Raw genomic sequence first — 57,671 nt, forward strand, 5'->3', positions numbered from 1 at the left:
ATTTCCGCTAGGCTATAGCCATCTTTCATAAATTCATCCAGTGTCGTTTCAAGCATTGTATATTCTTTATCGTTCATTGTGATTTTGACATCTACATTATTCGCTTGAAAAAAGAAATGGAATCCTATCAGTATCCCTACACAAAGCAACCCACCTAGTACCCTCTTTATCATCCTATCACTCTATTTTCCTTTCCATTTATGGTATTGTATAAAACTTTACGTTGCATCCATAAACGTCACCATAGTTGCTCATTCATAGATGAAAAGATTCGCTTTTTTACAAGTGCTTTAAGCTCTTTGAAGTTTTTATATTGACTTGGTATTAAAAACTCACTTTCTAAACTAGGGATGTTAAACTCTATAATCTGTGTATTAACATACTTGCTACTTACCCATTTCATTTCGATATGTTCAGGGCTTATATCTCTCCACCTGTATTCATACTGTATATATTTTGAAAAAACAAAGATCACTTTATTTTCATCAAAGAGGATATATCTCATCATGTTTTGGCGAACTTTAAATATGAGATAAACACCACTAAATAGAAATAGTGTCCCTCCTCCATAACAGAGTAATTTGTTATGGATTGCTGCAAATGGGACTGAACTATTGCCCATCCAACTGTTACCAAAAACTAAATATTCCATATGAGAGGATTCAGTAAATCCTATCACTATACCCCCTATTCCCATTACAAATGCTAGGGCAATGAATACACAGCCAGTTACTAATGCGATTTTCCTATAACAACACTTTTTCATTTATCTTTACTCCATCATTTATACTTCGATATCGATTGTTCCTTAAAATTTTATTTTTCAATAGCTACAATTCTAGTGGGTAACTCTCCACCATTCATTGTTTCTGTATAATCTTCTAACGAATTTGTTTCAATATAAATGGTAATTGGATATATTCCTGTTTTAAATTTACGATCAAATTGAACACTTTTTACTGCATACCCTGGCGGTATCATTTTACTTTGATAAATGACCTCTCCTGTTTCCTGTAGTGTTATCTTAAATTTAAAGTAACATGGGTTATTCTCTGGATTATACAAGGCTACATAGGCTGTATCTGTATTCGCTTCCATATTTATATCCTTATAACCTGGAAGAAGAATCCCTGTCGATTCTGTATTGGCCTTTACACTTGTACTAGGCTCATACTTATCCATACCGCCTTCTAAATCAGGTCCTTTAGGCATCATCATATACCACAGTATAGATATAAGAATGGCTAGCAGAAACAGAAACGGTAATAATTTCTTTACTACTTTCCTTTGTATAATTGCAATATATGCATCTTCTTCAACCTCAACGTACCCAATAATTTCATAAAAATATAGTTTTTTCTTAAATGCATAATATGCATATGTTTCACTGTTATATTCCCATTGCCCTATAACTTCTGCTACCCCGTCACCAATAAATCCTAATACTTGATACCCAACATTTTCCATTGGATAACGCTCTTTGAATTTCTTCTTAGAAGAATATGCGACTTCCCCTATCCCTTTTATTTTCTTGTTTTTATCCACATACTTCTTTTCCATATTCACCTATTCTCCTACCTTTCTCATGAAAATATAACACTATAGATTTTTGTTATACTTTCACAAGAAAGTGAAAACACTTTCTATATTTATTCCATCGCTACAATACGGCTTTCAATCAATCCACCATTCAACACTTCTTTTTTTTCAAGTGAGAATGCATCAATTTTTATACTTATTGGATACACACCCTCGTTGAAGTTTTTATCAAACTTTATTTCAGTTACTGCTTGCCCTGGCGGTATCATTTTACTTTCAAATATTTTCGCTTCACTATCTCGTAAATAGATTGTAAATTTGAAATAACATGGATTTTGCGAAGGGTTATACAAAGCTACATAAGCGGTATCTGTTCCTGCTTTCATTATGAGCTTTTCATAACTTGGTAAAGCGATATGGTCAGGATCTGTTTTTATTTCTTCTCCGTTTGATGGAACATAATTTTTTGCTGACGGATCAATATCTGATCCTTGTAAAACATAAATAAGGGGAATTAATAATAAGAGTAGTATGCTCAATAACAGTATCAATCGTTGAATCCCTTTTGGCTGTACAACTTCAATATAGCGATTTTCATTTACTGCAATATAACCTCGAAGTTTGAATCTTACTCTTGAATAGTTATTTGCATAATAATCAATGGTCTTATTACGATAATGTAATTCCCCTATTTTTTTCTTTAAACCTTTTCCTACACTTCCAGCAATGATGAAATCACCTTGTGGATGAATTTTTTTCATTGCCTTCTTACTATAAAAAGGACAAGAAGATCCTCGAATTTTTATTTTCTTATCATAATTGCTTTTACTTTCATATATTAATTCCATATGTATATCTCCTCTCTTCTTGTCTATTCATTTTTATAATTACTAAGTTTTGTTAGTTACTAGGGGTTTGTAGGAGTAGTCCCATTTGTTGTAACTACATATACAAGTGTATCTTTGTATGCAGTAGTTTTAGTTGCTGTACCTAATAAATATGCTTTTCCCTTTTCAGTTAATTTAACATCAGCTGGTGTATCTGAATCTTTTAAAGTTGCAATTTTCATAAAATTTTTTCCATTAGTAGTTGTATTCAATTCGGCAACTGTCTCATATTTTACTGCGTAAGCTACTTTTCTATTAGTAGCAACACCACTATCCAATTGGTATCCATTAGCAGATCTTACATAGACATCAACTGGATCTTTTGTAATGGTTCCACCATTTATCGCTACCAACGATACAGATACATCAACACCACTTGCTTCCGCTTTTGTATCTTTAGTTAACTTAACTGATTCAGGAATCTGTACTCCCCAATCTGGATCAGTAGGATTATCTGGATCTGGAATTACATTTCTTGTATCATAGTTTACCTCAGCTGAACTCTCATAGTCTGTACTGGTTGGATCAGACTCCTTAGCACTCACTCCTGTTAGAGCCATAGGCATCATCATCGCAAATGCCATAGCTCCTGTTAAAAATACTTTCAATTTTTTCATTTTCATTTTCCTCCTTATGAAAGTTTTGATTTCAGATATTTAAAGTGCTCCCACACTTCTATAACTAATGCATTACGCATGTTATATACTTTTGTTTTCTTCTTCCTCTTCTTTTCTTTTCTTCTTCACCAAAATCAATATTAACCATGCAAAGGTAAGAAGAGTGGTATAGAACCTCGCATCCGTTTGGTCACCTGTTTGAATTGAATGACTTGGTTTGTTAACCTCAACACTAGGTTTATCTTCATTTGGTTTTTCAATTGGTTTTTCTGATTCCAATGGCTTTTCAGGATCCACTGGTTTTTCTGGTTCTACCGGTTTTTCTGGTTCTACTGGTTTTTCTGGTTCCTCAGGCTCTATTCCTATATATTCAAATTCAATAAACAAACGCATTTCGGTACTTTCTATATCTATTTCAATCACCGAGTCAATCATTTGGTTTGTAATATCTATGGAATCCTTGAATTCAGGTCTTTCAAAGATGACACTTTTTAACCTGTATCCTTTATTAGGAACTAGAGTAAATGATGGGTCTGCATCTAAAGGCAATTGATATGTAACAACACCTTCTTCAATAACACTACTTCCCTTCAATGCTTTACCACCTTTACTTACATGTACTTCTAATTTAAATAAATCTTCATCCGTAAAACTTGCTGAAACAACCGTTGTTCTCGATCCTTCTGCTGCATGTATTGGGTAGCAATGTATGGATAGAGAAGTTACCAATGCTGTACACACTATTAAATATTTTGTTTTTTTGTACATTTTCCTACTCCTTCTATTTCTCTTTTCAAATTTTGTTTCATACATTAACTACCTGCTGTACTTTTATCTACATATTTAACTTTAAAAACCATTGACCCCGTGTATCGGTCTTTTGGATACTCTTTCCCTTTGTCTATCTTTAGAGCAAAAGTTTGTTGTCTATTTTCTAAATTTAATAGTGCAAGCGCATTATTAACATCGTATTTAACACTTCCTATATAAACATCTACTTTCATTTGTGTTAATGTATTCTCAGTTGATGTTCCTGCAATTGTAATATCCGATGTAGTTTTTACCTCAATATTTTTATTAAGTTTACCTAGTATTTCATCCTTACCTGCACTGCTAGGTATGAGTGATACTTCAGCATTTTGTGTTGCCTCAAATTGACCATCATTACTTTTTTTAAGATTTATTGTCTTTGGAATTTTAATAAAAGCTGTTGGATCTTGTGCATATACAGTAATCTTAGTCTTGACTATTTCGCCTGAAACCGTTGTGTATGTAACTTCATACACTCCAGTTTCTACAGCTGTTTTTCCTGATGCTATTTCTGGGAGACCTTTTATACTAGATATTTCAACTCTATTTCCAGTCTTAATATTAGTTGCATATGGATAAACTTTATATTTGGAATATTCATAACCTGGATTTCCTTCTTGTAAATTATCGGCTGGTGTCAATATCGAAACTATTTCAGAAGGAGTCTTATCTTTTATGTATCCAGCTAAAAGTGTTGCTTCTTCTACAGTTAATTGAAGATCATTTGCAGAGACATTTATATCGTCTGTTATAATTGCATGATCTCTAACAATGATTTTAAATGATAATTTAGTACCCTTCAATGTTTCGATAGTAAGTGTGGTTTCACCTAACTCCTTCCACGCTTCTATATTTCCAAACTTATATCCTTTCATTTGATCTGCTATCTCGCTTTCAGCTCCTGTTTTTAAGTCATAATATTCTATTCTGGCTAATCTATCCCAACCATCTCCAAACCAACTACTCTGAAAACTACCTACCCATTTGTTACCCTTTTCGTGTATATGTGTATTTGCTCTCAACTCTTCTCCAGTTGTTGTATCTCTTACCAAATTGTCCACAACTACAAGGTTTGACTCTAATTCTGAATTATTATTGAGTGTATGCTTTACTTTATATTCCCCTGCATGAGACTCAGGGTACATAACTCTAATAAGCGCATCATCTAAATTTAGTGCTATCTGTTTGTATGGGGAAAGGTTATTTGTTATTTTAAGTTTTGTTTCGTCCACAAGTGCTTGTTTTTTAAAATTTCCATTAAGGTTAAAAACCTTTTCGTTATAGTCCGACAAGGACATCGCAATATTGTTTGCATATAGAATATCATTACTACTTGTTAGTATATTTCCTGTCACATCATACACGTCGATAATTGCATCTGTTGGACTATTACTAACAACCGTATAGCGATCTTCAAACCATGTGTTTTTCTCTGTATTTGTACCTTTTGTTATATTCGCTTTCCAGATATTTCCGTTTGCACTCTGTAACACTTTGCCATTTTCAACAGGTATTACATCTTTAGAAACACCATTAAGGGCATCACCTACATAATTTCCAAGCCAGTGTATAGTTGAAATGGAATATGGAATTCTATCTTTACTTTGATCTGCAATGGCTACTGTATCTTCAGTTGTGCTACCAGTCTCATAAACTTTATACTTTTTAGTTATATCTGGCATTGTATTTCCTACTGTTAAAGAAAGTCTATCTTTGCCTTTATTAGCAACAAAAACACTCGAATCAATCTTTAAGTCAATCTTTCTTTTCTCTGTCTTTACCTTACTAGATATAACTTCAAGTGCAGCATCATTATTACCCGTTGCCGCTCTATTGATTTTTATTTTCAAGTCATCGTCAGTACCACTATTTTGTGGTTTGACTACTTTAAACCTTGCTGTTTGTGTAAATGTATCTGGATCCCAACGAGTAGAGACTTGTTCTAAATAATCAGTATTTACTGTAAATGTTATAGGTGTTGTTGTATCTATTAAATCAACCTGCCCTTTCTCTTTAACAACTGCACTTACCTCAAATTCGGTTCCATATGCATAAGTTGTTGTAGACAAAGCATTTTTTGTACCCTCAGTAAAATCAATAGTTTGTGGGTTAGCTACCTTAATAGTAATATCTTTCCCAGTAGAGCTAATTGTGTCACTAAATCCTGGTTTATTTAGTCGCTCATTGTATAAAGTAATTGTCTTTCCTGCACCTTTACCAGTTAATTCACTGGTATCCATTAGATCAGCAAGATTAATAGTAATCTCACTCATACCATCATTTACATTACCGACAATACCATATTTAGATACTCCTGATGTATTTGTAGAAACCGCACTTACCTTAGTTCCTGTTCCTCCATTTGTTGTAACAGAAATTTTAATTTGGGTTGTCCCTGGTGTAATTGTTATCTCGTCGCCACCACTATAATTTATCTGCCCTCCAACTGCTGTTGGCGTATTCATATTGTCAATCCCCACTACCGCTAGAGAATCATCTTTTACAACCAACTTTGAACTACTGCCATTTTCCAACGTTGTAGATGGCATAGCACCAAGAGTAGGATTGGCTATAATATCCATGCCTGAATTACTTGCTCTTGCAAACACAATCTTGCTAGTATCTAATGTCATTTTAGGACGAACACTATTCCTTTCTACTGGAAGTATTGTTTTAGCAAGAACATAATTATCTTCTATATAGCGAAAACCAGAATCAACTGTCAGCTTGAAAGATTGATTAGGAGTATCAACTACTTTTATATCTGTTTCAGCAATGCTATATAAAACGTAAACTGGTTCATCAGTTATTAGTTTTTGGTTGCTAATAGGTATATATTTTCCTGCTACTGTACCATAATTAACAGGGTATCTTAAATCAACCATACCCACTCCATTATTGATTGTTCCTGTAAACTTTTCAATTCCACTTTTTTTATTTGAATCTAAAATGCTAGTTTTATATATACCCTCTCTTAAAGTTATTCCATCTGGTGTGTTTTGCTCACTTCCAATATACATATCTTGTTCAAAATATAGCAATGCTAGCATAGACCCCTGTTTTATCACTGAATCTTTTGGATGATTAAAATCAAACGTTCCATCTTCTTTATTATAAGTGATAGCAGTCGCTAGACTAGGCATCGTATTCTTCTGCGTATATTCAATAAAGACTTCCTCTTCTGGTTTGCAGTCAGGTGTACTAAAAACGTGAAGAGTTTTAAGTCCTGCTTTATCAAAAGTGTTCTTGTTTCCATATTCCAAAAGAGTATTTTGTAGTTTCGTAGTTCCAAATAATAGCTTATCAGGTCCTAGAACATCTCTATAATATCCACTAGGAAGAGTATGTTCTTCGAATATAATTTCAGAACTATTTGTGTTTTTAAAATGACCTAGATTGTACTTCTTTTTGTCAAACCACGCTCCATTTTCATGTTTCCCACTTATGACTATTTCCTTATTTTCTAAAGAGTTGTCTTTGTTTGCAAACCCTCTCAAAGGTATACTCACCTCTTTTTTTTCAGAATCTGGTTTATGCGCATCATCGTTAAAACCACCAGTAATTTTAAATTCGTCGTTTGTGTTTGATAACCAATAACTCGTGTCTACTAGTGGAAGATATGAGCCCCAATTAGCTATTTCTTCCAAACTAGGTACTCCAGATGGTTGTAACAACCCTAAAGAAACAGAATTATCAACGCCATAATAGCTATTCCAAATATTATTTTCTTCAGCTTTTATGCTGTTTGCATCACCTACAACACTTGAAGAAACCTTATCAGATAAAAGCGTATTATAACTTACGTATGTAGAAGGCTGACCACCTAAGTATATTTTTGCTCCAGGATTTATGGTGACAATATCAATAGGCGGCTTTTTCACTTCTACTGTATCTTCATCCTTTGCTAATACTGTATTGTTTATATCTTGTAGCATCAAGCAAGAAATCAATAACGAAACTACTACCAACCCCATTAATGCTTTATATCGTGTTTTTTTTAATGCACTATTTTTCTTTTCAACTGTTCTCATTACAATCAACCCTTCCTTTATCAAAATTCATAACAAATATTCCGTTATATACTAGCTATCCTCTAACAAACTATCTATAGTTAAAGAGACTAATTTCTCTTTAATCTCTTCTTGCAACTGACAATAGAACTTTCTAACGGGACATGTTTCTGTTGCAAAACGACTACAATAATGATCATCTTCCATACAACGATTGATTTTCGATGTGCTTTCCATGATGTTGACTACCTCAAATAAATTGATTTCTTTTGTGTCTTTTGTAAGTGAATACCCACCATATGTACCAATATGTGTTTTTATTAGTCCTGCCTTTTCTAATTTTTTGGCAATCTTTAGTACATAACTTTGTGGTATGCCCATCTTCTTAGAAAGAGTTGTGGAGGATACTGGTACTGAATAAGACGCCAAACAAAGTATAATTCGTATTGCATAATCTGTAGTTACGTTTAATTGCATATATCCTCACTCTCACAACCTTTGTATAATGTTTTCCAACTGATAGAAACCATACCTAGTTAGGTTTGGTTCTTACGATTAATTGAAATTAAATCAATATCATTTTTTGCTTTTTTAATTTATTTAGTAATTACAAAAAATGAGATATTTTTGTTCCCAGTATTTTTACAACATAATGAATAATATGTTGTAAAACAAAAAAAGCGATTGATTTTATCGCCTTTTAACGTGGTTTTTAGGTATGTAAACTGACTACTTTTTTAATAAATATTATAATTTTTACAATAGTCTTATATATAAATTTTGTAATTTTTTAAAGTAAAATGGAAAAAAATGTAGATTTTACCTACATTTTGTGTTAGATTATAGAGGAGCAATAGCAACAATTTTAACTTTACAACATATTATTCATTATGTTGTTTTTTTTATCAACACAAAAGCCCAACAAGATTCATTTTTGCTAGCGTTTTTTCACATTCGTTACAAGACGTCATAGTATAAATTCTTGTTGTTTCAATGTTTGTGTGTCCTAATATATCTGCCAATCGAATAATGTCCTTTTGTAATCTATAGTAGGTAAGTGCAAATAAATGTCTCAGATTATGTGGAAATACTTTTTCTCTATCAACCTTTGCTTCTTCGCAAAGGTTTTTCATTTTACGCCATATATTAGAACGATCTAATGGTTCCCCTTTTTTTGTAATAAAGATAGTCCCACTAATGATTCCTGATTTATTACAATAATCAATCAACAATCTTCTTAATTTCTTTGTTATAAAGATAACTCTTTCTTTTCCCTTGTTATTAATGACAACCCGTCCAGTCCTTAAACATTCAACTGTTATGAATTTATGTTCTGACACACGAATCCCTGTTCCACAGATTGTTTGTAATAACATATACAATTGTTTGTTCTTTTCTTTTAACGCTGCTTCTAATAATCTTTTGTACTCTTCTTTTGTTAATTCTTTTTCTTCTTCATAGAAGATTTTCTTTTGTACTTTACAAAGTTTCATTTTTAGCTCGTTTAATTTTTGATACATTAGAAATGAATTCAATGATGTCAACATACTATTAACACTTCTAACTTTATATTTTTGTAATAAATCGTTTTTATATGCAATTAATGATTCTTTACTCATTAACTTGTCTCCATCTAAAAACTCATAATACTTAACTACATCCCGTACATACTTTTGAATTGTTGCCTGACTTCTTTCTTCCAAATATAAATAATCTTCAAATTTTGAAATCTTTTTTTGATTTAAAATATAATTGTTCATATCGCACCCTCTTTTTCCATATGTTGTATATTAAGTATAATTATACCATTTCATAGCATTACTTCTACTTCCAAATTTTCCCATATTAGTACACTCTTCTGTAATGATATTTGTTAAGTAACTAGTTACAGATATGTCAACATGGCAGTAGGCTACTGACAGCATACATCGAAACTGATCCCAATCATACAATTAATTAAAAAAATACATATTGCTAGTGTGTCCATTATTTTCTCTTCTTCGAGGTATTCTTAACAAATAACCACTTTCTACCAAAATGGACAGTTGCCTTCGTACTGTCCTTTCTGATAAATTCGTATCTCTTGCAATTGTCCTTACAGATGGATAACATGACCAATTTGTATAATCTGCATATCGTAATATTGCTTTATACACGTTTATTGCGCTAGCTGGTAAATTTGAGGCACATATCTTTTGATAAAAATGAAGATAGTCTTTATTCAACTTTTACACTTCCTTTCCCCGTTTTTTCTTTGATGGAATTTAATACGTTAATATCTATTCGCATTGGATCATTGATGGTGTACTCTCTTTTAATTGATTCCTCAAGTGCATATGAATTCGCATACGATACAGTTTGTTCATAACGTGGAGGAACACAATAGTTTTTGTTTAGCTTTATTCCCCATTTCTTAAATAACTCTAATTTTGTTTTCATGGGATTTGTTCCTGTTTTCATTAAAATAAAATTCCCTTTTGGCATAGATTTAAGTTCGTCAGTGGTTAATAAAGGACGTTGAATCATTTGTAACGATTGAGAGGGATCACTCTTACCTTTACTTACTGATCCACTCATAACAGTTTGGAATCCTAGATTCTCACTTAATACTTTAGCTGTTTCGCTGGTAGGGGCAAATCCTCCAAACAATGTATCCTGACAATTGTCTTGAATGATGGAAGCACCCTCTTTACCATAGTTCTTTTCTAACTGCGCTAAAGATTGAATGATTGGGACAATTGTTATATTTCTAGAACGAGATGCACTAAACATCATTTCAGCACTTTGTATTTTAGGTATCGTACCTATCTCATCTAAAAACATCATAACCTTGTTAGGGAGACGCCCCTCGCACGTATCTGCGTATGCTAACATTTCTCTATAGTACTGTTGAATAAATAAAGAAATCAAAAAGTGTTTAGTAGCATCTTCTTCTGGCATGACTAAGAAGATTGCTGATTTCTGAGAACAAAACTTTTCTATATCAACTGCTGTTTCAAAACATAGTATTTGTTCGATTTCTGAGTCAATAAAAGCATTTAGTCTTGATAAGACGGTAGATAGAACAGATTGCATCGCTTGCTCTCCTGTGTTTAAAGCAGCACCTGCAAACCACTTTGCTTTATGGGTGTCTGGTAACTGATCAACAAGTAATTGAAATCTTGTTTTTCCCTTCACTGGTGAGGGTTGAAGTAAATCTTGAACCAATTTAAACACACTTACAATATGCCTTTGATTCGCTGGGCAAAATTCAGCAATCAATAAAATAACAGAGGTGAGCAAACCTTCTGCTGAGTCATAAAAAAAAGAGTTCTGCCCATATCCACCAGTATTCTCTCCATCACTAAATACAATTGTTTTGGCAATAATCTTAGCATACTTTTCGGTTTTTGCTTTGTGTGCTAAATGACTTCTATCCTGTTTATATAAATCCATATATTTATTTACTAGCTGTAACATATTATTGCCATCAGACATCATAGGATTTCGCAAATCAATGACAGATATGTTATAACCATAATATTCTTTAGCGATTCCTCCATAATTTCTATATAAATCTCCCTTTGTATCAGTGCTTATAAAACTTACTCCTGATGCACAAGCAAACTCTAAATTAGGATACAGGAAGTTTGCTGTCTTTCCAACCCCTGCTGCACCAATCATCATTAAATGAATATCTTGATTATCCACATAGGCATAAAGACCTTTTGTGGTTTTCTTCATACCTACAATAACGCCTTGAGTCTTAGGCAGGCATTTCCCTTCTCTCCATTTTTTTGGCTGATACTTTATAGTGCTATATGATTGTTTGACTTCCTTTGCACTTGCAAAACGAGCTGTTCCATGTTGTCCATCGCCTACTGTCTTAGATTTGATGTGATCAAGATTATAGTTATTACCTAAATATACAGCCATTCCAATCAAACAAAAAAACAAGCAACCTGTTATCATAAATACTATTTTTGCATCCATTATTTCTCCCTTCTTACAAATAAAAAAAACAGCTGATTTTTAATAACCAACTGTTCTTTGTCTACTATTTCTTTTTATGATTCTAATTTATGGAACACTTATAAAGAAAGCTAATAACTTAAGTAATTTTTCCCACTGTCTTCCGTCATCATTCCAAACTCCGTTTTCCTTTAACGGTATAATCTTAGGGTCTTCAAATTTGCCATCATAGAAAACCCAGGTATACCCATCAGTAAAAATAACTTTTTTGCCATTTGGATGTGAAAGATATGTTTGAAGTTGATTTCTATCATGATCAGTATAGTTCATATCTTTTTTTCCTTCATGTTCAGCAAATGTAATCGTACCAGGTTTTTTCACCTCCACATACGCATAGTAAATGGTTTTATTTTCGATAGCATCTTTTTTATTGTGATATAGAAATCCTTTTGTAACCATCAAATCAGGACTAGCAGTTCCTATTTTTTTATAACCTGTAACATCATGGTAACCCGTCCCATTTTTACTAAACTTATCCGAGATAATCAATTCAAGTTTTAAATAGCGAACTATATCCCCTAATGTATTTTCTATGACCCTTTGATAAGAACTCTCAAAAGGACTTGTCTCTTCATACAGCTTTATATCCTCTTGGTATTCTTTAAATGTGTATTTTGTATTCATTTTCTTTCTCCTCCTGTCTACTAAAAGACCCCTTTATTTCCTTATTCTAGCACACATTTGTTTTTACTAATATAGTAATACTTTTATGCATATCCTACTTACTCTTCGTCTCTTTATATTCATAACATATTTAATCTTATACTTTCTGCTTGTTGCTCCACCTCAATAGGTTCAACATACTCGTTGATAATTTGCAAAGCTTCTTCGTAACTCCCACTATTCGTAATTCTATCAAACATGGCAGTTGCTTCATGCTCTAATCCGTTTTCTTTTAATGCTTTTGTTGCAATCCCCATTAAGTTAAATATATTACCATTTGCTCCAATAATTGCTGCACGTGGTTTTTCAATTGGATTTCTACATTCATGTTCCATCTGTTGTTGCATTTCATGATTACAGTATTTCATAACAGTTGCACTCTCCATGGCTAGTTTTTCATAGGCTTTCCCTACTTCTACTTTTTTAGCGTTTGTATCCATGAGTTTTTTTATTTCTTGAAAACCTGTTTTCACTCGTTCAATACGTTTTGCAAAACTGCCGCGATCTTTATAGGAACGATAAGAATCGATTAAATTATCTGCACCCATAAATTGAATGGGATTGCTTCTGTCTGGAAATAAATGATAGTTTGCTAAATTTAAAGCACACTTTGTAATCTTCATAAAGTCTTCTTTAATTTTAAGATAATCATTGATCCCATCATAATTTAGTCCATAGTACATATCTGCAAATGCTTTAGAGAGTTGCTTATGATCCATTTGTGTATAATCTTCAACTGTTAAATCACGTTTTAATTCATCGATAACTTCTTGCAAAATTCCTATATTGGGATTATCTTCTCCGATAATCGCTGGAAATCCTAACTGCGCTTTTCGATCTTCGTTAAAATCCTTGTATATAGGTTCTGCACGTGCCATATCAACATTTGCTAAAGTGTCAATATAATCTTGAATACGTTCAGCCCCCTCTATTCCTGCAACGTCATGATCTGTTCCTACAATGACAAAATTAATGTTTGGATTTTCTTCAAGCATTTCTTCTATGGCTTGCATACCTAACCCACACAATGCAAGATAGCTATGTTGTTGCCAATTATCTTTATAGATTGAAATATACGATAGCATGTCAATAGGTGCCTCAAATACCAATAAAGTTGAAGAGATTCCCTTATAGTGAAAACTATATCTAGGATCCGAGCCCTCGACATTTCCACGATAACTCACTCCTTCTTTAGATGCATATGTACTCTTCTTATGAGCATGTCGAGCGATACCATCACTATCCTCACCTACAAATACAACGTTATGATATTGCTTGTCTTCATAAATTAGACCATTCTTTACAAATTCATTCAGTACATCTTTATCAATATACCTTGTTTTAAGAAGATAGGCATACATTCGTTTCATTGTTTCACAATGCTCTGGTAATACAAATTCCTTTTTTGGTTCTTCTTTAGTTTCATAATTGATACTGATGCCTGTATCATTTGCATATGACAAAAGGAGTTCCATCGCATCTACATACTTCATGCCATAGAACTCCTCTAAAAATTTAATAGGGTATCCCCCTTCTTGTGTTTTATGTTTATACCAATGATTATCTTTGATAGTGACACTGGTGTATCGTTGCCATCGAAACTCTCTTCCTGATTTTATTAATGTCTCTCCTTGATTCCTCAAGTAATCAACTAAGTTGATACTATTCGCTAAAGCTTTTTGTTCTTCTGAAAACTTTCTATATTCTGCCATTTTTTCTTCTCCTTTATCTCTTTCTTTTATTAATTTTACGCTTTATAGCAGTGTTATGAATTGTATTTACTTTTGCTTTTGTGTGAATCAATCTTTGAACTTCTTTAATATCATATTTTCTCTTTTTCATCTTATCCTCTCCTATTTGACATTGAGTTCATGGTCTTTTGGATTATGACCTTGTGCAACTTTCTTTTGTCTTAATTTCTGCGCTAGTTTTCTATCCACTCCACCTAGAACATGATTGTTGTGAGGCAATTGATTTTCAAATATTTTACTGATGTGGTGAAACATGCGTGATGCTAATAAAGACAATGGTTGTTGATAATACGGATCATTCATATGTTCCAACAGATACATGGCATATTCATTTCCTTGGTTTGCAGACTTCATCAAGTACTCAATAGCTTTTTCTTTATCTTCTTCGACATCAATTCCAAATAAAAAAAGTTTGCCTAATTGATATTGAGCAAACATATTATTCTGTTCTTCTGATTTTTTAAGATAGAAGAGTGCTTTATCTACATCTTTATCCAGCAATTCACCTTTCATATACACACTACCTAATTTTACTTGTGCATACTCATTTCCTAGATTGGCTGCAGTGTGTAGAAAATCTAATGCTTTTGTAACATTCATATATTCTTCACTTAAATATATTTTAGCTAGCTGATACATTGCAAAGGAATTATTCTCCTTGGCACATTTCGTATAATATAAAATTGCCCGTTTTATATCATATTCAACATGGATTCCTTTTTGATATTCTTTAGCAAGGATATACCAGGAACTAGGATCATCTGCTTCCTTCAACCACTCTATCGCATCTGCAATATGTGAGAAGTCATCCTCTTCCAAATAAATACGTGCAAGCAATCGCTTTGCATGTTCATTATGGAAAGCAAGTGAATCTTTAAGATAGGACTTTGCTAATTCATGATTTGCTTCTGTGCCTTTACCATAATATGTCATCATTCCTACTCGATATAATAAATGATCATCTTTTTGTTTTTTCAACATGCTTAAAAACGAATGATAGGCTTTTTTATAATAGGTATTAGCTTCTTCAATATTTTTGGATGTTGCGATACCTTGTTCAAGATAATGTCCTACTTCATAGTTTGCAAAGGCATTTCCTTTTTGCGCTGATTGTAAAAAATACTGATATGCTTTTTTATCAGATTGTTCTACGCCTAAACCACGTTGATACATTGTTCCTAATGAATACATAGCGTATTGACTATGACTCATTTCAAATTCAGTTAATGCCTGTTCATAATCTTGTTCACAACCTTTTCCATAAAAATAGAATCTGCCAATCTTATAATGAAGGTAGTTTTGTGTAAAATCAGATTCATCGGTTTTTACTATTTCCAATGCTCCTTCCAATGCGTTTTTATAATAGTCATCAATTTCTCCCTCCCTCTCTTCTAGTTCCAACAGTTTGCCCATCATCTCCATCGCAAGAATATTCCCATTTACACATTCACTTTTAAATAGTGACTCTGCTTCTTCCATATTTTGCTCAACTACCTCATTACCATAAAAAAAAGCAACACCTGCTTTGTAGTTGTCGCTCCATTTCATATGATACTGTTTGCTATGAACTTCTTTTGTATTTTCTACTAAGGCTTCGCATTCTGGTATTGCGTAGTCAACTACTATATTGTCTACAGAGATATCCATTTGTGATTCATCCACATCATTATTTCTCTGAGATAGATTACAATCACTGACTTCTTTAATGATCATGTTGCGAATACTGTTAAACTCTTTTTGTTGATGCAAAGGTAATTCTTCAACAATTGATTTTGCATACGTTTGATGAACATCTTGTTTATATAATTTCCATTGATCATAGAGTTGTTGGATTCTACTATCTTTTTCTAGTTCATCTACGATCTCATTAACGATTTGTTTTATACCTGCTGGAAGATATGCAAACATCAATCTTCCATGATAGTTATCTAATGATTCCTTTAACTTCCATATTTTATTAAATATAATTTGATTATCATAAAACCGTTTGTCATTAATTTCATTAAGAAGCTTACTAATGATATCTTTACTATATTTTTTTAATTCATCTCTTGTTTCAGTTTGTCCTTCATAGATTTGAATCAAGTCCTGATGAAAAATATCACTTGCAAACATATGTCTGATTTTAGCAATTCCTTCTTGAGTAACATAGCCTTCTCTTGGATCAATGGAGTATGCAATCATATGTATGTGAGGATGATGACCTTCATTGTGAAATGCTGCATACCATCTCAGATTATTTGGTGAGATTCTCATTGCTTCAGCTAATTCGTTTCTTTTTGCACGGCACAAATTCATCCAACCAATGGCATAATCAAAGCCCAATCTTATCGCATCTTCACGCTTTAAAGATATAATATGTGTCCACACATTGCCTTCGTGTTTTCCTACTTCTTCAACCACATCAATTAATACGATACTCTTTCCTGTATCACTGAACAAACCATGCTCGCCTAGTCTTTCTACATGAGGACGATTTGCAATGTAATCTACATAGTTTTCTTTTGTTGCGACATCATGAATATTTTGATCCACGATAGCAGAAATCAACTCACTTGCATTTTCTCTGTTGAATTCTTTCTTATAATCATCATATTCAAAGATAGCTTTAGTATCTGGATAATCATCCAATAAATGCTTTATCAGTTCTCTCTGTTTTGGGGTTGCTGGTTTATCTCCATGACTCATTTGCATCTTTTCTACACCATCACGTGTCGCAATATATTTTACATAATATTCTTTGTGAGTTTTGCTTTTCATATAGTTTGTTTTTACAATAATTCTTGGAATACTATCACTCCTTCCTCAAAACATGCAAGAATCTTTTTATATTCAAGAGATACATAGTATAAATTTTATAATCTTGAAATTTAAAATCATAAGATATATAATGACAAAAATAGCGAATCGAGCACGTAAAGAAAAAAAGTCTTTACTTCGATTAATTTTAGACCATATAAAACAATAGAAAATAAATATCGTGGCTATTTAGAAATTTACAACAATGACAAACAGTTTTCTATAGAGGCAATACTTTATACATCTTAAGTGGTTTTGAAAATTATTTAGCGATATATTATATAAAGCACAGTGAGGGAGGACTAGCTTATGGAGAATAAAAAATTAGTTAATACACAAAACACATCAAATGCTAGATACATTATTGGCATTATAATAGGTATAGTTGGGATACTTTTTGATATTATCTTTTTTAACTCCGACTATATTATTTCAACTATGATACCAAGAATTTTATCAAATAATACACATTTAGATATTATTCAAGAAATTTTGTTATTCTGTTTATTTTTGTTCGCTTCTTTAATAGCTAAAATCATAGCAACTATTTATTTTATTATTGTATATTCGCAAATATCCAATAAAAAATTATCATTTCGTGAATACAAAATACCACTTATTCTTACAGGGTATCATCTTTTTTGCCTTGTTTTGTTTTTACTATACACATTCTTATGGCTCCCTATTAGCGTTAGCATTTAGTATTATATTATAAATCAAAAATAATCAAGATTTAGCCCTACATAATCACATTACTTCGTCATCTATTTTATTCTTTTTGATATGCATAAACATCTTCGAAGTTAATTTTACCCAAAGTTCCTTTTACATCTTTAATACATTTCACTCTTAATTTTCTTAGTGTTTCAGTATCAATCTCTGCTGTTGCAGACAATACATTCATCATCATATCCATTTCAACTGCATTTTTAAATAATAGTCTTGATATTCGATTCTCTGAAACTTTTACAATGCCATTGAGTGCTGATGATAATGCAATTGGTAGATATTCATTCTCTTGAGTTGACCTCACATATCCATCATAAAACTTCAATGCCTTTTCAATCAATTCGCTCCTACTTTTACAATTATTCATGATAACCATATCATCTAACGATTCCATTGTATTGGTCGTTAACCATATAGTAGTTCTTTTTTTGTTTTCTGCCATATCTTACTCCTTCATTTCTTAAAAAATATATGCAAGGCGTCATTTCTGACCACCTCGCATATATTGTGTTTATTAGTGTTTCTTTTTTATTATTACCCATACCAACGCCGAGCATAGCAGTACGCTATAATTTCCGACCACTTTCATGAGTTTTTAAAAGTTCTTAAAACAGTGGGCGTTGCCCACTGATGTATTGTGTATCGGCGTGCTTTGACGCCGATACTTTAACCTGCACACCAAACTTATATCCTAAAATAGATATAAATCTAATAACTACACATATACTATCCCATTGTTTCCTCATAATCGTAATTGCGTACACAAGGCAAACAAGCCATATAAAATATAAAGCTAATGCCATTAACTTACCCGTGGAATTTCATCATTGTTTTTGTACTTACCAGTTTCTAAATCCATCAAATCGAATAATAACAGAAGCATTTTTCTACAATAATGCTTGCTCTCAAGATGGTCTATCAAACAAAGCATATGAAACAATTTTACTTTTTACTATCAATGATTCAGATATCAATTCAAAGTCTAATTTAAAGCCTTAAATAAAGTGCATTTTGGTTTAATGGTTGTAGCCATTTCTAAGGCATCAATAATTCGTAAAACGATTTCCTACTACGTTATAGAGAAGTGGTCAATCAGTAATTTGTAATCCACTACAGAAGGTTTTCGATCGAATAATTCTACACTCTAAAGACCTCATGGCATAGGTCATTTAACTGTTCTGATATATTCTAATATATAGATACTCTTAAATGATATTAAATTACATCAATTCATATACAAATTACCTTTAAGTTGATATAATTATTTTATTTGGAGGTGCAAACAGTGAGTAACTATATAAATGAGCCTTGGATTTCTACCAAGGAAGTCGCAAAACATCTTGGCGTAACAATGACAACCATTAGAAAATGGATAATTGCAGAAAGTATTCCTTGTTGCAGAGTGGGTAAACTATGGAAGTTTAAATGTTCTGAGGTTGATGCTTGGGTAAAATCAGGTGGAGCAAAAGCTATAGATAAAAATATGGAGGAACTATAAATGGTTAAATTCGGTGACGCAGAAAGAAATATTGTAAACTTTTTTCAGTTAGGAACCTGTTTTGTTATAAATTCTATTACATATTCAGTTGTTAATGTTGGTAAACCTACTTGTAAAAAAGGTGAGCCCAAAACGGATATTTATGTGTTAGCAAGATCTTCTGCTGGTGTTGAAATAGAAATTAAAATATCCTTTAAGAAAGAAAATGCAGACTTTATTGAAAATAAAACCAATGCTGAGAGAGCAGCAGCATTATTAGGAACTACTTGGTCACAGATTATTCAAGCAGCAACAACCTCTATAAAGCCAACTTTTGAAAATAAAAAGCTGATTTATAGAGTTAAGAGTGGAAGAACAGAAGAAGGTTCTATTACTCTTGGGTGGAAATATGAATTACTTAATAAACCAGGTGGAGATCTTTCAGGATTAGTTAAACTTACACGAGATCAGATTATTGATGTATATGCTGGAACTCATCTCCCTAATGATAAACGCAATGCTATGGTTAATGGCACAGTTATTCAAGATTCTGGTATTGCAAATTATATACTTATAAATGATTCAGTTACTACTGTGCAAGATGTAATTAATAATCTTTATTCAATAGATGAGTATGTAGATAAATACCCTACTGTATATTTTGCTTGCAAAGCATTAAACTATAGAACATATCACGATAAATATGATGGAGATAGACCTCTATCTGTTTATGTTGATTGGGCTGTGGAGAGCGGCAAATTAAAGCCAACCTTAGTGTTTGACAATCCTCTTAATATTAAAGGCAATCAGGTAGCAGAAAAATTAAAAGAAAGTTTAAAAATATTAGAAATTAGAACTACTCAAAACATTAAAGATGATATGGTTGTCGATCCATCAGTTATTTTGAAGTAAAAACTTGATAACAACATTTTTTAGAGTTAAAATATACAATCAAATGGAGGTTTTTGAAAATGAAAATTATTAGTCTTTTTTCGGGTGCTGGTGGACTTGATTTAGGTTTTGAACGTGCAGGATTTAAAATAGCAATGGCAAATGAGTATGATAAAACAATTTGGGCTACTTACGAAAAAAATCATTCATCACCTTTGATTAAAGGTGATATTCGCAATATCAAGGAGTCTGATTTCCCTGATCAAATTGAGGGTATTATTGGTGGACCGCCTTGTCAGAGCTGGAGTGAGGCTGGGTCGTTAAGAGGTATAGAGGATGACAGAGGTCAGCTTTTCTTTGATTACATTAGAATTTTAAAAGACAAACAGCCTAAGTTTTTTTTGGCTGAAAATGTTTCAGGTATGCTTGCCAACCGTCATTCTCAAGCAGTGGAAAATATTATTTCATGCTTTGAGGAATGTGGTTATGATGTAACCATCAACCTTGTCAATGCTGCCGACTTTGGTGTTCCACAAGATAGAAAACGAGTGTTTTATATTGGTTTTCGAAAGGATTTGAATATTAACTTTAGATTTCCAGAACCAACCACACCAAGACCAGATCAAAAGAAAACCATGAAAGATGCTATTGGTGATTTGGTAGATACAGCAATTCCTGCTTTGCCAAAGAATAAAACTAATGGTAAATTAGATATTCTCAATCATGAATATTTCACGGGTGCATTTTCTACAATTTTCATGAGTAGAAATAGAGTTCGTCCTTGGAACAGGCAAGGATTTACTGTTCAAGCAAGTGGGAGACAATGCCAACTACATCCACAGGCTCCTGAAATGCTTTTAATTGAAAAAAATAAACGAATATTTGTTGAGGGCAAGGAGGACTTATATCGTAGACTTACTGTTCGTGAATGTGCGAGGTTGCAAGGGTTTCCTGACGATTTTGAGTTTGTTTATACCGACGTTGATACAGGATACAAAATGATAGGCAATGCTGTACCAGTGGATTTGGCTTATGCTGTTGCAAAGGCAATTAAGGCTTATATCCAATAAACAAGCATAAAAATATAAATAAAGGAGTATAATAATATGGATATTAAACTACTTCAAAATGAAGTATATGATGTTAATACTGACAAAGGTGGAAATATCATGGATGAAACTATTGTAAATGAAAAATATGAAGAAGGTCATAACCGAATTGTTACAGAACAGGGTTCATATAAGCTCCCCTTATTAAAAAGCTTATTTACGCAAGAAAACTATAAATTAAGACCTACATTTCAAAGAAGAATAACTTGGGATAATAAGAAGCGTTCAAAGCTTATAGAGTCATTTATAATTAACATTCCTATCCCTCCAGTGTTTATATATGAAAAAGATTTTGATAGCTATGAAGTTATGGATGGATTGCAACGTATATCAGCTATTATTAGTTTTTACAGCGACGAATTTGCTTTAGAAGGATTGGAAGAATGGCCTGAACTTAATAATCTTAAGTACAGTCAATTGCCGATCAAAATTAAAGAAGGTATCGATCGAAGACAGATTTCAACAATAACTTTGCTCAAGGAATCAGCCAAAACTTCTTCGAAAGCAGATGGTATGAAAAAGATGGTTTTTGAAAGGCTCAATACTGGTGGGGTTAAACTTGAGCCACAAGAAATACGAAACGCTTTATATGATGGCTGTTTTAATCAACTATGTATACAATTATCAGAATTTGAGAATTTTAGAAAGCTATGGAATATTAAGCCTTCTCCAATAGAAACAAGTGACGAAGATTTAGAGACAGAAGAAGATGCAGTTCTATTTGCTAATGATAATTTATATAAGCGCATGTTTGATGTTGAACTGGTTTTGCGTTTTTTTGCTATGCGACATATCGATAAAATGCAAGGTCAATTAAGTTTGTTTTTAGATAACTGTTTGATTAACGGAAATAAATATACAGAAGAACTAAGAAATGAACTGGCAGAGATTTTTAAAAAAACTATGTCACTTGCATATTCTATGTTCTCAGAATATGCTTTTTGCCAATATAAGGTCCAAAGAGGAAAGTATTCATGGACAAAACCTCAAAGAGCAATCTATGATCCAATGTGTTTAGTTATTACAAGCTATTTAGACGAACTGTCACAAATCAAATTTGATAGCGAAAAAAATAAAAAGCAATTGGAAGAAATGTTTGTAGAAAATCAAGATGCTTTTAATGGTAAAAAACAATCTAAATCAGATATAATTGCAAGATATAAAATTATTGAAAAAGTAATACTCGTAATATTGGGTAAATAGAATGATAAAATATTTAATTACCCATTTTCATAATCTGAGTAAGCGCCTTAATGAAATACAAGATTTTATCAAAACTATAGAATTACAGAAAAAACTATCTACTGAATACAAAAATTCAGAAGATAGTTTTGGTGAGCGATTTAGATCAATAAACGATTTAATTCCCTTATATGACAATTTACATAATTCTATGGTGCAATACAATGCTGCTATAATTAGTGTTTATGCTTGTTTTGAAAATTATATTGATGATATTGCAAGAGCATTGGTAGAGTTCTACTTTAACAACACTTCAACATTCGATGATTTACCTCAAAAAATACAAATGAATTACTTTAACCGTATAGGCGATTTTTTATCTAAGCCACAACAATTTTCCGGCTTAGACAAGACACCAAAAGAAGTAATAGATATTATTTACAAAAACATATCTAATCAAAGAGAGATTTCACTTCAGTATGAGTTTTTAATCAAGCACAGTGGAAATTTAAAAATAGACAAAGTAATTGAATTATTTAACAACCTTGATATTAAAAATTTCAACTCAAGAATTATAGAAAACTATATTTTCAAAAAATATATCAGTGAAAACAAAGAGATAAAATTTGAAAATCTTCCTACATATTTTCAGACTGCAACATCTATATTTTTTGAATTAGATAGAATTGTTGATGCAAGAAATAATGTAGCTCATGGCTGGTATGAAGATTCAAGAATTTCTTATCAATCTATTGTTGATGACACAATACCGTTTTTACAATGTTTGTGCAGCGTTATTTTAGAAGAGGTAGTTTGCTCTATGTTTGAATATCTTTTAAACTACGGCAAACTACGACGATTTGACTATCCCATCAATGTAATTAACAAAAATATTTTGTGCATTAATTCGAAACAGTCAATTTTAGAAGTTGGAGATTTCTTGTTCTATAAAAATGCCAATGCTAAATATAATGTTGCACGTATTATATCATTGGAAAAAAATTATATTAGAGTAGACAAAAATACTGACCCTAATGTTGATATAGGTATAGGGCTTGATAGACCAGTTAAAAAATCATATGAATTTTACTATTTTATATAAAAACAGACTCCTTTTTGAATGTTTATTTCAAAGGGAGTTTGTTTTTATCCATATTCAGTGTCTGTTTTTTATTTTATCCCTATGGGACTGTTCATTTGTTACTTCTCTTTTATTTACTTTCTTCCTAATAAAAGCATTTCTATTCTTCCATTACCTTTCCATCACCTTTAAAAAAACTGCCTAAAGATTGCCTCTAAAACATCCACAACGATACTGTTTCCTGCTTGCTTATAAAGTTGTGTTTTACTACACACGTTCTCTGCTTTATAAAATGATTCATCATCAAACCCCATTAATCTCCAACATTCATGTGGTGTTAATTTTCGTATATAAAAGGTCTTCTTAAATTTCTTTTCTGTTGCACCAAGAACAACTGCAACATCATGACAGCTTGTCTTCAAGGTTTGAATCATGCCCTTTTGAACAACCCCTCTTTTTTGATGAGGACGGTCAATATAGATTCCATCTCCATCACTTGCAACAGTATATCCTTGCTTTGTGTTCTCTGGAATATATAGACCTTCCATTAACATCTTTACCCCTTCCCCATGATTCGCTGTTAAGGTAGGAGCGACATCACCATGATAAACGTTTCCATTCATACCTCTTCCACTAGGATTTACATTTCCTATGATCATAGTTGTTTTCGTCGTTAAGGTATGACAGATATAATCCACATTCATGAATCGTTTTCCTTGATCGTATTTACTGCATAGCACTCTTTGTAATTGCTCTTCAGTTAGATAATAACTACTATCAACTTCATCCTCTAACAAATCTTTCAATTTATGTTGCAGTTGTATTGGTTGTGGGAATTTATAATACTTTTCTCCCTGAATAGATACCATGTATGCTCTATTTCTTGTTTGAGGGATTCCATAATTTTTTGAATTTAAACATTCTATATAGTTGTTATAGCCTAATTCTTCCAGTGTCTTTAGCCACAATTGAAACTCTTCAATGTTTTTCTTACCAATGACATCTGGTACGTTTTCCATGAATAAAATCTGTGGTAATGATTCACATTCTTTTAAGATTCTTTCGACTTCCCATAATAATCCAGACCTTGTTCCACTTCCTTTTTTCATTCCTCTCCCTTTTCCTGCCTTGGATAAATCTTGACAAGGAAAAGAATAGGTCATGATGTACTCATATGTATCTAATTCTACAATATCTAAATCTTGCGCATTTACTTTTGTGATATCGCTGACTTGAAATTGTGTATGATGGATAGCATTATAACTGTCCATTGCATACTTATCGATTTCTACAACTCGATGGTGTGAGAAGTTCACACCTAACTTCTTTAAGGCTTGCGCCTGTGCACCGATTCCAGCAAATAACTCAATTAGCCTAATTGGCTTGGTTATTCTGTAAGGTTCTTGCGTTAATTCAAATAAATTTAATTGCTCCATTGATTGTTAACGAATCAATGCATGCATCCTTTAACTAGTATTATATCTTTCCTTTCTTTAGATTATTAAGTCTATTTATATAACTTAATCTTTGTTAACAACCCTCTCCAGTAAAGAAATAAAGTATATCGTTCTAGCATTTATTTGAAGCTCATATTTACCTAATTACATTTGCGGATGATTCAGCCCTTGTTCTAACACATCTTCAACATCCTCATGCGCTGGTGTTTCTATCTGCTGATCACTCATCATCATTTCTCTGAGTCTCTCTGCATTCTTTAATAAATTTTTATACACATATACTTCTTTTGGACTGCAAGTTCTATCGCCACAAAATTTCTGTTCATGATTTATAATAGATTCTTGTAGCCACGTTTCAACCTCATCAAAAGGCATAAAACTAATTTCATTACTACTTGCTCTATTCATTTCTATTTTGCAGTGAAAGATAGTACCACCTTCACATTTGATATCCACCATCTTGTCATAACAATCTCCAATGTACTCTTCTTACATCTCTCCTATTTCAAACCCTGCATTTCTAACAATAATGGCGTGCCATATTTGTCCAAGTTCACTAGATGATACAATCACTTTTTGTACCATTTTTCCATCTCCTTTATTGCATCATTTCCATAGACTGACCTTCTATGATTTCTCCTTCACAACCTTCATGTAACTGTCTATTCTGTTCTACTATTTCCTGTCCAAACACCTCCTTCATAAACTTTGTGACTTTAGGAAGAGGTTCTGGAAAATCTCCATCCTTCTCTCGCATCTCTTGAAACTTACCTGCAATGTAATTGATATTATTTGTCATTTCTGTTGATGACCTCATATCATATGACATAGTAGGCCATATACGATTTATAAAATTTCCATAAGTATTCAATAACGTATCTCCATCTTCAACACGAAAGATTTCTACGTTTCCATATAGCCCAACATTTTGAATAAAATTATTGATATCCTTAAAATACAAGCGACATCCATGATCATAATCACCTGTCACACAACCTACATAATTTGTTCGTAGATATTTATCTACCCAATCCGAACATTCCATATTATTACCTTCCCTTCATAAAATTCAATCTACAGTATAAATTCCAATAGTTCACAGTGTTCATTGCTACATTAACATCTGCTGCATTTTCATGGATCCATACTGCTTCACCTTTTTCATTTTTTCCTGCATAGATGCCTACATGGGTAGAGACACCATTCTCCATTAAGAACGCAAGATCTCCTACTTGTAGTTCATCTTTTGAGATTTCATAAGATTGTGCAATTTGACCTGTAGTATTCGTATTGCCAAGATTGTTTCCCATGACTGTCCAATATACCCAATCAACAAAATGGCTACAATCCATTCCTTTTAATATTCTTCCATGTTCATCAGGTGAGGTGACAATTCCAAAATCATTGCCTTCATATCCTGGTACACTTGCTGCACCACCCCAGTAATAAGGAATCTTTCCAACTGCATCCGCTGCTTGAATAACTAGATTTTTTCTGACTTCTGAGGTATCTTTTGGAAGATTCTTGATTAACTTATCAATCTCTTCTTTACTTAATGTGGTGACTGGCTTATTGGTTGTACCTCCCATCAATGCACTATATACGCTTTCCATATTGCCTTTGACATCGTCTTTTAGTGTGATGGAAAATGTGGAATCTATTTGTGCGAATATTTTCGTTGTATCCATGAGTGAGGTACGTTCAACTGTGGTTTCTTCTTCCTTTGGTTGCTCATCCTTTTCCTCACTTGATGCCACCTCTTCTTTTTCCTCTGTAAAACAAAGAACCCATGAATTTGCTTTTGCTTGGTCTAATGCGAACGACTGATCTGTCAACATGAGCCCAATATAGAACCCTTTGACAAGATGGTTATCCAACAAGCTTCCATCTGTCAATGTTTTATTTACCTCTTCAATTTCTAAGTTGATGAGTTTAATTCCTGTCTCAATGTCTTTCACTTGTTTCCGTTGACCGACATCCATATCTACCGTCGATACTGGTTTTCCATTGTATAAATCTTGGATAAGATTATGGTTGAAGTTAATACCATCTGAGAAAATACCACCAATTAAAAAGATGAATGCTATGACAGGAGAAAGAAGAACAATCAATACCTTCTTTCCTAGATTCCTGGTTCCTTTATCTTTTAATAGACGTAATGCCTGTATTGCTTTTAATGCAGTTGCCCACATAGTTAACGCCCACCTTGTTTTCCAAACAATTTCTCTTTATACTCTGGTGCATGTACTGCGAGATTGTATCTCTCATTCCCACACTTATATAAGCATACCCCACGCTGAGGATATTTGATGAGTTCATACTCACTCTCTTCCAACTGCAAAGTATCAATATAGAATTTACTATCTGTATTTCCTGCATTAAACAAGAAGGCATGTGCAGGAATCGAGAATAATGGTTTTGTAAGTTCCTTAATCCCTTCAATCGCAAAGTCCTCAAGATTCTGACTAGCTAATATAACAGCACTTTCTTTTTTACGTACTCGTTTCATAAAGTTACGTATATACTCTACTGCGGTCATGTTCGTTAAGAATAAATAAAGCTCGTCAATAGATGCAATCGTATATCCTTTCGTTAATAATTCATTGGACATGTAAGAAAGGATATTAAACAACAACGCATTCCTTAATGATTTGTTTGCCTGTAATAATCCTTTGACTCCAAACGTCAAACACTTATTAGAAACTACATTTGTTTTTCCATTAAAAAACTTGCTGTCACTTCCTAAACAAATAGAATGCAGTAACAACAAGACTTCACGTAGTGTCTCTCTTTTAAAGATGCGATTCCCATCATCTTGAAAGTGTTTATATTCTTCATCAATGTAATGATATAAATCCTCTAATATTGGAAAATCATCATGTGAAAGTAAAGTGATATCTGTTTTTTCTGAGATATCATATCGTTCATATAATTTGATTAACATGATTTCCAAGGTATCCAACTGCTCATCTGTAAAGTCTTTATATGTCTTGAAGAAGTCTTTTAAAAACGAGATATGTTGCGACAATATGGTAGATTTTTTAAAGGCTATTGGAACACTGTCATCTTCATCATCTTCAATATCATCATCTGTTGACCACTGCTTAGGCTCAAGTACATTAATGATGTACCTACCTGACATCATATTAATGAATGTCCCACCTAAGTTATGCGTCAGTTCTCCATACTCATGCTCTGGATCCAGCGTTAACAAATTGTATCCTTGCTCTCGCAGATTACAGAGGATAAGCTTTAATAAATAGGATTTTCCTTGTCCTGAATTTCCTAGTATCAAGATATTCGCATTTGTCTTATCATCACTTCTTCGATTGAAATCTACAATGATATTCGAACCAAACTTATCCACTCCTAGATAAATACCTTGTGGATCTGTTTTACCTGAGTAATTAAAGGGAAATAAATTAGCCACACTCGTTGCTGGAAGTACACGCTCAAACTGTTCCTTGAAGATATCTTTTCCACTTGGCATCACTGCGTGGAATCCATCTTTTTGTCTAAGGATCAACCGATAAACATTGAGTTTGCTTCTGACTAGTTCAGTGAGTGTTTCAGTTTGAAGTAATTTCAATGCCTCAAAATCATCTGCCGTCAATTCTAAATATACTGCACAATGAATAAGTGGTTCTCTGGAACGATGCATATTGGCAATCAAAGCCACCACATCTTGTAAGTTGCTTTGTGCAGTAATCGATTCTTGTAAGTCTTGTGTATTACCTTGTTTCATTCGGTTCTTATTAGCTGCATTTCCAATGATCTTCTTTTCTTCTGCTGGTGTCACTTGTCTTGCATACACATGCAATGTGATTCCATCTTTCTCCCCAAGATAGCGAAGGAGTGCTTGTTCTTCTGTGGCGGTTGGGTATTCTCTTAATGCCCACACACAACGATATGTATTCCCGCAAATGTAATACTCACTAAAGAATCGTATAGCAGAGGGAGAAATCATATCAAGAAAATCTTGAACTCTTACTTCTTCTTCCTTTACTTCTGGTTTCTTCTTAAATAGTTTCATCATCATACCACCTTTCTCCATCAACATCTTCAAAGTGATCTGTTGTGACGTTTTGTTCAAAGTAAACAGCTAACATACTTTTTAAATCATTTTTCTTTGCACGTTTAACCGATAAGTTTTGTAGCTTGATTAGTTTTTCAATTCGATGGATTAGCTGCATGATTTCCACCTGATCATTCGACCTGATACGAACAGCCAATAAAAAAAGACGAGCAGTGGCTGTCTGTATCTGAATCTTATCTAAATGTAGTAAGTCCCTTTCTAAAAGAACAACAATCTTTCTATTGTCTTCTTCTTCAATTCTTTTTCTGAGAAACAGTTTATTTTCTTGGAAGTTATCTCGACTGTTCAAACAAATCATTTCTAAATCTGCTAACCCTTTTAAGACATTCGTTAATGCAAAGATCTTACTACCAATATTTTCATAACTCATTACAGAAAGGTTTTGAGGTTGAATCATAAAAAAGACAACCTCATCTCCACCATACTGTTGTAAGCTGTAGTCTGTGATTGTCTTGGTATTCACTAATTCTCTGGTTGACTGTTTTTTCTTCTTTCTTTCCTTCATTCACTTCCTCCTTTCCTGTCAACTACTTTTATTTCTTTTGCCTCTTGGGTATACTTCCACCAATACGTTTGCTGACTTAAAATAAAAAAGGCACAGGCATATTTGATAAAATCAAAAATACTTGTGTCTTGAAAACGTATGGTTAAAAAGGCATAACAGGCGACAACTGCGATTGGCAGAAAAAAGTTTGCCTGTGTAATTGCTATTACTGAAAAGATAGCACCAACTCCTATAATCCCAATATCGTTTAGATACCAGAGCCATATCGTTGGCTTTCCTTTCAGGTTATCTGGGTACATATACATATAAATTTCCTTCCTTAATTTAAAATATTCTTTCATCTTGTTCCTTCTTCATCATAAACAATTTTGAATTCATAAAATCTTAATTATTTCTTCGTAAAAATCTTTTGGATTGAATTTAAATTCATTCATATCGTTTACTAGATTACATTTCTGAACATAATTTTTTAAATCTGTATTGATTGCATCTAAATAATCAAATAAATCTTTTAAATCCGTGTATCTTTCTACATAAGTAAGATTTATTACACTAAACTCAAAATGGAGATCCTTTAAATCATAGTATAAATTATAATCTAAACCATTATTTAAATATAAAGAGAAGCGATTTTTTACTACCTCATCTAACGATTTGAATGCAAATTCAGCTTCACTTACAACTTGTTGTTTTAGAAAATCAAATACATCTTTGATTGCTTTTTGATCCTTTAGATCTAAACAACTAGCTTTCAACAAATCATACCATACATCCCATGTGTATTTTTCCTTATTAATAATTGCTTCTGATTCTTTAAAATATATCCTAGCATACATTCCTAAATAATGATATACATTGGCAACTGTATCATTATACAAATTTTGTCTTAATCTAGCTATTTCTTTGTTTTTAATTCTAAAATTCCCTATCTCAATAAGCCAACTTATTAAACTAGATGCAACACAACCATATGCTAAATTTTTTACAATATCTCCTACTAAAGCTATTTTGTTTTCTATTAAATACGCACCTACTACCATAATTAGTATTGAATTCAATATTAACAATATATATAGTTTATGATTAGCTTTATAAAAATTTTCTTCCCATTTTTCCATGTTCTTTCTCCTACTTTTCTGTAGTTCCCATTATACCAAAAAAACTAATAGAAAAGAACTTTTTCTATGTACTACTTATTTAGTTTTTTCTTAAATAATCTATATTGTTCCTTCAAACTCTTGTTAGGAAACTTTCTTTTCCTCTGATATTTATAATCTATAAATAAATGACGAACATTCCTTGCCTTTATATTTGCTCTTTCTCTATTTGCAATATGTGGATAAAACTTATCTATAAAAATACCACTGGTGTTTAATAATAATTCATCTTCCTTCTGATCGTATATTTCAATGTTTCCAAACTGTCCAAAGTGTGTAATGAATGTGCAAAGTTCACTTCCTTCTAACTCAATAGAAAAATGAATAGCATCAATGTATGCTTTATATCTCTTCCCCATATTATTTCACCGCTCCTGCCACTGTTCTTGTAATAGACATTGCTGCTTGCGCTGCATATATGGTTGACATGATATTAGCTTTGGTTGATGTATCAAGTCCAAACTGTCCAGCAATTCTTGGTATCTCACTTGCAGATAAAATCAACCCGATTCCAACTAAACAGTTTTCTTTCATAACACCTAATCCTGCAATTAAAATGACCGCCTGTAAAAAAGCAGTTAAGCATATACCTATGATTTGTTTACACCATTGAATAAATCCATCTGTGTATCCTCTAGGAACAGAGAACATATACAATGATCCTACTGCTATGGTAATGATCAGAATACCACCACGCTTTAAATTCGCAAAGAATATTTTAATAACGGCAAATCCCATTGCAATCAAAATAAAGATAGCCATGATTGCACCTATTTGCATGTCTGTTACAAATCCCATAGATACCTTGGCTGTCTCTCCAATCGAGCTCGTTCCTACAATGGTAGACATACCTGTTGTAAGTTCAACTTGTAATGTTATGCAAAACTGATAAAGACTAATAGGTACTAAAGTAAAGAGGGATACAGCCATGAATCCCTTAATAAAATTCAACGCTGTATCTTTTATGCTTCCTCTTCCGTTTTGATACTCAATAGCAGTTTCAAAAACTGCCACTACAATTCCTACTGCAAATAATGCCCAACCAAACAATCGCATTATTTCTACAATCGCTTTTACCCAATCATAGTTAAATATTTCAGCACCCATGTTTCCCATAAGACCAAAGAACTCACCTAATGCTTCAATTATCTTTTCATAAATCCAGTCGATGATTCCACCTAATACTTTATCTGCAATAAAGTTCCATAAAAACATCGCTTACTCCTTTTATAGAATATCCCAAATATAGGTAGGTGCTGTTAATGTGAAACAAAGACATGCAAACAAAATAGCTGGTGCTGCCCATTCAAATTGCCCTTGTTTCCTATAGTCAAAATACGCAGTCCCCAACTTAACAAAAAAGAACACAGCTAACACAAGGTCGATGACTGGAAAGACGACATTGTTCACTACGTTCTTGATTTGTGTTTCTGCACTATTCCATGCTTTTTCTATGACACCAGATACATCTGCTGCATAACATGGCTTTGTCATGATGATAAATAAAAAGGTGATAAACATAATTATGAATACCACCTTGACTCTCTTGTTGTTTAATACTCTACTCACTATACTCCTCCGTTCTTTCTGCAATCTCTACCATCTTTTTCGCAAGGACTAGAAGTGTCTTTCTATCTAATTTTTTTGCAGATGATATGACTGTGTTTTTTAATGACTCTTTAGAATCATCATTAAGTTTGACAATATCTAACTTTGATATCAAGATACCGTTTCGGGTATGCATGATTTCTACAACATCGCCTTTATGTATATCCACCTTTTCTCTCATTTCTTGGGGAATTGAAAGCCTTCCTTGACGATCCACAATCTTGTAAATACTAGTCTTCGATTTTTTCGAGCACATTTTCATTCAACCTCTCCACGATATCCTCTACCAATATATCTAGGCTTACTCCTTGTTCTATCATGGCTTCTATTAATTCTGGTGGAAAACCACTTATGATGTTGTTTGCACTTGTGAGGATAATCTCTTCATCATTGATTAAAAGGTGAACATTTTCTTCATCTAATCCAACCTTCTTCAAAAGGTGCATAGGAATACAGTAGTACCCTTCTTGCAATTCTTGATCTTCATTCATTGATGTTTCTATGGTAAAACAGCATTTCCCTAATGATTCTTCACTGTGTTGTAATTCAATCACATCACCTGTTTTTATACCTAGTTTCTCTACTGTGCTTTGATCTAGGATGATATTATTTTCTTTTTGTAGCACTACTTCAATCGTCTTCTTCATTTTCTTCTCCTTCATCATTATCAAATAAATTTAATTGCTTACGCATTCCACGTCCTAATGAAGTATCATAATTTGAAATCAATACTTCTGGAAACTCTGCTTCATTGTTATAACGAAGTGCCATATTGTTTACTCTTGTACAACTCTCAATATAAAAGTTTTTATAGAGTTCTCTTATAAACTCACAATCGTTATATGACAATAAGAACTTTCCTTGAATGTTTGCTAAACAATCACGTAGACGTATGTGATCTTCTTTTGTAAACAACACCTCATACATTCCTTCTGTTTCGTAGTAAGGTGGATCACAATAAAAAAAGGCATTCGGTCTATCATATTGACAGATTAATGCCTCAAAATCTTTGTTCTCTACAATTGTATTCGCTAGTCGATCACTAACATCCCATACGGTAGAAAATGCTTTTCTAACATCATATGGTCGACACCCAAATGTCTTACATCCAGACCCATACGAATAGCGAATTAACTTAAAAAAAGCGACCGCTAATCGTATATCCTGATTAACAATACGCTCTTTCTTCATTAATTCTATAATTTCTTCTGATTGTAATTCTGTGAAGTATACCTTTACCTTTTGAATTTCATCCTCGATATACTTATCCTCTACTCTTTGTTTAGAAATGATATCCTTATAGAGATTAAATATATATCTACCATTCTCTGGCAGATAGCCAAGTTCTTGAATAAAAGCTAAAGGCTGTTCACGTAATACAGAGAACATATTGGTTAGGTTATTATTGAAATCATTGTACACCTCGAATCTGTCTGGTGTCTTTCCAAACAACACCCAACCTCCTCCTCCAAACACTTCAATATAGCGATCATAATTCTCTGGAAAACGTGCATAAATGAGTTCTCGTAATGCCTTCTTTCCACCTACCCAACTGATTATACTATTCAAATACATCTCACCTCCTTCAATCAGTATCTTTATACTTTTTGATTATCTTAATTCTTTTTTGATTTACGATACAATACGAAGGCTGCAATCCCTGCGCCTAAACATACTGCAATAATTGGTAATAACATTGTTTGATCTCCTGTCTGCACAGTTTCAATTGGTTTACGTTTATCTTTCATAACGACCTTTTGAACTTCTGCTGTTTCTTTAACTGTAAAAGCTACTGTTTCTGCAACTTCAAAACCTTTTGGTGCTTCTACTTCTTTCAAGAAATAATCACCTGCTGGTAATCGTTCTATCATGGTCTTTTGTCCATCCGTAATCCATTCACGAACAACCTCATTCTTCTCATTTAAGATTTGAAGCTTTGCGCCTGATAGCTCATAACCTGTAGTTAAATCCTGCTTAGATATTTCTACTTTGATGATATCATCCTTCATTGTTATCTTTTGGATTTCTTCTGTATCTTGAACTGTGAATGTAATACTTTCTGCTTTGACATATCCTAAAGGGGCTGTATCTTCAATCAATGTATATTTCTTTCCTACCTCTAAGCCACGCATAATATGAGACTCTTCACTAGATGTCCAAGTTTCAATAACATTACCTTCACTATCCTGTAATGTCATGGATGCTCCTGCAAGTTCTTTACCATTCGTAATATCTACTTTAGATAATTCCACTGTAGTTTTCACATTGGTTAAATTCAACGTCTTGGCATAGATTGTGCGTTGACTTTCATCATAGCTAAGATCAATATCATATATGGTCTTATCTGTTACATGGGAATTCAACGCTTTTACTTCTTTCAATTCATATTGACCAAGTGGTAAATCACTAATATGGATTTCTCCTGCTTCATTGGTCATATATAACCCATTTTCAGAGATGTCTTTATTTACTGTATCGCCTTTTTCATAAAGTAATGTTTTACGTCCATCTAAAGAGTAGATATTCTCTTTTGCAGTTAATTCGTAAGTTACTCCTGATAGTAATTCTCCCGTATCCTTATCTGCTTTCATTAAATGTATTTCACCAATAGGAGAAATGTTTGTTAATTCTAGCGCGGAAGTATAAAGTGTCTTATCACTATGATCATAAGATAAATCAATATTGTACGTTGATTCATCTGCCACATATCCATCCAATGCATAGACTTCTTTCAATTCATATCGACCTAATGGTAAATCACTAATATGGATTTCTCCTAACTCATTGGTCATATAGCGACCATCCTCTGCAATATCTTTGTTAACCTTATCGCCTTTGGCATAAAGCAATGTGTTTCTTCCATCCAAAGAATAAATATCTTCTGAGGCTGTTAACTGATAAATAACACCACTTAGTGCTTCTCCTGTTGCTTTATCAGTTTTCATTAGATGAATTTCGCCTATTGGAGCAATGTTTGTATAATCAACAGTGATATCATAGTGTTGAGTTGAATTATCTTTCTTTTCAAAGAAAATATCTTCCACGTTTTCAGATAGGACATAACCCTCTTTCGTAAGAGTTTCATGTAATTGATACTCTCCCATAAACAAATTATCTATAATGATTTCTCCAGTTGCATCTGTTTTACCTTTGCGAACCATATCTCCTGCTTTAATTAAAATAGAGCCATCAATCGCATTAATGATATCCTTCTTCGCAGTTAGTTCATATTCAACATCTTCTAGTGGATTTCCTGTTTCTTTGTCTGTTTTATGAATAATAAGACTTCCCATTGGTTGTCTGTTCTTCACTTTTACAGTAATCATTGGCTCATGATCTTCATCTGTATCCATATCATGGATATTCTTAATCGTAAACTTTACAGGTGCCTCTAACTCTAAAAAGCCTGATGGAGTTTTAAGTTCTTCAATTGAATAATTTCCAGCATACAGTTTTAGTGGAAGAGTCGTTTCTCCTTCTTTACCAAAGATAGAAACAATTTGATTTTTGCTGTTTGTAGTGAATGTATCAATCTTAACACCACCTACCTTTTGAACAATATAGTTCCCTTTTTCATCTTTGATTTTAAAACTAGCCGAATTCAATGTAACAGTTTTGGCTGAATCATAATCAACTTTCACCAGTTTTACTTGTGCTGATAATGGTGCATTATTAACATTGATTTTACGAACTTGTTCATTACTAGGATAGAAGGTGTAGTTCTTATCAATTGTCACAGTAAAGTCAGGAGCAGGAGTATGATCCGCTGGTGTCTTTGTTTCTTTGACTTGATAAACTCCATAAGGCAGATACTTAGTTGTTGCATATCCTTTTTTGTCTATCGTAATGACATCATAAACTTTCGCTGCATTCCACCCTAGTTTATCTACATCACTTTTCAATTTAAAAGTGAACTCAACACCTTGTAATCCTTCATAGACTCCTGAACTTCCGAAGTCTTCACCACTCTTGAATATTTCAATCTTTTGCATATTCAACTTATCAGAAGTTGTTTTATTGACTGTTGTTTTCGTTACTGTCTGCCCTGCATAATCAACAGAGACATCAATAATGCTTTGATTCAACTGTAAGGAATTATTGGTATCGATTTCCTGAATATAATATTTTCCTAATGGAAGATTGTCCCAAGTGACTTCTCCGTTTTTATCCGTTGTTTTATAAGCAACGATCTGGTCTTTTTCATAATACTTGATCGTACCTGCAATATTCGTAATCTTTTCTTTTGCGATCAATGCATACTGATTTCCATCAAGTGTTGCATCTCCTGTCATTCCACCTACAAGTGATGTATCAAAAGATTTCTTTAATATAACCTTTCCCTTTTGATCTTCATTTTGAATGGTTGTGGATGCAGTGACTAATGAAGTCACTTGATCTTTGTACAGAAGCTCTGTATGGAATATGTTTGTATTCAGTACATATCCATCAGGCACTTGTGTTTCTATAATCTTATATTTTCCTAGTGGTAATTTAGGTGTATTTGCTTCACCAGAACTATTGGTTGTAATAGTAGTAACCAAACGATCTTTTGAATAGAATACTTTTGAACCAGCCTTATTCCTAATGGTTTCATTCGCATACACATTGAAAGTTGTATTTGCGACACGATCTCCATTCGTATTAGTCTTAATAACTTTGATTTCTCCGCTAGGTTCTTTGTTTGTGACAACGACTACATTGGCTTCTGCTTTCACACCTGCTTCAATCTTGAATGTTCGAACGGTAGTATCTAATAAATACCCATCTTTTGTGGATACTTCTTGATATTGATAAGTTCCTGTATCTAAATCATAGCCTGAATCATCAGAATCCCAAATACCATTTGAATTTGTTATTACGTTAAATGAACCACCCTCTGGATAACTAATTTTAAAAATTACTCCAGAAAGAGGATTTCCAAATTCATCCGATTTCAATAAACGAACGCCTCCCTCTTCAGGAAACACTCTAAATGCACGATACGTAATGATGCTTGATCCATGCTTATTACCAAGTGCATCTGCATTACTAATCATAACTTGCTGTTGTGGACCTGATGGCATTTCAGCAGCACAATGAATGACTTTTCCATCACCCATGTAGATTCCCATATGAATAGGTTCACCAGAACTATCATAATACAATATGATATCCCCTGCTTTTGTATTAGCTGGATTAGCCTCATTTGTACTATAAGTGTAACTTGTCACTCCTAAGCCATCCAAATAGGATTCAATAGAATTTGTTGTGAATCTGTCTGCATTAAATTTTAGACCTACTTGTTTGAAAACATAACTTGCAAATCCTGAACAATCAAATGAATTTGGACCTGCAGCACCCCATACATAAGGTTTACCTAGATGTCTCTTTGCTTCATTAATGACTTCATTTGCCTTATTGACTTCAAAGTATACTTTTTCTTCTGCAGCATGTACAGTTGAAATTGTATTAAACATCGATGTGAATACCATCATAATAGTCGCACAAGTGATAATTCCTTTTCTAATACATCTTTTTATTTTCTCTTTCATAAGTTTCCTCCTCGTAAATAAAAAAGAACACAGATATATGTAATTAACTGTGCTCGATAAATCATATTTAATTTTATAAATTAGGGCATAAAGCCCTAAAAGAAACCAACCTTATAATAATTCATAAACATTTCTCCTTTCTATAAATGAAAAACACGACCATGATTGATCGTGTTCATTTCCTTATATTCTAGTTTGAAATACTGAATAGTAATATCCGTTATAATAATAAATCCCTACTGCTGCTTGACTATTATTGCTTAATAACATTTCATTGTGTGTTGGTGAGTTCTTCCATGCATTAAACGGATCATCATAATTAGTAATACATTCTGCTGCTCCACTATGCCATAAAGCTTCTCTTGTAGCCATTGCAAGTGCATGTTCCTCACTTCTTCCTTGTAAAAATGAAGATAGTACAAATGGTGCTTTACCATTTTGCACTCTATATTCATTTATTTGTGTGAATACTTGATTTGCTTTAGCCTGTTGATTGGTAGGTGGTGCTGGCGTTGGATCAACGACAGGTGGTGATTCTGGTTTTGGAGCAGGTGTTTCTTCTTTTGGTGGTGTTGGTGTTACTGGCTTAGCTTGTGAGTCACTGTTGCCTCCACTTGAAGATCCTCCAGATGTTTGATTTGATTTATTATCATTTGGCTTTGTTGTATCAACAGTCTTAGCCTCATCACCTTCATCGTTCGCACCATCATCCTTCTTTTCTTCATCTGTTGTACTAGGTGTATCTTTCTCTTCAACCTTTTTGTTATTGTCCACATTAGCCAACATCTGAGTTACAAAATTGCTATTTGCACCTACTTTATCTTCCTCTTTTTCTTTGGATGAGCACCCTACTATCATTGTAGCAAGTAATGCTAAGCACAATACTTTCTTCATATCTCACCCCTCCTCTTATCGTCATTATAAAATAATACTTTAATAAAGTCTATTCTTGAATCAAAGTTCAAGTGGAAATTTATTTCATTAACCATTTTTATTATCTATAAAATCTAAGTTAGTTAAGAATCTCATTAAACACATTTGCGCATAGATCGTACATTACTTCTATACTACTTTCTAAGTTTGAAACACTTTTTTAATCATATCAACATATTTTGTATTTTGACTATCAGATATATATACTTTGTTTTTTAAATAAAGTATATATCATACTTAACTTCATAATTACCAATAGTTAGTAATTTTATAAAATCATCCAATCGATCAGCAATATAAAAGTTTTCTATTCCATATATTAATGTACGTCTACAGTTTTCTGTTTTAGAATCATTAGCTAATTCTATTAATGGTTGTATTGCTTCATTACAATGCAAATCTCCTAAGACAATAGCTATGGTGTTACGATAATTTTAATCCGTTGTATTCCTCTGAAAGACTCATTGCATACTTTTTAAACTCTTAAATATTATTAAAGTTTACTTTATCTATTTTCATATTCTTTCGCACCTCTAATCTATTTAACTATAATATTAATAATCTAACTCTTCATAAACTAGCACTTATTATGCTATTTTTTATTTCTTGCGTCCAATATAGTATTCAAATAAATTTTCATACATTGTGCGTACTTGATTAATATCTCCCCATGACAAAGGATCATCAGCATAAGATAATGTGTGGAATGGTTGTTCCTTTCCAATGCTATAAGGAATGTCATTCCATAATAAATATGTTCTTTTACCAAATTCTTCGATTGATAATGTTTTAAGATAATACGTATTTTTCAACTCTTCTAACAAAATCTTCCCAAAAATATCTATATCATTTTCATTACTATAGCAATCCCCAATAATTAAATTTATAGTTGCACATAAATCTGAGGTAAGAAATTCTAACTCTAACAATAAAGAATTATCTGGTTCTTCTAAAAAAGCATTATTTAAATATTCTTCATATTTATCAAATGTTATTAAGTCATTCTTCAATAATAGTGCATAGCATAATATTTTTTCTTTCATTCCCTCACCTCGCCCAATATAAATATTTCATGAAAACTTCTTTGAAATGTACATAAGAATTTTACATTTCCACCATTATAAATTGCACCAAATTTATAGCTTAAAAAATCTACTGTCTTATACTTAAGATAGCTATATTTATGCTATTTATATCCATATATTGTATAAACTCCACTCTCCAATTCATATGGTATTTTATATTTTTTTAAAATTTCAACAAATTCTTTTTCAGCATCATACCATATATTATTCTTCACTAATTTTCCACCCTCTTGTATGAAAAAACGTGGTCTAATCTTTAACCATTCAATCGCTTTGTAATTCAAATAGTTAAAACTTTCTTCATCAAAACTACAAAAGGAACTTGGACCTTCATTATTTATAAGATACTGAACACAATCATGAAGAATATAGTCGCTATCATCAAATAATGTTTTATAATCGTATGGTGGCTCGAAGGGCATTTCTTCTAACATAGCTTTTCGAAATGTACCCCATTTGGTATTATTCATACAACTTGTTAAGTTTCTTTCAGTAATGATATCTAGAATCATTTGCCGTTCAGTTTTCTTAGTACTGTATTTTCCATTAGAAATATCTTTTGCCCATCTTTCTATCCACAACAAAAGTTGATTATCGTTCTTTTTAAAAATTTGATGTTTAAATATGTAGCCGTCACGCTCAATAGTTAAGTGATATGCCCAAGTATTTTTAAGTTTTAAATAAACACCATCTGGCCAACGAACTGACAATATTCCATCATTTCCTCTTATTCCAACACCAAAATCCACTTCATCAAAACATACATTTGATATTCTTTTACTATTTGCTTCCAAATTTATCACTCCTCTAATCTATATATTCTAAGCAACGTCTACCACAAAACCTAGTTTACTCTTCTATTGGTTATCATATCATAACAAAACATCCACTACAAATTAAAAAAGACCAATTATTTTCTTTTAATAACTGGTCATTCTCACGGCATTTTCACGGAAAATCCACGAGATTTCACCTCATTTATGGCAAAATCAATGATATTTGTCTGCTAATTATATATATGTTGTATACGTAAATAACGTCCTATTTATCGTGTCTTTTCGCTTGTATGCTACTTATATGAAACTGTACGAATTATTTTTGCAAACGCATGTGAGGGAAGAGCAAAACTTCCCTGATGGTTTCAGAATTGGTCAACAACATCACAAGACGATCAATTCCTAGCCCTACTCCACCTGTTGGAGGAAGTCCATATTCTAATGCCTCTACATAGTCAACATCCATTTCATTTGCTTCATCATCTCCAAGATCACGCAATTTCAATTGGTTCTCAAAACGTTCTCTTTGATCAATTGGATCATTTAACTCAGAGAATGCATTCGCGTATTCTTTTCCATCAATGAATAATTCATAACGATCCGCAAATCTTGAATCATCCATATTTTTCTTAGCTAATGGAGAAATTTCAACAGGATGTCCATATACATAGGTGGGTTGAATCAATGTTTCTTCTACATACTTTTCGAAGAATAGATTGATAATATGTCCAATACTGTTATGTTTCTTTTCTACTTCGATATTGTGTTCTTTTGCTAAAGCACATGCATCCTCATAGCTCATTTCTTTCCAGAAATCAACGCCACTAGTTTCTTTAATGGCATCTACCATATGTACTCTTTTGAATGGAGCTTTTAATGAAATCACTTTATCTTTCCATTCAATTTCAGTTGTACCGCATACTTTTTCTGCGACATTGCTCAACAAACCTTCTACAAGATCCATCATGCCATTTAAATCAGAGTATGCTAAATATGCTTCTACTGTAGTAAATTCAGGGTTATGTGTCGCATCCATTCCTTCATTACGGAATAAACGTCCAATTTCATAAACACCTTCTAATCCACCAACAATCAATCTCTTCAATGGTAATTCTGTCGCAATACGTAAGTAAAACGGCATATCCAATGTATTGTGATGTGTAACAAATGGACGTGCAGTTGCTCCACCTAAGATTGGTTGTAATACTGGAGTTTCTACTTCTACCATACCTTGGTTATCCAAGAAATTTTGGATTGCACGAATGATACGAGGACGAGTTAACGCAATTCGTTTGCTGTTGTCATTCATAATCAAATCGACATAACGACGACGATAGCGTTCTTCTACGTCTTGTAAACCATGGAATTTTTCAGGTAATGGGCGAAGTGCTTTCGATAAATGTGTATACACTCCAGCCTTTACAGATAATTCACCATGATCAGTTTTCATGATAGTTCCTTCAATACCTACGATATCTCCGATATCAGATTTCTTAAAGATTTCATATTGTTCTTCACCAATAACATCTTTACGTACATAGATTTGCATACGTCCATCGATATCTTGGATGTGCATGAATCCCGCTTTACCTTGACGACGTTTTGTCATAATACGTCCCGCAATTTTCGCAGTTACGTTCTTTTCTACCAACTCTTCTTTTGTGAAGTCTTCATATTCTGCACGTATTTGTCCAGATTTATGAGTTCTTGCGTATGCTTGACCAAATGGTTCAATTCCCATTTCGCGTAGCTCTTCCATTTTCTGGCGACGTATTGTTTCTTGTTCACTTAGCTTTTCCATAAGTTCCTCCTGTGTATAATAAAAGCTCTCTTCCTCATAGGGACGAGAGCTTGATCGTGGTACCACCCTAATTCACCATATAGTTGCCTATACGGTCTTAGTGACTAATTAAAGTCTATTCGTAACGTGAATAAACGTCCTGTTGGAAGGCTCCAAGTCTTTATTTCTTCCTATACCTCATGGTTCCTTTTCACCAACCGGAACTCTCTAACACATGCTTTATAAAAGTACTTTCTCTTCATTGCCATATCGCTATGATTATATATAGAAAGCACGTATTTGTCAAATAAAACTTAAGTTATGAAAAGATTCACCTTGGATAAAGTTTCTAAAATGTTATAATGGAGACAACAGAAAAAGGAGGTCATTTATGGCTACTATTATTGGAAGTCCTACACGTTATGTGCAGGGAAGAAAAGAGTTATATCATTTATGTCAACACACAGAGAATATTGGAAAACATTTGTTTGTTCTTACAAGTGCAACTGGCAGAAAGCGTGTTGAGGAAGCAATCAGCGAAAGTGCAAGTCACAGTGACTCTACAGTTACTTATGAAGTGTTTCATGGAGAATGTAGTATGCATGAAATTGAACGTTTAATGGCTTTATGCAAAGATACGAGTTGCGATACCATCGTAGGAATTGGTGGAGGTAAGATTCATGATACCGCAAAAGCAATTGCGCATTTCTTACATAAACCTGTTGTGATTGTGCCTACCATTGCATCCACGGATGCTCCATGTAGTGCACTCTCTGTTATCTATACGGATGAAGGTGTGTTTGAAAAATATTTATTCTTACCGTCTAGTCCTAATATTGTTTTAGTAGATACAGATATTGTTAGTAAAGCACCTGCTAGATTACTGGTTTCTGGAATGGGAGATGCACTTGCAACTTACTTTGAGGCAAGAGCTTGTAAACAATCTAACGCCAAGAATTGCGTTGGTGGAAATATTACATTAGCTGCGATGGCACTCGCTGAACTATGTTATGAAACATTATTAGAAAATGGAGTCACTGCAATGTTAGCGGTGAATGAAAAAGTATGTACCAAAGCCGTAGAGAATATCATTGAGGCGAATACATACTTATCTGGCATTGGATTTGAAAGTGGTGGACTTGCGGGAGCTCATGCTATTCATAATGGATTAACTGCGATTGAGGCAACGCATGCATTGTATCACGGAGAAAAAGTTGCCTTTGGAACGTTAGTACAACTTGTATTGGAAAATGCTCCGACTGAAGAAATCGAAGAAGTATTGTTCTTCTGTAAAGATGTTGGATTACCAACAACCCTTACCGATTTAGGAATTAAAGAAATTCGAAGTGAAGAGATTATGGAAGTTGCGAAACTTGCTTGTTCTCCAGATGATACTTTACACAATATGCCTTTTGAAGTTAATCCTGAAGATGTATATGCTGCAATCATGGCTGCTGATGCACTAGGAAGAAATTTCTAAAAAAATAAATCAGTGAAGGTTTAAAACCCTCACTGATTTTTATTTACATATTTTCTTAAACTAAAATATTTCAAATTAATAATTTAGATGGTATCTTTTCTGTTCTCTACATATGTATGATACTCTGCTTCATATCGATCTAAAATTTGTTCTAATTGTTCATATGTATCCATCTTTGTTAGTTCATCTTTTAATCGATGGCTTTTTGGCAATCCTTTTACATACCATGCCGCATGTCCTCGCATTTCTCGAATCCCTACGAGTTCTCCTTTTAGGTCACATAAACGTTTTGCGTGTAATCGTGCCATTGTGAATTTCTCTTGTAAAGTAACTGGCTCCATATGCTTTCCAGTTTCTAAATAAGTCGCAATATCCTTAATCAACCAAGGATCACCAAGCACTCCTCTACCAACCATGACAGCATCACACCCAGTTTCTTCAAGCATTCGTTTTGCATCTTCTCCACTACGTATATCGCCATTTCCCATAACTGGAATTTTAACCGCATCTTTTACGAGTTTGATATAGGACCAATCCGCATGTCCTTCATACATTTGTTTTCGAGTTCTTCCATGAACTGCGATACCCGCAACTCCTACAGCCTCTAAGCCTTTCGCAAGCTCTACACAATTGATTTGATCCATATCCCAACCAATCCTCATCTTTACAGTAACTGGCTTAGAAACACTCTCTACAACGGCCTTTGTCATCGCAATGGCATGCTCAATATCTTTCATCAATGCACTTCCTGCATTTGACTTTATAATTTTTGTGACTGGACACCCCATATTGATATCAATGATATCACAGTCTGTTTTCTGATCTAATAGTTTTGCCGCAAATACCATCGTTTCGATATCATGTCCAAAAATCTGCATCGTGAGAGGATGTTCACTCTCTTCTACATTGGTCATACCTATTGTTTTCTCATTATCATAATAGAGTGCCTTATCACTTACCATTTCTGTGTAAATTAATCCTGCCCCAAATTCTTTACATATTACACGAAAAGCAGGATTGGATATTCCTGCCATCGGCGCAATAACAACCTGGTTAGGTATTTCTATAGGCCCTATCTTCCAACTATTCTTTGGCATACTTATCAAGAAACCTTTCCAAGTCACGTAATTCTTCTTCACTAAATTGGTAACGTTCATTACAGAAGTTACATGTAATTTCACAACCATGATCTTCTTCTATCATAGCCATGCGCTCTTCTTTTGATAAGGTTGTAATCACGCGTTTCATTTTTGCTTTATCACAATCACACTTAAAACAAACATCTTGTGTACTCAAAATCTTTAAATCTTCTTGGAAAAGATCTTTTAAGATATCTTCTAATGATTCGTATTCTTGAATATACGTAGAGATATGTTTCATATGTTGTACGACTTGTTCGACTTTCGCAATATCTTCTTCATCAGCATCTGGCATCATTTGAATAATCAAACCACCTGCTGCGATAATACTACCGTCTGTATTTACCAATACACCTACCGAAACAGCAGAAGGTGTTTGTTCACTTGCGGTAAAGTAATAGGCAAAATCATCTCCAATTTCACCTGATTGAATCGCAACTGTTCCACCCCAGTTTTCTTTCATATGTAAGTCTTTGATGACTTCTAAGGTTCCTTGATTACCTACAGCCATTCCAACTGCTAGTTTTCCAGTGTCGTTATATTGTAGAAGAATGTGAGGATCACTCACAAATCCACGTACATGTCCATCACTATAAGCATCCACTAAAACCGTACCAATAGGTCCACCACCATTGATTTTAATTGTTAATTGTTCTTTATCACTTTTCAACATGCTTCCCATCATAGAGCCAACACTCAACACTCTTCCTAGTGCTGCGGCAGAAGTAGGATACAAATCAAATCGTTGTCTTGCTTCTTCCACAAGTGCTGTAGTACTACATATATATACTCTTACCCGTTCTTCACAGGTCAATGCTTTTACTAAATAATCTTTCATTTTACCAACTCCTTGTACACTAAATAGTATACCATATTTTATTTACTCGCTACTTCCCATCGTTCACGTTCTTTTATATCTTTATAAAAGAAAATGAAGAGAACAGGTGCCATGAGTGACCATGCGATAGGTTCTGCCAAACATACTCCCGTATATCCAGTATAAGGAATCAACGCAAAGGTCGCCACTACTTTAACAACCATTTCTATAATACTTGATATAATCGGAATTCTACCATTTCCCATTCCCTGTAAGGAATTACGATAGATAAATAAGATTGCTAACACGAAATAGAACCCTGCAGAAACACGACAATAATACGTTGCCAATGAAACCACCTTTGTTTCTGTAGAAGATACCAATAGCCCTATAATTTTATCAACTCCAAAAAAGGAAATCAGTATTACAAATAAAACCCAAATAAAACTGATCCAAACACTATGTTTTAATCCTTCTCGAATTCTATGATACTTTTTAGCTCCTAGATTTTGAGATACAAAGGTCGTATCCGCAATCGCAATACTTATAAGTGGTTGCATAAACATTTCTGCGACTTTTCGTGCTGCCGTATGTGCCGCTATTGTAATTTCACCTAATCCATTCACCGCACTTTGTAAAACAACAGAACCAACGGATACAATAGAATTCATAAGACCCATGGAAATCCCCATGGATAACTGTTTATTTAAAATATCTTTTTCTACGTAATATTCTCCTCTATGTAGAATAAACATTGGATATTTCTTTTTCATATAAAAGAAACAAAGGACAACAGATAATACTTGTGAAATTACTGTTGCATATCCTGCACCTGCAATACCCCAATGGAAATATGCAATAAAGATATAATCCAAAAGCACATTTGTTAAAGACGCTACAATTAAAAAGTACAGAGGAGTTTTACTGTCTCCTATAGAACGCAACATACTTGCCATTGCATTATATGCCATAGTCACAAACAATCCAACGATGATAATCGTTAAATAAGTATCTGTCATATCGATAATGGAAGCAGGTGTCTGTAGCAGCTGCAAAACTGGACGTTTCACAAGTAGGGCTACAAATACGATAATACATACAATGATGGTACATAAACGTATGCATCCAGCCACTGCCATCTTCATTCCCTTTTCATCTTTTGCCCCATAATATTGTGCAATCATAATGGATACACCCATAGATACTCCACTTACCAATCCAATCACTAGTCCCGATAAAGAAGCACCCGCTCCCATAGCCGCAAGAGCTTTAACTCCTAATATTTGCCCTACCATCATAGTATCTGCCATATTATAAAACTGTTGAAATATATTCCCTAATAGTACTGGTATGGCAAATGCCAATATGAGTTTTGTTGTATTTCCCTCTGTCATGTTTTTCATTTTATCACCTACAGTTTCCTATTGTAACATATTCACTACGTATTTGACATAAAAAAAGCTGCCATTTATAAGCAGCTAATCATCGTATAAATCACTACGCATTTGATCTAATAGATATCCAATTTGTTCCTTATTACTACGATAGTATACACGATTGGAATCTTTTTCATATGCAATTAAGGAGGCATTGCTAAGAGCACTTACATGATGTGAAATGGTTGCCGTTGTCAGTTTCAATTTCTCCGCAAGTTGGGAACCATATAAACCCTCATTTTTAATGAGCTTCAAGATTTCATACTTGCTTGGATCACTTAATAGTTTGATTCGTGCACATGCATCTTCCATAGAAACTTCTTCGTTTCCAATAAAGCTATGATCTGTAAACATTAACCCAATCAAAACATGGAGTTTATCTTTTTCATTGAGAGCCATTAAACGAAGTCCATTACATCCCATCCAGGATGGTTTCACCCATAAAGCTACATCCTCTTCTAATTCAAATTTTACATGAATTTGTAAAGCTTCCATAAATCTTCCGCTTTCACAAACTTCACTCCAATAGGAATGAAATGCCTCGAATGCATTCTCATGGTTTTTATATACACGTTTCATAACAGGTATCACTTTTTCTAGAATCCCCATTACAATATTTAAATGTTGATCAAAGTTAAGATATATTTGGTACACTTTCCATTTGATTTCATCTTTTAAGTCAGATTCATCTAATAAACGAAGAACTTCTTCATCGCTATATTGTGCATCCAATTCATTGCTTACTATAACGCAATCAATAAAACAAGAAGGATTTTTATGAAAACTCTCTTTGATGCGATTATGATATAAAGACATATTTTCTTCATCCATACTCCAAGCTTCAAAGCTCATGCAATCCGCAATTGTCGCATCTAAACTATCTTCATCCTCTACATAAGATTTGAAATAAAATGCGTGTTCATGTATCTCTTCTTTTAAAGAATTCTCCATTTCATCCAAAATTTCATTATATACAACACCCATTTCATTGATGATGTGTTCTATTTCTTTTGTGTAACTTGTTTTCTTTTTTAGGTGTTCTTTCATTTCTGTAAAATTATCATCCTCGCAGTATCTGCGCAAGAATAAATTCGCTTCTCGAATGAAGTCTACGTTTTTTTTATATATTGCCTTCATATTACCACCATTACTCTTTCCTACGTTAAGGATATTATAACACACCTATTCTTGTTTGCTTGGGTTTTCATCAAGCATAAAGAAAATTTCTCGCTTTCGTAATATTAGATATAGGAAGATGGATAGAATACCAAATCCAAGGAATATGGTCACAAAAGAAGTCATCTGTAACAACACACTAATTAGTAAGGAACCTATAGGTATGGTTAACGTCACAAATGCATTAAATACTGCCCCGACTCTTGCCATATAATTGGAATCTACACGTTGCATCAGAAAGACTGCCACGAACGTAGAAACTGCCGCACTCAACAATCCTAAAATAGTAAACATACCAACAATCAACGCATCGCTTATAAACTTTTGAGGAATTACGTTTGGAATATATACGATTAGGATATAGAAGAATCCAACAAACACAATAGTTGCTAGTAATAGTCTACGTTTTGTAATGTGATTTGTTAGAACTGGGTACAAGAAACTACCGATGATAGATCCAACAGTCATTCCTACAGACAACATAGATAACATCTCACTTCCACTTTTCATAATGGAATCAATAAATACAGGTAGTAAAGAGTTGATAGGAATCACGACTGCATTCAAGAGTGCACCAATCAAACATAATACTAGAACAGCTTGTCTACATTTCATATAATGCATACCTTCTTTTAAGGTTGTGGTATAGGATTTCAACGATAACTTTTCTTTTGTAATGGTTTCGTTATAGCGAATAAATCCAATTACAATTCCACTTCCTATAAAAGTAATCGCATCGATGAATATGGCTGTTGAGATACCAAAGATACCAATTATGAAGCCTACACACCCTGTCCCTATCAATTCCATCGCTCTTGAAAATGTAGAATTCAATGCCGTTCCTACTTCATAATGTTCTTCATCCAACAACTTAGGGACAATTGAAATTCCTGCAGGAATACGAAATGTTTCAAAAGTAGAGTCTAATAAGGTCACCGCAAGAATCATCCAGGGTGTTAGAATTCCTGCAAGATAGCTAATCGCAATGATAGAAACGGATACTCCTCGTGCTATATCACAAATAATCATAATATTTTTCTTGCGCATATTTTCCACAAGGGCACCCGTAAAAGGTTGTAGTAGGATCGTTGGCAACATGTTCATACCAAAAATAACCGTACTCCATGTAGCACTCTGTGTTACTTCATATACTAACCAAGTAAACGCAATCGCATCAATGGAGTCCCCAAAGCGATTGATACTATTGGCAAGGATAATTTTCAAGTATTGTTTTTGTGTTTTTAATGTTATATATATATCTAATAATTGTTTCATATACGTCTACCTCCATATCCAATATACATTATTATTAGATATATGTCAAACATATATTAGATAAATTGTTAAGAACTAGTAAAAAAGGAGATCTTTCGATCTCCCTCATTTCTATTCTTTTGATTCGTCGTAGTCGTCACCTTTTGTGAGTTCTTTTAAAGCAGCTTCTACATCAATTTCAGAAGGTCCAGTAGGTTCTTCAACAACTTCTGCTTCTTCTACTTTTTCTTCAGGGATAGTTTCACCACGTGCCGCAGCTTCTTCAGCTAGTTTCTTTGCTTCCTCCATATGTTTGATTTGTTCAGGAGAATTCAAAGTACCATAGTTTACTAAATTTAGAATTTGTTCGCTTGTAATTGTTTCTTCTTCAATTAAAGTTTCCGCAATTAACGTTAACAAATCTTTATGTGCAGTAATGATTTCTTTCGCATGATCATAACATTCATTAATAATTTTACGAATCTCTTTATCGATTTCGTAAGCTATCTCACCAGAATAGTTACTTCCACTTCCATAATCTCTTCCTAAGAAGACATTTCCTGAACCATCGTCATATTGAATAGGTCCAAGACTAGACATACCCAAGCTTCTAACCATTGCTTTCGCAATTTTTGTAGCTTGTTGGATATCGTTAGATGCTCCAGATGAAATTTCATTGAATACAACTTCTTCCGCAACACGTCCTCCCATAAGACCTGTAATCTGTCCAAGGAAATCCGCTCTTGTAGGAATCAATCGTTCTTCTGCAGGGGTCATTAAGTTATAACCACCAGCATTTCCACGTGGAATAATAGTAACCTTTTCCACATTGTCAGCGTTTTTAAGTTTTAATCCAATCACCGCATGTCCTGCCTCATGGAAGGCAACCATACGTTTTTCACCATCTGAATACTTTTTAGATTTCTTAGCAGGTCCCATCATTACACGGTCAATCGCTTCATCTAAATCTTCCATAGTAACGGATTTGCGTTTATCACGTACTGCAAGGATCGCTCCTTCATTCAATACGTTTTCAAGGTCCGCCCCAGAGAAACCAGGCGTACGTTTTGCTAAGCCTTCTAGGTTAACACCTTTTTCTAACTTCTTATTTCTTGCATGTACTTTTAAGATTTCAAAACGTCCACGTTTATCAGGTAAGCTTACGGTAATCTGACGATCAAATCGTCCACTACGTAACAACGCAGGGTCCAATACATCTGGACGGTTTGTTGCCGCAATAATAACGATACCTTTATTTTCACCCATACCATCCATTTCAACAAGTAACTGGTTCAAGGTTTGTTCACGTTCATCGTTTCCGCCACCCATACCAGCACCACGTTGTCTACCAACGGCATCGATTTCATCGATAAATACAATACAAGGAGCTGCTTGTTGTGCTTTTTTAAACATATCACGCACACGGCTAGCACCAGTACCAACAAACATTTCTACGAAGTCTGAACCACTAATAGAGAAGAATGGAACATCCGCCTCACCAGCAACAGCTTTCGCTAACAATGTCTTACCAGTACCTGGAGGACCTACCATCAACATACCCTTAGGTATACGAGCACCCATATCTGTGAATCGTTTAGGATCCTTCAAATAATCAATAATTTCTTTTACTTCTTCTTTTTCCTCATCACATCCTGCAACATCTTTGAAACGTACTTTTACATTTCCTTCGATTTTTGCTTTGGATTTACTAAATTCAAAGGCTTTATTGCTTCCACCTGAATTCATTCTTGAGAACATAAAGAATGCCACACCTGCAATCAACAGGAATGGAAATACATTCATTAAGAAACGCATCAATAAGCTTTCTTTATTAGGATCGCTTACTACTAACTGCATCTTCTTATTCTTTTTAAAGATTTCCGTTAATTCTTTCACATTTGCTTCTGTGTTTGGAACACGTACTGTAAATGCGGTTTCTTTCTTATCTGCCATATATGTACCTGTTACATCAATAACAGTCGTACCCATTGCCATCTCTGCTTTTTTGAATTCTAATTTTTCAGCACTTGCCAAAAATTCGTTATACGTAAAACTTTTCGCATTGCTTGAATAGTTTGAAAATATCAATAACAGCAAAATACCAATTACTGCAATATAAGGTAGAAAACTTATCATTTTTTTATTATTCATAAGATTTACCCTCCTTTATGAAACCTATTTATAAACGTCAGGTTTTAACACTCCAATGTAAGATAAATTACGGTATAGTTCATTATAGTCTAACCCAAATCCTACAACAAATTCATTTGGGATCTCGAAACCAACATAATCCGCATTGATTTCCACAACTCTTCGTTCTGGTTTATCCAATAAGGAAACAACCTTAACATCACTTGCACCTTTATTTTTCAACATTTGTGTAACTACCTTTAAGGTTCTACCAGTGTCTACGATATCTTCCACCAACAAGATAGAACGATCTTTTATGGAACAGTCTAAATCTTTTAGGATTTTAACATCTCCAACGGATTGTGTACCTTCATAGCTTGATACATCCATGAAATCAAATTGAATATCAAGTTCAATATGTTTCACTAATTCTGCTAAAAAAGGAACACTCCCTTTTAACAAAGCTACCAGAAGAGGAGCCTTACCACTTGCGCGATAATCTTCTGTGATTTTCTTACCTAATTCTTTACATTTTATTTCAATTTCTTCGTGTGTTACTAATACTTTTTGTATTGCGTCATGCATGGTGCTACCTCCTAAATACAGATATAGACTATTTTAACACAAAACAAGTAGGATTGTTAGAAAAATGTTCAATATCACAGCCTAATTTAGGCACTAGGATTACATTTCCTGATGCATTGACCACAACTGGCCAATTCTTACGTTCTTTTTTAGGTATTTTACGGTCTATAAACCAGCGATTAAGCTTTTTAGCACCAAAACGCATGCGTATTTCATCGCCTTCTATATAACTACGAATAGTAATTGGAAAATCTTCTTTATAAAGTGTGACTGCCTCCACACTACTTCCACTATTGGATACTTCAAAATATGGAGTTTTTTCAAGTGTAAGTTCAGCATACTCAAAACAATACGGAGTATGTGCTTTTTTATCGATGCATAATTTCTCGTATTCACTGTATATACGATACTCTTTCGCAATATCCCTTGTCCACTGGTTTGCCTTGGTATGAATTAGATTATGAATCTGTTTAACTTCCACCAACGTTTCATGAATATGACACTCATCGAATATATAGAACGTTAAAACCAAAAGAGCAAGCTCTTCTTCTATAGCAATATAGGATGCTATTCCTTTATCCCATCCCTTTAAAAAATCTTTTGCGCGTGTACATAATTGTGTCCACGCTTCATTTTCTTTATCGATTTGTTTGGCTAATGTTATTTTTTCATCTATACTCATATGCTCAATCATTTCATGCCGAACCTTATTGCGTGTATAGTGATTACTAAGATTGCTTTCATCAATTCCATAAGCAACTCCGTTCTCTTCACAATATGCTTCTAGTTGTGCTTTTGTTTGTGCTAACAGCGGACGTATTACCTTACATCCCATAACTTCACATACCCCTTGAATGCCATAATATACACCCAAGCGAAGGCTTTGTTTTTGCATAATATACGTTTCCAAATGATCATCTAATTGATGCGCCAACAAAACAGCATCTCCTTGATATTTATCTAATACTTCTTTATAGAACTGATAACGCATATCTCTAGCAAAGGCTTGAAAATTACCTTCACACTCTTTATTTTGCATACGTTTCTCAAAGATTATACGATGTTGTTTACAATAGTCCTCTACGATTTCCATATCTCTTGTGGCACTATCTCTTTTTTGATAATTCATATGTGCCGCTATCACATGAATCCCTTCTTTTACACACATATCAAAAAGTGCCATGGAATCCGGCCCTCCACTGACACCTATCACATATGTTTTCTTATGATCTAGCTTTAATTTATCCATATGCGTATTATACAAAACAAGACAGGCTATTTCAACCTGTCTTTTACATTTCGTCCACTCTTGCCAAGATAACGGTAGAGTCATCCTTCCTTTGTGTTCTTCTTAAGACTTCCGAAAAGATCTCGATATCTTCTTTTACAGTTCCCCTTTTTCGCTTCTTCATCCATTCCTGTATTTCCTCGATTGTAACACCATCCGATACCATGAGATATTCATCTTCTATTTCACATGTAATTTGGAAACAGTCAGGTTGCATCTGGGAAATGATGCCAACAGGAAGTGCATTCCCATTGATTTCATATACTTGAGACTTTCGTAATAAAAAGGTAGGACAAGCTGCCGATTTTGAGATATAAACGACTCCTTGCGCTTTGTTGAAGCATAAGACATCAAGGGTTGCGAAGGTATCGCTTTGTACGAGTTTGTTGATACAACGAATTGCCTGATCTTGCGATATTCCACTGATCATCATACGTTGAAAGATACTTGTGATCAAACGGGAACTCTTCATTGCTCGTTCACCATTTCCCATACCATCTGAAATCATACAAATAACGCTTTGTCGAAAACGAAAGATGGAGAATGTATCTCCATTGGATGTATAGGCATTCTTAATACTGTCTGCATAAGCATCAATAACAAACGGTATTTTATCTCCTATTAAGATACGATGTGCACCACTTTGAAATCTATGGCTATGTACTTCTTCAATTTCTAATTTTCTATGTAACAACACTTCTAATAAAGGTAATAAGGTTGTACGTATTTCTCCACGTTTGATATTCGATAGTTCTAAATTGATTTGTAGACATCCCTCTTTAGGTTCTTCTATGAAAAGTTCTTTTACTTCGTATTGATAGCCCTCCAAAGCCTTCGTTATATAGGCACTATCTTTCTCATTGCCTTCTACTTTTCGTATGATGTCCGCATTGTATTGTAGTGCATTTGCCATGTTCAATAATAATTCGGATTGTACATCGTTCATCTGTGCATAGTATTCCGATAACAATTGAAAGATTCCTGCATAATTATTCATTTGACGCTTGATTACATTATGATTGGAAATTGGTGAGTGTTCTACCAATCTTTGATCTTGTTGTTTTTGTGGATACATAAACAAACCAATGGCCGCAATCGCTATGTATAAATAATCTTCAAAACCTTTCGGCAATAAAAATAACGCTCCTATGATAATACACACTGCATTCTTTCTTTGTTGTTTAAAAACGGCAAGAGCTGCCGCTAATAATAGGATTTTCTCATTTTGAATGGGCAATAAATAAAAACTTACAAGCATAAGTGCTATGGATGTCATCGTATCACTGATAAAGCAGATATTTAACAGCGCAACCAAATATAATACTTCTTCATAAGCCGGAAATAATACCCCCATAGATAATGCAAGTGCAAATATAAGCACCGCAATGATTTCTCTGGATAGCATGAATTCCTTTTTTACCCATCTACAATCTTGAAACATCTGTTGCATAACAACAAAACTCATCAATGGCATAACAATCGTTTTCACAGTAAATTGATAACTTTGAAAACTATATGCCAATGTTATGATACATGCGACATAGGGTAGCCATTGATATAAATTCTTATTGCGAAGTTTTAACACATGAATAATGACAAAGTATACCGCAAACCCCAAAGCATAAAAATATGCTGGTAACACTCCTCGCACGAGTGCACTTACGACTACAAAAAAAATTGATATCCCCACTTCTCTTGAGGATCTTACATAGGTATAGGTAATAAAGAGCAACGCTAACGCATATGCTAATGGGGAAGAGATACTTCCCACCAGTATCGCAAGCCCTGCACAATATACATCTGATGTCCGTAGTGCAAATCTTCCCTTTACCTTTCTATGGATTGCTTTTTCCAATCATGACCACCTCTTTCTAAAGTATTATAGAAGAGGTCTTTCATGAAATATGTCTGTTTTTGTCTTTTAATCTAGACACATCTTAACTCTCTCTTTAATATCATGAAATAAAGGACTCCTTCGATCAAGATGTGCTTTCACATCAATGATACGTGCGGTATTAATAAATTTCGCATCATTGATAAACAATACGGATTCTTTATTCATACCTTCCATCTTTCCAAGTCTCATCAAGTGACGTTTCCCTTCTGGGTTATCTTTTCCATAGGCTTGTTGAAAAGCTCCTCTATTCCCACTCATTGGCACTACAAACGCTTTGTTATGGAAGATGGATAGAATGATACCAAAATGTTGATATCCAATTTCATTGATATATGCTTCTCCATAATCGATATAACAAATATCTCCAACACGTATATCTACACCCAGTTCTCCACAATTGTTCACATTTCTTCTTAAGCGCAAATTCTGTTCGGATACAAAACGAGACATCGCCTCTTTTACATCCAACATCCTATAATCTCCACTTTTTTCTTCTATGTAATCCTTCCATAAATCATTCCAATATGTCTTATCACCCATCCTTCCTTCTTTCTCTTCTTGTTCCACAATTTCATATAATTTTTTAATTTCCAATTTTACCACCTCTCACTTATATACATACGCTAAAATTTTACAAATTCCTAAAAAATCAACAAAGAATATACTTTTTCCTCAATTATCAACAAATAAGATACTTTTTTCCCTTAGAAACAAAAAAAGATATCTGAAGTGCGTATCAGATATCTCATGTATTATTTTATTTTCCCTTTGTTTCCAGAGGATTTTCGATATAATTTTTTTAATTTCTTATAGATTCCATTCGCAAAAGATAGAATTGGATGATATTGTTTGGATATCATACCAGAGAACTCTATAAACAATTCCATAATCAACGCTATCACAAACAAGGCTACAAACCCTGTCATCTTATTAATCATATAGGCATACGCTGTAAATCCAAACATGGCATTTACGATATATAATAGAATAACGGAATTTCGATGTCCAAAGCGATCCATCAACAAATGGTGTAAATGCATTTTATCTGCATCTGAGAACTTGTGTCCATTTAGTTTTCTACGGATGATTGCGCCTAGGGTGTCAATGATAGGTACTGCCAATAATAGAATCGGGAGTGCCAATGTCATAATAGAAGAACTTTTGAATCCTAATAGTGATATTGCGGATACAATAAATCCTAGAAATAAGGAACCACAATCTCCCATAAAGATACTTGCAGGATACGTATTGAAGAACAGAAACCCAAAAATTGATCCAGCTAATATCAAACTCATATTTTGAAGGTCTAATCTACCTTCTAATACCGATATACAAGCAATTACAATTAAGATAATCGCAGATGTTCCTCCCGCAAGCCCATCCAATCCATCGATTAAATTCACCGCATTGGTAATCCCAATGATCCAAACGAGTGTTACTAGGATAGAAATGATGGGTATATCAATGGTAATTCCAAAGGGAAGTCGAATCACATCGAGTGCGACACCTCCAACCCAAATCAAAACGATTGCGGCTATTATTTGAAAGCCTAATTTATAATACGGCTTTAGTTCTACCATATCATCAATCAAACCACCAATAAACATAATAGAGCCACCAACCAAAATTCCATTGATGGTCGCATCGGTCTTCATAAACATTGCCATACACACTATAAAAGCTACATAAATAGCAACTCCTCCGATACGAGCGATATTGCCACTATGTATGGTACGATCATTCTTTTTTGCATATAGTTCCATGGATACCGCCATACGTTTTAAAAGCGGTGTAATCACCGCTGAAAGAGCCAAAGGAACTATGATATAAGTTAGCCATTCCAAGGAGATCACCCCGCTTATTTAATAAATTCTTATTGTACTAAATGTAAATTCTCTAATAGAATTCCTGTTCCTTCTGCTACGCAACGAAGAGCATTCTCTGCCACATAGACTGGGATATGTAATTCATGACGTAATAAGTCA

General features: G+C 33.6%; 53 protein-coding genes (2 of these 53 cut by a window edge). 7 read left to right on the top strand and 46 right to left on the bottom strand.

Features of this window, described 5'->3' with window-relative positions:
- From ACWG42_RS02605 to mobP3, 14 genes are all read right to left on the bottom strand, one after another.
- Positions 1–173, bottom strand: partial view of a hypothetical protein gene (locus ACWG42_RS02605; RefSeq protein ID WP_455789948.1) — the beginning only. It extends 451 nt beyond the left edge of the window; 173 of the gene's 624 nt are visible here — the first part of the coding sequence; it begins with the start codon at positions 171–173; its stop codon lies beyond the left edge, outside the window.
- 65 nt (positions 174–238) lie between these two features.
- Complete coding sequence (locus ACWG42_RS02610) at positions 239–766, bottom strand: hypothetical protein (protein WP_455789949.1); 528 nt, start codon at positions 764–766, stop codon at positions 239–241.
- A 50-nt stretch (positions 767–816) separates the two neighbouring features.
- On the bottom strand, positions 817–1,560 hold the full coding sequence (locus ACWG42_RS02615; RefSeq protein WP_455789950.1) for a hypothetical protein: 744 nt from the start codon (positions 1,558–1,560) through the stop codon (positions 817–819).
- A gap of 89 nt (positions 1,561–1,649) precedes the next feature.
- Entirely contained in the window at positions 1,650–2,387 is a 738-nt protein-coding gene (locus tag ACWG42_RS02620; RefSeq protein ID WP_455789951.1) for a hypothetical protein, read from the bottom strand.
- A 59-nt stretch (positions 2,388–2,446) separates the two neighbouring features.
- A complete protein-coding gene (locus ACWG42_RS02625; RefSeq protein WP_455789952.1) occupies positions 2,447–3,043 on the bottom strand; it encodes a hypothetical protein in 597 nt (198 codons plus the stop codon).
- An 81-nt stretch (positions 3,044–3,124) separates the two neighbouring features.
- Positions 3,125–3,811 carry a hypothetical protein gene (locus ACWG42_RS02630; RefSeq protein WP_455789953.1) on the bottom strand — a complete coding sequence of 229 codons (687 nt, stop codon included), beginning with the start codon at positions 3,809–3,811 and terminating at the stop codon, positions 3,125–3,127.
- A 44-nt stretch (positions 3,812–3,855) separates the two neighbouring features.
- Positions 3,856–7,884, bottom strand: coding sequence for a hypothetical protein (locus ACWG42_RS02635; RefSeq protein WP_455789954.1), 4,029 nt, complete (start codon positions 7,882–7,884; stop codon positions 3,856–3,858).
- A 51-nt stretch (positions 7,885–7,935) separates the two neighbouring features.
- Positions 7,936–8,340 carry an RrF2 family transcriptional regulator gene (locus tag ACWG42_RS02640; RefSeq protein ID WP_455789955.1) on the bottom strand — a complete coding sequence of 135 codons (405 nt, stop codon included), beginning with the start codon at positions 8,338–8,340 and terminating at the stop codon, positions 7,936–7,938.
- 428 nt (positions 8,341–8,768) lie between these two features.
- Positions 8,769–9,623 carry a tyrosine-type recombinase/integrase gene (locus ACWG42_RS02645; protein ID WP_455789956.1) on the bottom strand — a complete coding sequence of 285 codons (855 nt, stop codon included), beginning with the start codon at positions 9,621–9,623 and terminating at the stop codon, positions 8,769–8,771.
- A gap of 192 nt (positions 9,624–9,815) precedes the next feature.
- Entirely contained in the window at positions 9,816–10,088 is a 273-nt protein-coding gene (locus tag ACWG42_RS02650) for a helix-turn-helix domain-containing protein (protein WP_455789957.1), read from the bottom strand.
- On the bottom strand, positions 10,081–11,835 hold the full coding sequence (locus tag ACWG42_RS02655; RefSeq protein ID WP_455789958.1) for a VirD4-like conjugal transfer protein, CD1115 family: 1,755 nt from the start codon (positions 11,833–11,835) through the stop codon (positions 10,081–10,083). The genes ACWG42_RS02650 and ACWG42_RS02655 overlap by 8 nt, the downstream gene beginning before the upstream one ends.
- Positions 11,836–11,922: 87 nt before the next feature.
- Positions 11,923–12,498 (bottom strand): hypothetical protein, encoded by a 576-nt coding sequence (locus ACWG42_RS02660; protein ID WP_455789959.1) that lies wholly within the window; start codon positions 12,496–12,498, stop codon positions 11,923–11,925.
- A 119-nt stretch (positions 12,499–12,617) separates the two neighbouring features.
- Positions 12,618–14,249: a DUF3991 domain-containing protein gene (locus ACWG42_RS02665; protein WP_455789960.1), complete on the bottom strand. Its 1,632-nt coding sequence runs from the start codon at positions 14,247–14,249 to the stop codon at positions 12,618–12,620.
- Between the two features lie 141 nt (positions 14,250–14,390).
- On the bottom strand, positions 14,391–17,078 hold the full coding sequence (gene mobP3, locus ACWG42_RS02670; RefSeq protein ID WP_455790012.1) for a MobP3 family relaxase: 2,688 nt from the start codon (positions 17,076–17,078) through the stop codon (positions 14,391–14,393).
- 318 nt (positions 17,079–17,396) lie between these two features.
- On the opposite strand from mobP3, the gene ACWG42_RS02675 reads away from it, so the two are divergent.
- A complete protein-coding gene (locus ACWG42_RS02675) occupies positions 17,397–17,789 on the top strand; it encodes a hypothetical protein (RefSeq protein WP_455789961.1) in 393 nt (130 codons plus the stop codon).
- Between the two features lie 67 nt (positions 17,790–17,856).
- Here ACWG42_RS02675 and ACWG42_RS02680 read toward each other — a convergent pair whose 3' ends face one another.
- The gene (locus tag ACWG42_RS02680; protein WP_455789962.1) at positions 17,857–18,258 is read right to left on the bottom strand and encodes a ribbon-helix-helix protein, CopG family; all 402 of its coding nucleotides are present in this window, start codon (positions 18,256–18,258) and stop codon (positions 17,857–17,859) included.
- Between the two features lie 843 nt (positions 18,259–19,101).
- On the opposite strand from ACWG42_RS02680, the gene ACWG42_RS02685 reads away from it, so the two are divergent.
- The 5 genes from ACWG42_RS02685 to ACWG42_RS02705 are packed head-to-tail and all read left to right on the top strand — an operon-like array spanning position 19,102 to position 23,577.
- Positions 19,102–19,314 (top strand): helix-turn-helix domain-containing protein, encoded by a 213-nt coding sequence (locus ACWG42_RS02685; protein ID WP_455789963.1) that lies wholly within the window; start codon positions 19,102–19,104, stop codon positions 19,312–19,314.
- On the top strand, positions 19,315–20,205 hold the full coding sequence (locus ACWG42_RS02690; protein ID WP_455789964.1) for a hypothetical protein: 891 nt from the start codon (positions 19,315–19,317) through the stop codon (positions 20,203–20,205).
- A 59-nt stretch (positions 20,206–20,264) separates the two neighbouring features.
- A complete protein-coding gene (locus tag ACWG42_RS02695; protein ID WP_455789965.1) occupies positions 20,265–21,254 on the top strand; it encodes a DNA cytosine methyltransferase in 990 nt (329 codons plus the stop codon).
- A gap of 36 nt (positions 21,255–21,290) precedes the next feature.
- Positions 21,291–22,496, top strand: a complete 1,206-nt coding sequence (locus ACWG42_RS02700) for a DUF262 domain-containing protein (RefSeq protein ID WP_455789966.1) — start codon at positions 21,291–21,293, stop codon at positions 22,494–22,496.
- 1 nt (position 22,497) lies between these two features.
- On the top strand, positions 22,498–23,577 hold the full coding sequence (locus ACWG42_RS02705; protein WP_455789967.1) for a HEPN domain-containing protein: 1,080 nt from the start codon (positions 22,498–22,500) through the stop codon (positions 23,575–23,577).
- Positions 23,578–23,744: 167 nt separating this feature from the next.
- Here the strand turns inward: ACWG42_RS02705 and dcm are convergent, their stop codons facing one another.
- The 19 genes from dcm to lysS form a co-directional block, all read right to left on the bottom strand.
- Complete coding sequence (gene dcm / locus ACWG42_RS02710) at positions 23,745–24,992, bottom strand: DNA (cytosine-5-)-methyltransferase (RefSeq protein WP_455789968.1); 1,248 nt, start codon at positions 24,990–24,992, stop codon at positions 23,745–23,747.
- 165 nt (positions 24,993–25,157) lie between these two features.
- Positions 25,158–25,421, bottom strand: coding sequence for a hypothetical protein (locus ACWG42_RS02715; protein ID WP_455789969.1), 264 nt, complete (start codon positions 25,419–25,421; stop codon positions 25,158–25,160).
- 190 nt (positions 25,422–25,611) lie between these two features.
- The gene (locus ACWG42_RS02720; RefSeq protein WP_455789970.1) at positions 25,612–26,058 is read right to left on the bottom strand and encodes a hypothetical protein; all 447 of its coding nucleotides are present in this window, start codon (positions 26,056–26,058) and stop codon (positions 25,612–25,614) included.
- Between the two features lie 4 nt (positions 26,059–26,062).
- Positions 26,063–27,205, bottom strand: coding sequence for a C40 family peptidase (locus ACWG42_RS02725; RefSeq protein WP_455789971.1), 1,143 nt, complete (start codon positions 27,203–27,205; stop codon positions 26,063–26,065).
- 2 nt (positions 27,206–27,207) lie between these two features.
- Entirely contained in the window at positions 27,208–29,046 is a 1,839-nt protein-coding gene (locus tag ACWG42_RS02730; RefSeq protein ID WP_455789972.1) for a VirB4 family type IV secretion system protein, read from the bottom strand.
- The gene (locus tag ACWG42_RS02735; protein ID WP_455789973.1) at positions 29,033–29,614 is read right to left on the bottom strand and encodes a hypothetical protein; all 582 of its coding nucleotides are present in this window, start codon (positions 29,612–29,614) and stop codon (positions 29,033–29,035) included. The genes ACWG42_RS02730 and ACWG42_RS02735 overlap by 14 nt, the downstream gene beginning before the upstream one ends.
- Complete coding sequence (locus ACWG42_RS02740; RefSeq protein ID WP_455789974.1) at positions 29,611–29,955, bottom strand: hypothetical protein; 345 nt, start codon at positions 29,953–29,955, stop codon at positions 29,611–29,613. The genes ACWG42_RS02735 and ACWG42_RS02740 overlap by 4 nt, the downstream gene beginning before the upstream one ends.
- Before the next feature lie 33 nt (positions 29,956–29,988).
- Complete coding sequence (locus ACWG42_RS02745) at positions 29,989–30,732, bottom strand: hypothetical protein (protein WP_455789975.1); 744 nt, start codon at positions 30,730–30,732, stop codon at positions 29,989–29,991.
- Positions 30,733–30,803: 71 nt separating this feature from the next.
- Complete coding sequence (locus ACWG42_RS02750) at positions 30,804–31,130, bottom strand: hypothetical protein (protein ID WP_455789976.1); 327 nt, start codon at positions 31,128–31,130, stop codon at positions 30,804–30,806.
- 1 nt (position 31,131) lies between these two features.
- Positions 31,132–31,986: a conjugal transfer protein TrbL family protein gene (locus ACWG42_RS02755; RefSeq protein ID WP_455789977.1), complete on the bottom strand. Its 855-nt coding sequence runs from the start codon at positions 31,984–31,986 to the stop codon at positions 31,132–31,134.
- Positions 31,987–31,998: 12 nt separating this feature from the next.
- The gene (locus ACWG42_RS02760; RefSeq protein WP_455789978.1) at positions 31,999–32,340 is read right to left on the bottom strand and encodes a DUF3852 domain-containing protein; all 342 of its coding nucleotides are present in this window, start codon (positions 32,338–32,340) and stop codon (positions 31,999–32,001) included.
- Positions 32,333–32,596 carry an AbrB/MazE/SpoVT family DNA-binding domain-containing protein gene (locus tag ACWG42_RS02765; protein WP_455789979.1) on the bottom strand — a complete coding sequence of 88 codons (264 nt, stop codon included), beginning with the start codon at positions 32,594–32,596 and terminating at the stop codon, positions 32,333–32,335. Before ACWG42_RS02765 ends, ACWG42_RS02760 begins: the two co-directional genes overlap by 8 nt.
- Before the next feature lie 13 nt (positions 32,597–32,609).
- Positions 32,610–33,026 (bottom strand): hypothetical protein, encoded by a 417-nt coding sequence (locus tag ACWG42_RS02770; protein WP_455789980.1) that lies wholly within the window; start codon positions 33,024–33,026, stop codon positions 32,610–32,612.
- On the bottom strand, positions 33,010–33,954 hold the full coding sequence (locus ACWG42_RS02775; protein ID WP_455789981.1) for a DNA adenine methylase: 945 nt from the start codon (positions 33,952–33,954) through the stop codon (positions 33,010–33,012). The genes ACWG42_RS02770 and ACWG42_RS02775 overlap by 17 nt, the downstream gene beginning before the upstream one ends.
- Before the next feature lie 41 nt (positions 33,955–33,995).
- Entirely contained in the window at positions 33,996–37,910 is a 3,915-nt protein-coding gene (locus tag ACWG42_RS02780; RefSeq protein ID WP_455789982.1) for a SpaA isopeptide-forming pilin-related protein, read from the bottom strand.
- Positions 37,911–38,093: 183 nt separating this feature from the next.
- Positions 38,094–38,804, bottom strand: coding sequence for a hypothetical protein (locus ACWG42_RS02785; RefSeq protein WP_455789983.1), 711 nt, complete (start codon positions 38,802–38,804; stop codon positions 38,094–38,096).
- A gap of 638 nt (positions 38,805–39,442) precedes the next feature.
- On the bottom strand, positions 39,443–39,886 hold the full coding sequence (locus ACWG42_RS02790) for a hypothetical protein (protein ID WP_455789984.1): 444 nt from the start codon (positions 39,884–39,886) through the stop codon (positions 39,443–39,445).
- A gap of 143 nt (positions 39,887–40,029) precedes the next feature.
- The gene (locus ACWG42_RS02795) at positions 40,030–40,722 is read right to left on the bottom strand and encodes a DUF6678 family protein (RefSeq protein WP_455789985.1); all 693 of its coding nucleotides are present in this window, start codon (positions 40,720–40,722) and stop codon (positions 40,030–40,032) included.
- 298 nt (positions 40,723–41,020) lie between these two features.
- Complete coding sequence (gene lysS, locus ACWG42_RS02800; protein ID WP_455789986.1) at positions 41,021–42,505, bottom strand: lysine--tRNA ligase; 1,485 nt, start codon at positions 42,503–42,505, stop codon at positions 41,021–41,023.
- Positions 42,506–42,875: 370 nt separating this feature from the next.
- Here lysS and ACWG42_RS02805 point away from each other — a divergent pair, with 370 nt between their 5' ends.
- Positions 42,876–43,964, top strand: coding sequence for a glycerol dehydrogenase (locus ACWG42_RS02805; protein WP_455789987.1), 1,089 nt, complete (start codon positions 42,876–42,878; stop codon positions 43,962–43,964).
- 83 nt (positions 43,965–44,047) lie between these two features.
- On the opposite strand, the gene dusB is transcribed toward ACWG42_RS02805, so the two are convergent.
- From dusB to mreB, 12 genes are all read right to left on the bottom strand, one after another.
- On the bottom strand, positions 44,048–45,061 hold the full coding sequence (dusB, locus tag ACWG42_RS02810; RefSeq protein WP_455790013.1) for a tRNA dihydrouridine synthase DusB: 1,014 nt from the start codon (positions 45,059–45,061) through the stop codon (positions 44,048–44,050).
- Complete coding sequence (hslO, locus tag ACWG42_RS02815) at positions 45,048–45,941, bottom strand: Hsp33 family molecular chaperone HslO (RefSeq protein ID WP_455789988.1); 894 nt, start codon at positions 45,939–45,941, stop codon at positions 45,048–45,050. Before hslO ends, dusB begins: the two co-directional genes overlap by 14 nt.
- Before the next feature lie 38 nt (positions 45,942–45,979).
- Complete coding sequence (locus ACWG42_RS02820; RefSeq protein ID WP_455789989.1) at positions 45,980–47,323, bottom strand: MATE family efflux transporter; 1,344 nt, start codon at positions 47,321–47,323, stop codon at positions 45,980–45,982.
- A 75-nt stretch (positions 47,324–47,398) separates the two neighbouring features.
- Positions 47,399–48,493 carry an ArsR/SmtB family transcription factor gene (locus ACWG42_RS02825; RefSeq protein WP_455789990.1) on the bottom strand — a complete coding sequence of 365 codons (1,095 nt, stop codon included), beginning with the start codon at positions 48,491–48,493 and terminating at the stop codon, positions 47,399–47,401.
- 45 nt (positions 48,494–48,538) lie between these two features.
- The gene (locus tag ACWG42_RS02830; protein WP_455789991.1) at positions 48,539–49,807 is read right to left on the bottom strand and encodes an MFS transporter; all 1,269 of its coding nucleotides are present in this window, start codon (positions 49,805–49,807) and stop codon (positions 48,539–48,541) included.
- 111 nt (positions 49,808–49,918) lie between these two features.
- Positions 49,919–51,937, bottom strand: coding sequence for an ATP-dependent zinc metalloprotease FtsH (gene ftsH, locus ACWG42_RS02835; RefSeq protein WP_455789992.1), 2,019 nt, complete (start codon positions 51,935–51,937; stop codon positions 49,919–49,921).
- Between the two features lie 24 nt (positions 51,938–51,961).
- Positions 51,962–52,501: a hypoxanthine phosphoribosyltransferase gene (gene hpt, locus ACWG42_RS02840; protein WP_455789993.1), complete on the bottom strand. Its 540-nt coding sequence runs from the start codon at positions 52,499–52,501 to the stop codon at positions 51,962–51,964.
- A gap of 28 nt (positions 52,502–52,529) precedes the next feature.
- A complete protein-coding gene (gene tilS / locus ACWG42_RS02845) occupies positions 52,530–53,750 on the bottom strand; it encodes a tRNA lysidine(34) synthetase TilS (protein ID WP_455789994.1) in 1,221 nt (406 codons plus the stop codon).
- A gap of 43 nt (positions 53,751–53,793) precedes the next feature.
- A complete protein-coding gene (locus tag ACWG42_RS02850) occupies positions 53,794–55,644 on the bottom strand; it encodes a SpoIIE family protein phosphatase (RefSeq protein ID WP_455789995.1) in 1,851 nt (616 codons plus the stop codon).
- A gap of 66 nt (positions 55,645–55,710) precedes the next feature.
- Positions 55,711–56,289 carry a hypothetical protein gene (locus ACWG42_RS02855; protein ID WP_455789996.1) on the bottom strand — a complete coding sequence of 193 codons (579 nt, stop codon included), beginning with the start codon at positions 56,287–56,289 and terminating at the stop codon, positions 55,711–55,713.
- 149 nt (positions 56,290–56,438) lie between these two features.
- The gene (locus tag ACWG42_RS02860; RefSeq protein ID WP_455789997.1) at positions 56,439–57,530 is read right to left on the bottom strand and encodes an MraY family glycosyltransferase; all 1,092 of its coding nucleotides are present in this window, start codon (positions 57,528–57,530) and stop codon (positions 56,439–56,441) included.
- Between the two features lie 29 nt (positions 57,531–57,559).
- A protein-coding gene (mreB, locus tag ACWG42_RS02865) for a rod shape-determining protein MreB (protein ID WP_455789998.1) crosses the window boundary here: on the bottom strand, positions 57,560–57,671 show its 3' portion. The gene runs 875 nt beyond the window's last position; 112 of the gene's 987 nt are visible here — the last part of the coding sequence; the start codon falls outside the window, past its right edge; its stop codon occupies positions 57,560–57,562.

This window comes from Amedibacillus sp. YH-ame10 (assembly GCF_053848885.1).

Bases quoted from the DNA above. Each gene is read 5' to 3' on its own strand.
- ACWG42_RS02785 (WP_455789983.1), bottom strand. From the start codon at position 38,804: ATGAAGAAAGTATTGTGCTTAGCATTACTTGCTACAATGATAGTAGGG.
- ACWG42_RS02830 (WP_455789991.1), bottom strand. From the start codon at position 49,807: ATGAAACAATTATTAGATATATATATAACATTAAAAACACAAAAACAA.
- ACWG42_RS02790 (WP_455789984.1), bottom strand. From the start codon at position 39,886: ATGAAAGAAAAAATATTATGCTATGCACTATTATTGAAGAATGACTTA.
- ACWG42_RS02735 (WP_455789973.1), bottom strand. From the start codon at position 29,614: ATGAAGGAAAGAAAGAAGAAAAAACAGTCAACCAGAGAATTAGTGAAT.
- dcm (WP_455789968.1), bottom strand. From the start codon at position 24,992: ATGGAGCAATTAAATTTATTTGAATTAACGCAAGAACCTTACAGAATA.
- ACWG42_RS02665 (WP_455789960.1), bottom strand. From the start codon at position 14,249: ATGGCAGAATATAGAAAGTTTTCAGAAGAACAAAAAGCTTTAGCGAAT.
- hpt (WP_455789993.1), bottom strand. From the start codon at position 52,501: ATGCATGACGCAATACAAAAAGTATTAGTAACACACGAAGAAATTGAA.
- ACWG42_RS02640 (WP_455789955.1), bottom strand. From the start codon at position 8,340: ATGCAATTAAACGTAACTACAGATTATGCAATACGAATTATACTTTGT.
- ACWG42_RS02700 (WP_455789966.1), top strand. From the start codon at position 21,291: ATGGATATTAAACTACTTCAAAATGAAGTATATGATGTTAATACTGAC.
- ACWG42_RS02630 (WP_455789953.1), bottom strand. From the start codon at position 3,811: ATGTACAAAAAAACAAAATATTTAATAGTGTGTACAGCATTGGTAACT.
- ACWG42_RS02660 (WP_455789959.1), bottom strand. From the start codon at position 12,498: ATGAATACAAAATACACATTTAAAGAATACCAAGAGGATATAAAGCTG.
- ACWG42_RS02820 (WP_455789989.1), bottom strand. From the start codon at position 47,323: ATGAAAAACATGACAGAGGGAAATACAACAAAACTCATATTGGCATTT.
- ACWG42_RS02740 (WP_455789974.1), bottom strand. From the start codon at position 29,955: ATGAAAGAATATTTTAAATTAAGGAAGGAAATTTATATGTATATGTAC.
- ACWG42_RS02780 (WP_455789982.1), bottom strand. From the start codon at position 37,910: ATGAAAGAGAAAATAAAAAGATGTATTAGAAAAGGAATTATCACTTGT.
- ACWG42_RS02720 (WP_455789970.1), bottom strand. From the start codon at position 26,058: ATGGAATGTTCGGATTGGGTAGATAAATATCTACGAACAAATTATGTA.
- ACWG42_RS02615 (WP_455789950.1), bottom strand. From the start codon at position 1,560: ATGGAAAAGAAGTATGTGGATAAAAACAAGAAAATAAAAGGGATAGGG.
- ACWG42_RS02695 (WP_455789965.1), top strand. From the start codon at position 20,265: ATGAAAATTATTAGTCTTTTTTCGGGTGCTGGTGGACTTGATTTAGGT.
- ftsH (WP_455789992.1), bottom strand. From the start codon at position 51,937: ATGAATAATAAAAAAATGATAAGTTTTCTACCTTATATTGCAGTAATT.
- lysS (WP_455789986.1), bottom strand. From the start codon at position 42,505: ATGGAAAAGCTAAGTGAACAAGAAACAATACGTCGCCAGAAAATGGAA.
- ACWG42_RS02745 (WP_455789975.1), bottom strand. From the start codon at position 30,732: ATGGAAAAATGGGAAGAAAATTTTTATAAAGCTAATCATAAACTATAT.
- ACWG42_RS02610 (WP_455789949.1), bottom strand. From the start codon at position 766: ATGAAAAAGTGTTGTTATAGGAAAATCGCATTAGTAACTGGCTGTGTA.
- ACWG42_RS02675 (WP_455789961.1), top strand. From the start codon at position 17,397: ATGGAGAATAAAAAATTAGTTAATACACAAAACACATCAAATGCTAGA.
- tilS (WP_455789994.1), bottom strand. From the start codon at position 53,750: ATGGATAAATTAAAGCTAGATCATAAGAAAACATATGTGATAGGTGTC.
- ACWG42_RS02680 (WP_455789962.1), bottom strand. From the start codon at position 18,258: ATGGCAGAAAACAAAAAAAGAACTACTATATGGTTAACGACCAATACA.
- ACWG42_RS02805 (WP_455789987.1), top strand. From the start codon at position 42,876: ATGGCTACTATTATTGGAAGTCCTACACGTTATGTGCAGGGAAGAAAA.
- ACWG42_RS02645 (WP_455789956.1), bottom strand. From the start codon at position 9,623: ATGAACAATTATATTTTAAATCAAAAAAAGATTTCAAAATTTGAAGAT.
- ACWG42_RS02775 (WP_455789981.1), bottom strand. From the start codon at position 33,954: ATGTATTTGAATAGTATAATCAGTTGGGTAGGTGGAAAGAAGGCATTA.
- dusB (WP_455790013.1), bottom strand. From the start codon at position 45,061: ATGCCAAAGAATAGTTGGAAGATAGGGCCTATAGAAATACCTAACCAG.
- ACWG42_RS02770 (WP_455789980.1), bottom strand. From the start codon at position 33,026: ATGAAGAAGACGATTGAAGTAGTGCTACAAAAAGAAAATAATATCATC.
- ACWG42_RS02750 (WP_455789976.1), bottom strand. From the start codon at position 31,130: ATGGGGAAGAGATATAAAGCATACATTGATGCTATTCATTTTTCTATT.
- ACWG42_RS02620 (WP_455789951.1), bottom strand. From the start codon at position 2,387: ATGGAATTAATATATGAAAGTAAAAGCAATTATGATAAGAAAATAAAA.
- ACWG42_RS02690 (WP_455789964.1), top strand. From the start codon at position 19,315: ATGGTTAAATTCGGTGACGCAGAAAGAAATATTGTAAACTTTTTTCAG.
- hslO (WP_455789988.1), bottom strand. From the start codon at position 45,941: ATGAAAGATTATTTAGTAAAAGCATTGACCTGTGAAGAACGGGTAAGA.
- ACWG42_RS02730 (WP_455789972.1), bottom strand. From the start codon at position 29,046: ATGAAACTATTTAAGAAGAAACCAGAAGTAAAGGAAGAAGAAGTAAGA.
- ACWG42_RS02635 (WP_455789954.1), bottom strand. From the start codon at position 7,884: ATGAGAACAGTTGAAAAGAAAAATAGTGCATTAAAAAAAACACGATAT.
- ACWG42_RS02705 (WP_455789967.1), top strand. From the start codon at position 22,498: ATGATAAAATATTTAATTACCCATTTTCATAATCTGAGTAAGCGCCTT.
- ACWG42_RS02715 (WP_455789969.1), bottom strand. From the start codon at position 25,421: ATGAATAGAGCAAGTAGTAATGAAATTAGTTTTATGCCTTTTGATGAG.
- ACWG42_RS02825 (WP_455789990.1), bottom strand. From the start codon at position 48,493: ATGAAGGCAATATATAAAAAAAACGTAGACTTCATTCGAGAAGCGAAT.
- ACWG42_RS02625 (WP_455789952.1), bottom strand. From the start codon at position 3,043: ATGAAAAAATTGAAAGTATTTTTAACAGGAGCTATGGCATTTGCGATG.
- ACWG42_RS02725 (WP_455789971.1), bottom strand. From the start codon at position 27,205: ATGTGGGCAACTGCATTAAAAGCAATACAGGCATTACGTCTATTAAAA.
- ACWG42_RS02655 (WP_455789958.1), bottom strand. From the start codon at position 11,835: ATGGATGCAAAAATAGTATTTATGATAACAGGTTGCTTGTTTTTTTGT.
- ACWG42_RS02755 (WP_455789977.1), bottom strand. From the start codon at position 31,986: ATGTTTTTATGGAACTTTATTGCAGATAAAGTATTAGGTGGAATCATC.